52 protein-coding genes and 2 pseudogenes (2 of these 54 running past the window's edge) are annotated in these 56,632 nt (G+C 58.9%); 23 read left to right on the plus strand and 31 right to left on the minus strand.

Features of this window, described 5'->3' with window-relative positions:
• On the plus strand, positions 1–587 hold the 3' portion of the coding sequence (locus ACR0K9_RS15110) for a Leu/Phe/Val dehydrogenase (protein ID WP_480824373.1). It extends 463 nt beyond the left edge of the window; only the last 587 of its 1,050 coding nucleotides appear in the window; its start codon lies beyond the left edge, outside the window; its stop codon occupies positions 585–587.
• Positions 588–634: 47 nt separating this feature from the next.
• On the opposite strand, the gene trpS is transcribed toward ACR0K9_RS15110, so the two are convergent.
• Positions 635–1,663 (minus strand): tryptophan--tRNA ligase, encoded by a 1,029-nt coding sequence (gene trpS, locus ACR0K9_RS15115; RefSeq protein WP_480824375.1) that lies wholly within the window; start codon positions 1,661–1,663, stop codon positions 635–637.
• Between the two features lie 86 nt (positions 1,664–1,749).
• Here trpS and ACR0K9_RS15120 point away from each other — a divergent pair, with 86 nt between their 5' ends.
• Positions 1,750–2,436, plus strand: coding sequence for a rhomboid family intramembrane serine protease (locus ACR0K9_RS15120; protein ID WP_480824377.1), 687 nt, complete (start codon positions 1,750–1,752; stop codon positions 2,434–2,436).
• Positions 2,437–2,440: 4 nt separating this feature from the next.
• Here the strand turns inward: ACR0K9_RS15120 and murJ are convergent, their stop codons facing one another.
• From murJ to ACR0K9_RS15135, 3 genes are read right to left on the minus strand one after another with little or no spacing between them, the layout of a single operon-like run.
• A complete protein-coding gene (murJ, locus tag ACR0K9_RS15125; RefSeq protein WP_480824379.1) occupies positions 2,441–3,982 on the minus strand; it encodes a murein biosynthesis integral membrane protein MurJ in 1,542 nt (513 codons plus the stop codon).
• Entirely contained in the window at positions 3,979–6,738 is a 2,760-nt protein-coding gene (locus ACR0K9_RS15130; protein ID WP_480824380.1) for a [protein-PII] uridylyltransferase, read from the minus strand. Before ACR0K9_RS15130 ends, murJ begins: the two co-directional genes overlap by 4 nt.
• A 19-nt stretch (positions 6,739–6,757) precedes the next feature.
• Positions 6,758–7,930, minus strand: a complete 1,173-nt coding sequence (locus tag ACR0K9_RS15135) for a penicillin-binding protein activator (RefSeq protein WP_480533186.1) — start codon at positions 7,928–7,930, stop codon at positions 6,758–6,760.
• Positions 7,931–8,017: 87 nt separating this feature from the next.
• Here ACR0K9_RS15135 and rsmI point away from each other — a divergent pair, with 87 nt between their 5' ends.
• From rsmI to gshB, 3 genes are all read left to right on the plus strand, one after another.
• Complete coding sequence (rsmI, locus tag ACR0K9_RS15140) at positions 8,018–8,875, plus strand: 16S rRNA (cytidine(1402)-2'-O)-methyltransferase (protein WP_480824382.1); 858 nt, start codon at positions 8,018–8,020, stop codon at positions 8,873–8,875.
• A 3-nt stretch (positions 8,876–8,878) separates the two neighbouring features.
• Positions 8,879–9,247 carry a YraN family protein gene (locus tag ACR0K9_RS15145; RefSeq protein WP_480824384.1) on the plus strand — a complete coding sequence of 123 codons (369 nt, stop codon included), beginning with the start codon at positions 8,879–8,881 and terminating at the stop codon, positions 9,245–9,247.
• A gap of 62 nt (positions 9,248–9,309) precedes the next feature.
• The gene (gene gshB, locus ACR0K9_RS15150) at positions 9,310–10,242 is read left to right on the plus strand and encodes a glutathione synthase (protein WP_480824386.1); all 933 of its coding nucleotides are present in this window, start codon (positions 9,310–9,312) and stop codon (positions 10,240–10,242) included.
• Here the strand turns inward: gshB and ACR0K9_RS15155 are convergent.
• From ACR0K9_RS15155 to cobU, 4 genes are read right to left on the minus strand one after another with little or no spacing between them, the layout of a single operon-like run.
• Entirely contained in the window at positions 10,239–11,753 is a 1,515-nt protein-coding gene (locus ACR0K9_RS15155; RefSeq protein WP_480824388.1) for a YifB family Mg chelatase-like AAA ATPase, read from the minus strand. The two genes, gshB and ACR0K9_RS15155, sit on opposite strands and share 4 nt — an antisense overlap.
• 47 nt (positions 11,754–11,800) lie before the next feature.
• Positions 11,801–12,685: a glutathione S-transferase gene (locus ACR0K9_RS15160; protein WP_480824390.1), complete on the minus strand. Its 885-nt coding sequence runs from the start codon at positions 12,683–12,685 to the stop codon at positions 11,801–11,803.
• Positions 12,686–12,743: 58 nt separating this feature from the next.
• A complete protein-coding gene (locus ACR0K9_RS15165) occupies positions 12,744–13,322 on the minus strand; it encodes a histidine phosphatase family protein (protein WP_480824392.1) in 579 nt (192 codons plus the stop codon).
• Positions 13,319–13,846 (minus strand): bifunctional adenosylcobinamide kinase/adenosylcobinamide-phosphate guanylyltransferase, encoded by a 528-nt coding sequence (gene cobU / locus ACR0K9_RS15170; protein WP_480824394.1) that lies wholly within the window; start codon positions 13,844–13,846, stop codon positions 13,319–13,321. The genes ACR0K9_RS15165 and cobU overlap by 4 nt, the downstream gene beginning before the upstream one ends.
• Positions 13,847–13,941: 95 nt before the next feature.
• Between cobU and ACR0K9_RS15175 the strand changes: the two genes are divergently transcribed.
• From ACR0K9_RS15175 to dut, 4 genes are all read left to right on the plus strand, one after another.
• The gene (locus ACR0K9_RS15175; protein WP_480533172.1) at positions 13,942–14,820 is read left to right on the plus strand and encodes an RNA polymerase factor sigma-32; all 879 of its coding nucleotides are present in this window, start codon (positions 13,942–13,944) and stop codon (positions 14,818–14,820) included.
• A complete protein-coding gene (locus ACR0K9_RS15180) occupies positions 14,817–15,638 on the plus strand; it encodes a ChaN family lipoprotein (RefSeq protein ID WP_480824396.1) in 822 nt (273 codons plus the stop codon). The genes ACR0K9_RS15175 and ACR0K9_RS15180 overlap by 4 nt, the downstream gene beginning before the upstream one ends.
• Positions 15,639–15,701: 63 nt before the next feature.
• Positions 15,702–16,898 carry a bifunctional phosphopantothenoylcysteine decarboxylase/phosphopantothenate--cysteine ligase CoaBC gene (gene coaBC / locus ACR0K9_RS15185; RefSeq protein WP_480824398.1) on the plus strand — a complete coding sequence of 399 codons (1,197 nt, stop codon included), beginning with the start codon at positions 15,702–15,704 and terminating at the stop codon, positions 16,896–16,898.
• Positions 16,899–17,480: 582 nt separating this feature from the next.
• On the plus strand, positions 17,481–17,930 hold the full coding sequence (gene dut, locus ACR0K9_RS15190) for a dUTP diphosphatase (protein ID WP_480824400.1): 450 nt from the start codon (positions 17,481–17,483) through the stop codon (positions 17,928–17,930).
• 320 nt (positions 17,931–18,250) lie between these two features.
• Here dut and ACR0K9_RS15195 read toward each other — a convergent pair whose 3' ends face one another.
• Positions 18,251–19,438 (minus strand): hypothetical protein, encoded by a 1,188-nt coding sequence (locus ACR0K9_RS15195; protein ID WP_480824402.1) that lies wholly within the window; start codon positions 19,436–19,438, stop codon positions 18,251–18,253.
• 201 nt (positions 19,439–19,639) lie between these two features.
• Between ACR0K9_RS15195 and ACR0K9_RS15200 the strand changes: the two genes are divergently transcribed.
• The 3 genes and pseudogenes from ACR0K9_RS15200 to ACR0K9_RS15210 all read left to right on the plus strand — a co-directional run.
• Positions 19,640–20,008, plus strand: a complete 369-nt coding sequence (locus ACR0K9_RS15200; RefSeq protein WP_480824404.1) for a CBU_0592 family membrane protein — start codon at positions 19,640–19,642, stop codon at positions 20,006–20,008.
• Positions 20,009–20,054: 46 nt separating this feature from the next.
• Positions 20,055–20,504 carry a PACE efflux transporter gene (locus ACR0K9_RS15205; protein ID WP_480824406.1) on the plus strand — a complete coding sequence of 150 codons (450 nt, stop codon included), beginning with the start codon at positions 20,055–20,057 and terminating at the stop codon, positions 20,502–20,504.
• Positions 20,505–20,670: 166 nt separating this feature from the next.
• Positions 20,671–20,871, plus strand: a pseudogene (locus ACR0K9_RS15210) (integrase); the annotation flags it as partial.
• 85 nt (positions 20,872–20,956) lie between these two features.
• Here ACR0K9_RS15210 and ACR0K9_RS15215 read toward each other — a convergent pair.
• The 10 genes from ACR0K9_RS15215 to ACR0K9_RS15260 form a co-directional block, all read right to left on the minus strand.
• Complete coding sequence (locus tag ACR0K9_RS15215) at positions 20,957–21,946, minus strand: Rossmann-fold NAD(P)-binding domain-containing protein (RefSeq protein ID WP_480824408.1); 990 nt, start codon at positions 21,944–21,946, stop codon at positions 20,957–20,959.
• Between the two features lie 80 nt (positions 21,947–22,026).
• Positions 22,027–22,989: a pyridoxal-phosphate dependent enzyme gene (locus tag ACR0K9_RS15220; protein ID WP_480824410.1), complete on the minus strand. Its 963-nt coding sequence runs from the start codon at positions 22,987–22,989 to the stop codon at positions 22,027–22,029.
• Positions 22,986–24,143 carry an aminotransferase gene (locus ACR0K9_RS15225; RefSeq protein ID WP_480824412.1) on the minus strand — a complete coding sequence of 386 codons (1,158 nt, stop codon included), beginning with the start codon at positions 24,141–24,143 and terminating at the stop codon, positions 22,986–22,988. Before ACR0K9_RS15225 ends, ACR0K9_RS15220 begins: the two co-directional genes overlap by 4 nt.
• A gap of 18 nt (positions 24,144–24,161) precedes the next feature.
• Entirely contained in the window at positions 24,162–25,124 is a 963-nt protein-coding gene (locus ACR0K9_RS15230; RefSeq protein WP_480824414.1) for an ornithine cyclodeaminase family protein, read from the minus strand.
• A gap of 27 nt (positions 25,125–25,151) precedes the next feature.
• Positions 25,152–25,937 (minus strand): inositol monophosphatase family protein, encoded by a 786-nt coding sequence (locus tag ACR0K9_RS15235; protein ID WP_480824416.1) that lies wholly within the window; start codon positions 25,935–25,937, stop codon positions 25,152–25,154.
• Positions 25,938–25,948: 11 nt separating this feature from the next.
• Positions 25,949–26,695 (minus strand): amino acid ABC transporter ATP-binding protein, encoded by a 747-nt coding sequence (locus ACR0K9_RS15240; RefSeq protein ID WP_480824418.1) that lies wholly within the window; start codon positions 26,693–26,695, stop codon positions 25,949–25,951.
• 1 nt (position 26,696) lies between these two features.
• Positions 26,697–27,392: an ABC transporter permease gene (locus ACR0K9_RS15245; RefSeq protein WP_480824420.1), complete on the minus strand. Its 696-nt coding sequence runs from the start codon at positions 27,390–27,392 to the stop codon at positions 26,697–26,699.
• The gene (locus ACR0K9_RS15250) at positions 27,389–28,081 is read right to left on the minus strand and encodes an ABC transporter permease (RefSeq protein WP_480824422.1); all 693 of its coding nucleotides are present in this window, start codon (positions 28,079–28,081) and stop codon (positions 27,389–27,391) included. The genes ACR0K9_RS15245 and ACR0K9_RS15250 overlap by 4 nt, the downstream gene beginning before the upstream one ends.
• 93 nt (positions 28,082–28,174) lie before the next feature.
• A complete protein-coding gene (locus ACR0K9_RS15255; RefSeq protein ID WP_480824424.1) occupies positions 28,175–28,981 on the minus strand; it encodes a transporter substrate-binding domain-containing protein in 807 nt (268 codons plus the stop codon).
• A gap of 38 nt (positions 28,982–29,019) precedes the next feature.
• Entirely contained in the window at positions 29,020–30,285 is a 1,266-nt protein-coding gene (locus ACR0K9_RS15260; RefSeq protein WP_480824426.1) for a cysteine desulfurase-like protein, read from the minus strand.
• A gap of 157 nt (positions 30,286–30,442) precedes the next feature.
• Here ACR0K9_RS15260 and ACR0K9_RS15265 point away from each other — a divergent pair, with 157 nt between their 5' ends.
• Positions 30,443–31,276, plus strand: a complete 834-nt coding sequence (locus ACR0K9_RS15265) for a helix-turn-helix transcriptional regulator (RefSeq protein WP_480824428.1) — start codon at positions 30,443–30,445, stop codon at positions 31,274–31,276.
• 196 nt (positions 31,277–31,472) lie between these two features.
• Here the strand turns inward: ACR0K9_RS15265 and tnpB are convergent, their stop codons facing one another.
• Both tnpB and ACR0K9_RS15275 read right to left on the minus strand, forming a co-directional pair.
• A complete protein-coding gene (gene tnpB, locus ACR0K9_RS15270; protein ID WP_480824430.1) occupies positions 31,473–31,757 on the minus strand; it encodes an IS66 family insertion sequence element accessory protein TnpB in 285 nt (94 codons plus the stop codon).
• A gap of 225 nt (positions 31,758–31,982) precedes the next feature.
• Positions 31,983–32,927, minus strand: a complete 945-nt coding sequence (locus ACR0K9_RS15275; protein WP_480824432.1) for a hypothetical protein — start codon at positions 32,925–32,927, stop codon at positions 31,983–31,985.
• Positions 32,928–33,314: 387 nt separating this feature from the next.
• Here ACR0K9_RS15275 and ACR0K9_RS15280 point away from each other — a divergent pair, with 387 nt between their 5' ends.
• The 3 genes and pseudogenes from ACR0K9_RS15280 to ACR0K9_RS15290 all read left to right on the plus strand — a co-directional run bounded on the left by ACR0K9_RS15280 (position 33,315) and on the right by ACR0K9_RS15290 (position 36,289).
• Complete coding sequence (locus ACR0K9_RS15280) at positions 33,315–34,772, plus strand: stealth family protein (RefSeq protein WP_480824434.1); 1,458 nt, start codon at positions 33,315–33,317, stop codon at positions 34,770–34,772.
• A gap of 294 nt (positions 34,773–35,066) precedes the next feature.
• Positions 35,067–35,240: pseudogene (locus ACR0K9_RS15285) on the plus strand (dUTP diphosphatase); the annotation flags it as partial.
• On the plus strand, positions 35,240–36,289 hold the full coding sequence (locus tag ACR0K9_RS15290) for a HesA/MoeB/ThiF family protein (protein ID WP_480824436.1): 1,050 nt from the start codon (positions 35,240–35,242) through the stop codon (positions 36,287–36,289). The pseudogene ACR0K9_RS15285 and the gene ACR0K9_RS15290, both read left to right, overlap by 1 nt.
• Positions 36,290–36,378: 89 nt before the next feature.
• Here the strand turns inward: ACR0K9_RS15290 and ACR0K9_RS15295 are convergent, their stop codons facing one another.
• Complete coding sequence (locus ACR0K9_RS15295) at positions 36,379–37,590, minus strand: trans-sulfuration enzyme family protein (protein ID WP_480824438.1); 1,212 nt, start codon at positions 37,588–37,590, stop codon at positions 36,379–36,381.
• Between the two features lie 141 nt (positions 37,591–37,731).
• Between ACR0K9_RS15295 and ACR0K9_RS15300 the strand changes: the two genes are divergently transcribed.
• Positions 37,732–39,747 carry a M3 family metallopeptidase gene (locus ACR0K9_RS15300; RefSeq protein ID WP_480824440.1) on the plus strand — a complete coding sequence of 672 codons (2,016 nt, stop codon included), beginning with the start codon at positions 37,732–37,734 and terminating at the stop codon, positions 39,745–39,747.
• Here the strand turns inward: ACR0K9_RS15300 and ACR0K9_RS15305 are convergent.
• From ACR0K9_RS15305 to ACR0K9_RS15330, 6 genes are read right to left on the minus strand one after another with little or no spacing between them, the layout of a single operon-like run.
• Positions 39,744–40,676: a 2-hydroxyacid dehydrogenase gene (locus ACR0K9_RS15305; protein ID WP_480824442.1), complete on the minus strand. Its 933-nt coding sequence runs from the start codon at positions 40,674–40,676 to the stop codon at positions 39,744–39,746. The genes ACR0K9_RS15300 and ACR0K9_RS15305 overlap by 4 nt on opposite strands.
• A gap of 10 nt (positions 40,677–40,686) precedes the next feature.
• Positions 40,687–41,826, minus strand: coding sequence for a rod shape-determining protein RodA (gene rodA / locus ACR0K9_RS15310; RefSeq protein ID WP_480824444.1), 1,140 nt, complete (start codon positions 41,824–41,826; stop codon positions 40,687–40,689).
• Complete coding sequence (gene mrdA / locus ACR0K9_RS15315; RefSeq protein ID WP_480824446.1) at positions 41,823–43,772, minus strand: penicillin-binding protein 2; 1,950 nt, start codon at positions 43,770–43,772, stop codon at positions 41,823–41,825. Before mrdA ends, rodA begins: the two co-directional genes overlap by 4 nt.
• Positions 43,769–44,308: a rod shape-determining protein MreD gene (locus ACR0K9_RS15320; protein ID WP_480824448.1), complete on the minus strand. Its 540-nt coding sequence runs from the start codon at positions 44,306–44,308 to the stop codon at positions 43,769–43,771. The genes mrdA and ACR0K9_RS15320 overlap by 4 nt, the downstream gene beginning before the upstream one ends.
• The gene (gene mreC, locus ACR0K9_RS15325; protein ID WP_480824450.1) at positions 44,301–45,203 is read right to left on the minus strand and encodes a rod shape-determining protein MreC; all 903 of its coding nucleotides are present in this window, start codon (positions 45,201–45,203) and stop codon (positions 44,301–44,303) included. The genes ACR0K9_RS15320 and mreC overlap by 8 nt, the downstream gene beginning before the upstream one ends.
• 56 nt (positions 45,204–45,259) lie before the next feature.
• Complete coding sequence (locus ACR0K9_RS15330; RefSeq protein WP_480471919.1) at positions 45,260–46,306, minus strand: rod shape-determining protein; 1,047 nt, start codon at positions 46,304–46,306, stop codon at positions 45,260–45,262.
• 154 nt (positions 46,307–46,460) lie between these two features.
• On the opposite strand from ACR0K9_RS15330, the gene ACR0K9_RS15335 reads away from it, so the two are divergent.
• Positions 46,461–47,246, plus strand: coding sequence for a 23S rRNA (adenine(2030)-N(6))-methyltransferase RlmJ (locus ACR0K9_RS15335; protein WP_480824452.1), 786 nt, complete (start codon positions 46,461–46,463; stop codon positions 47,244–47,246).
• A 177-nt stretch (positions 47,247–47,423) separates the two neighbouring features.
• Here ACR0K9_RS15335 and ACR0K9_RS15340 read toward each other — a convergent pair whose 3' ends face one another.
• Entirely contained in the window at positions 47,424–48,998 is a 1,575-nt protein-coding gene (locus ACR0K9_RS15340; RefSeq protein WP_480824454.1) for a 2-isopropylmalate synthase, read from the minus strand.
• A 275-nt stretch (positions 48,999–49,273) separates the two neighbouring features.
• Here ACR0K9_RS15340 and ACR0K9_RS15345 point away from each other — a divergent pair, with 275 nt between their 5' ends.
• Positions 49,274–49,939: an SDR family NAD(P)-dependent oxidoreductase gene (locus ACR0K9_RS15345; RefSeq protein WP_480824456.1), complete on the plus strand. Its 666-nt coding sequence runs from the start codon at positions 49,274–49,276 to the stop codon at positions 49,937–49,939.
• Between the two features lie 6 nt (positions 49,940–49,945).
• Here ACR0K9_RS15345 and ACR0K9_RS15350 read toward each other — a convergent pair whose 3' ends face one another.
• A complete protein-coding gene (locus ACR0K9_RS15350; RefSeq protein WP_480824458.1) occupies positions 49,946–51,436 on the minus strand; it encodes an MORN repeat-containing protein in 1,491 nt (496 codons plus the stop codon).
• Positions 51,437–51,588: 152 nt separating this feature from the next.
• Here ACR0K9_RS15350 and ACR0K9_RS15355 point away from each other — a divergent pair, with 152 nt between their 5' ends.
• The 3 genes from ACR0K9_RS15355 to ACR0K9_RS15365 all read left to right on the plus strand — a co-directional run bounded on the left by ACR0K9_RS15355 (position 51,589) and on the right by ACR0K9_RS15365 (position 55,270).
• Positions 51,589–53,256 carry an NAD+ synthase gene (locus ACR0K9_RS15355; RefSeq protein WP_480824460.1) on the plus strand — a complete coding sequence of 556 codons (1,668 nt, stop codon included), beginning with the start codon at positions 51,589–51,591 and terminating at the stop codon, positions 53,254–53,256.
• Between the two features lie 265 nt (positions 53,257–53,521).
• Positions 53,522–53,788, plus strand: coding sequence for a hypothetical protein (locus tag ACR0K9_RS15360; RefSeq protein WP_480536491.1), 267 nt, complete (start codon positions 53,522–53,524; stop codon positions 53,786–53,788).
• A 150-nt stretch (positions 53,789–53,938) separates the two neighbouring features.
• Entirely contained in the window at positions 53,939–55,270 is a 1,332-nt protein-coding gene (locus ACR0K9_RS15365) for an NAD(P)/FAD-dependent oxidoreductase (protein WP_480824462.1), read from the plus strand.
• A 4-nt stretch (positions 55,271–55,274) separates the two neighbouring features.
• Here ACR0K9_RS15365 and ACR0K9_RS15370 read toward each other — a convergent pair whose 3' ends face one another.
• Positions 55,275–56,207, minus strand: a complete 933-nt coding sequence (locus ACR0K9_RS15370; RefSeq protein ID WP_480824464.1) for an MBL fold metallo-hydrolase — start codon at positions 56,205–56,207, stop codon at positions 55,275–55,277.
• A gap of 216 nt (positions 56,208–56,423) precedes the next feature.
• Here ACR0K9_RS15370 and gltX point away from each other — a divergent pair, with 216 nt between their 5' ends.
• Positions 56,424–56,632, plus strand: the 5' end (the start) of a protein-coding gene (gltX, locus tag ACR0K9_RS15375) for a glutamate--tRNA ligase (RefSeq protein ID WP_480824466.1). 1,117 nt of this gene lie beyond the right edge of the window; only the first 209 of its 1,326 coding nucleotides appear in the window; its start codon is at positions 56,424–56,426; its stop codon lies beyond the right edge, outside the window.

The raw sequence follows: 56,632 nt of genomic DNA on the forward strand, positions 1-56,632 counted from the left end.
ACGCGATCCGGGTCACGGCACGACATCGGTTCGGGAAGGCCGATCTGGACGGGTTGACGGTTTCGGTGCAGGGGCTGGGCCATGTAGGCGAACATCTCTGCCAGTTGTTGCATGATGGGGGTGCGCGGTTGATCGTCACTGATATCGATGCGCGGCAATCGGCGCGCGTGGCCGAGCGGATCAATGCGCAGGCGGTTGCGCCCGACGCGATTTATGGTGTTGAGGCCGACATCTTCGCCCCCTGCGCCATTGGCGGTATTCTGAACGAGACCAGTATTCCATTGCTCCGGGTCGGGGCCATCGCGGGTGGTGCAAACAACCAGTTGGCCCATGACAGCGACGCGCAATTGCTGCACGACAGGGGCATCCTTTATGCGCCGGACTTTGTGGCAAACGGTGGCGGGATCATCAATGTCGCCACCGAGATTCTGCGTGTGGCTGATCGCGAAGACTGGGTGGCACACAGGTTGCAGGCGCTGGAGCAGACCATGGATCGCATCCTGATCCGCGCCAAGGCCGAGGCGATCAGCCCGCATGAAATTGCCGAAGCTATCGTCTACGAAACGCTGCGTTCACAGGCTGCCTGAAGAAAAACGCCGCCCTCATCGGGGCGGCGTTTTATTTGCTTGAGAGATCAGGCTTTGCCTGCGCCCACCATCCCGACAATCTCATAGGTCTGCTGCAGGATCGGAGCGGCGATCTCACGCGCGCGTTCAGCACCGCGTGCGAGAATCTGATCGATCTCGGCCTCTTCACCCATCAGACGTGCCATTTCGGACGAGATCGGTGCCAGCTTTGAAACAGCCAGTTCCGCCAGCATCGGTTTGAACTCACCGAATTGCTTGCCGCCAACCTCTGCCAGAACCTGCTCGGCTGTCAGGTCGCTGAGCGCGGCATAGATGTTCACCAGATTGCGCGCCTCCGGCCGTTCGGACAGACCGTCGACCTCAGACGGCAGAGCATCCGGGTCGGTCTTGGCCTTGCGGATTTTCTTGGCGATGGTGTCGGCGTCATCGGTCATGTTGATACGGCTCATGTCCGAGGGGTCAGAGGACGACATTTTGCGCGACCCATCCCGCAAATTCATGACACGTGGTGCAGGACCGCCGATAACCGGTTCGGTCACCGGAAAGAACTCCACACCATAGTCGTGGTTGAACTTGATCGCGATATCGCGTGTCAGTTCCAGATGCTGTTTCTGGTCCTCACCCACGGGCACATGGGTCGCGTGATAGGTCAGGATGTCCGCCGCCATCAGTGCGGGATAGGCAAACAGCCCCAACGAGGCGTTTTGTGCATTCTTGCCCGCCTTGTCCTTGAACTGCGTCATCCGCTGCATCCAGCCCATGCGGGCGATGCAGTTAAAAATCCACGCCAGCTGCGTGTGTTCAGGCACTTGGCTTTGGTTGAACAGGATCGACTTTTCCGGGTCCAGACCGGCGGCGATGAAGCCTGCGCAGACCTCGCGCGTCTTTTCGCGCAGACGGGCCGGGTCTTGCCAGACGGTGATGGCATGCAGGTCGACCATGCAGTAAATGGTCTGAAACTCTTCGCCCTGCATGTCCACAAAACGCTTGAGTGCACCCAGATAGTTACCTAGGTGCAGGTTTCCCGAAGGCTGGATGCCGGAGAACACGCGCGGCGTGAATTTGGTCTCGGTCATCGAAGGGAACTCCCGTCTGGAAATATCAGTCCCCGTCGCTTACCCATGAGGCCAAGGGACGTCAACAGCCGCAAAGGTAAAGCCCAATGAGCAGTGAGCATTATACCCCGCCCGTGAACCCTCTGCCCCCTGTGGTGGTGGCGTTGACGCTGTTCATCATGGGGATCGAGGTTGTCCTGCAACTGGGCGCACGCGGGATCATTGGCGGGCCGTCGGCGGTGGGCTGGCGTCTGGACGCGTTGCAGCAATATACGTTCTCGCCCGATATCTTCGACTGGATGGTGCAGAACGGGCGCTGGCCGTTCGAGCATGTGATCCGCTTTGTCACCTATCCCTTTGTCTCGGCCAACATCACGCAGGCGATCTTTGTCTGCGTCTTTGTTCTGGCGATGGGCAAGATGGTGGCCGAAGTGTTTGGTAACGTCGCCATGCTGATCATCTTTGTGTTGTCCGGCGTAGGTGGAGCGCTGGCTTATGCGCTTCTGCTCAACCCGGCCTATCCGTTGGTCGGAGGATTCCCGCCTGTTTACGGGCTGATCGGAGCGTTCACGTGGCTGCTCTGGCGCAAGCTGTCGCTGGTCGGTGAGAACCAGTCCCGCGCCTTCAGCCTGATCGCGATGCTGATGGGGATCCAGTTGCTGTTTGGCCTGATCTTTGGTGGCACCCTGGACTGGGTCGCCGATCTGGGCGGGTTTGCCACCGGCTTCGGCCTGTCGTTCTTTCTGGCACCGGGCGGATGGGCGCGCATCGTCGGCAGAATACGTCGCGACTGAGCGGTCAGCCGCGGCGCAGCGCCGTGCGGAACTCCGACAGCTTGAAGGCCCCGAACAGGTGGCCGAGCGCGAAATAGACGGCACCGGCCACTCCGATCAGCAGCAGCAGCGCGAGATAGCGCAGACCAGAGAGGTCGAACGCCCAACCAAACAGATGAATGGCGGCAAACAGCACAGCGCCCATTCCGATTGAAGCCGCAATGATCCGCCCGGCCCGGTGTTTGAAGCGATCGTCAAAACGGGCTTCATCCCCGAACCGCCGCGCGCCGATTGCCAGCAACAGGACCATCGCCCATCCGGCGGTTGAGGCGGCGATGGCGGGCGCGATCCAGCCGATCACGGGATACAGGCCAAAGGCCAGAACGGCGTTCACCACCATCGCGACGACGGCATAACGGAACGGCGATTTGGTGTCTTCGCGCGCAAAGAACAGCGGTTGCAGCAGCTTTTGCAGCATGAAGGCGGGCAGGCCGATGCCATAGATGGCGACGGCCAGCGCCGTGGCTGCAGTATCCTCGGCGGTGAACTGACCGCGCTGGAACAGCACCGAGACCAACGGACCGGGGATGATCACAAAGGCCACGGTCGAGGGGATCGTCAGCAAGAGCGTAAATTCACCGGCGCGCGAGAAAGCATTGCGCGCGCCGTCCTTGTCGTCGGCCCGCAGCCTCCGGGACAGGTCGGGCAGCAGTACGATTCCGACGGCGATCCCGACCACACCCAGGGGCAACTGGTAGAGACGGTCAGCAGCAAACAGCCAACTGACGGCCTTTTCGGTTTTCGAGGCCACCAACTGCCCCACCACCAGATTGACCTGCGTCACCCCCATGGCCAGCGCGGCAGGCACCGCGATACGCACCATGCGCCGCATCTCGGGGCTGAGTTTCGGCAGGCCGGGGCGGATGCGGATGCCCGCGCGTTCGGTTGCCACCCAGACCAGGGCCAGTTGCGCAACCCCGGCGGCGGGGATGACGGCGATCAGCCAGCGGATTGCCTCGCCACCTGAAAGCGCTCCGAAAATTAGGGCGGAACAGGCAAAGATGTTCAGCAGAACCGGCGCAGCAGCGGCGGCGGCGAACCGGCCGGTGGCGTTCAGCACGCCGGAAAACAACGCCGCCAAAGACATGAACAGGATGTAGGGAAAGACCACATAGCCATAATCTACGGCCAGATCGAAACGCTCATCGCCATAGAACCCCTCGGCCGTGACCCAGACCAGCGCGGGCATGAAGACCATCGCCAGACCCACCAGGGCCAGAACCGCCACGGCCAGCAGGTTGAAGGCATCCTGTGCAAAACCTTCCGCGTTCTCATCGCCCTCCAACCGTTTCGAGAACATCGGTACGAAGGCGGCGTTGAACGCGCCCTCGGCGAAGAAACGGCGGAACATGTTGGGCAGGCGGAAGGCGGCCACAAAGGCGTCCATCACCGGCCCCGGCCCGATATAGGCGGTCAGCAGGATTTCCCGCAGAAATCCCAGAATGCGGCTGGCAAGCGTCCAGAAACCCACCGTGAAAAAGCCCGAGAACAGGCGGATCTGCTTCATGAGGCGGCCCGCTCAGCACCCTCGGCGATGGCTTTGCGCAGCTTGGCTTCCAGCCCGCGCTGCTTGCTTTCCGAATGGTATTTCAGCCCGAACATGTCCTTGACGTAGAAGGTGTCGACCACCTGCTCGCCATAGGTCGCGATGACCGCGTTGGCGATGTAGACATTGGCCGCGGCCAGCGTGCGGGCCAGATCGTACAGCAGGCCGGGCCGGTCGCGGGTGTCAACCTCGATGATCGTGTAAATCTCGGAGCCTTCATTGTCGAAGGTGATATGGGTCGGCACGTTGAAGGCGCGCTCGCGTTTCTTGATCTTGTCGCGGGATTTCAGGGCATCGCGTGCCACCACCTCACCTTTGAGGGTTTTGTGGATCATCTGGTTCAGGCGCGGCAGGCGCGAGGCTTCGAACGGGTGACCTTCGGCATCCTGTATCCAGAACGCATCGGTGACGTAACCGTCTTTGGTGGTATAGCTGCGCGCGTCCACGACATTGGCCCCGGCCAGCGCCAGAGCGCCCGCAATCCGGGAAAAGATGCCGGGATGATCGCCCATGGCAAAACAGGCGCGGGTGGCATCGCGGTCTTCATCCGGATGCAGCCGGATTTCCACCGCGCCCGGATCGCCGCTGTCTTCCAGACCTTTCAGCATCTCTGCGAACTCGACATGGGTCGACAGTTTCAGACCCTGCCAATAGGGATCATAATGCCGGCTCGTTTCGGTTTTCAGATCGGCCTTGGACCAGTCAGACAACTCGGCGCGCAACAGCTTTTTGGCCTCGGCCCCGCGATTGGCACGGTTGAGGTCCTCCATCCCCGTTTCAAGCGCCCGCTTGGTCTCGGCATGCAAGGCACGCAGCAGGGTGGCCTTCCAGTTGTTCCAGGTATTCGGGCCAACGCCGCGAATGTCGCAAACCGTCAGCACGGTCAGCAAATCCAGCCGTTTGACGGTTGCCACTGCCTTGGCGAAATCGCGGATCGTGCGCGGATCCGAGATATCGCGTTTTTGCGCCATGTCCGACATCAGCAGGTGATACCGTACCAACCATTCCACGGTTTCCGAATCCGCCTTGTTCAACCCCAACCGCGGCGCGATCTTGCGGGCCATCTGCGACCCCAGAATCGAGTGATCCTCGGGCCGTCCCTTGGCGATGTCATGCAGCAACAGCGCGACATAAAGCACCTTGCGATCTACCCCACCCTTCAAAATGGACGAGGCCAACGGCAGCGCTTCGATCAGTTCGCCGCGTTCGATCTGGGCCAGATTGACGATGCACTGGATGGTGTGCTCGTCCACCGTATAGCTGTGATACATGTTGAATTGCATCATCGCCACGATGTGCTCGAACTCGGGCAGAAAGGCCGACAGAACGCCAAGTTCGTTCATACGGCGCAGGGCGCGCTCGGGGTTGCCGTGTTTCAGCATCAGATCAACAAAGATGCGCTGCGCCTCTTTGTTGGTGCGCATGTCCTCGTCGATCAGGTGCAGATTGGCCGTAACCAGACGCATGGCGTCTGGATGGATCAGCATCCCGGTGCGCAACCCTTCTTCGAACAGGCGCAGCAGGTTCAGCTTGTCCGCTAGAAAGCTGTCCGGGTCGGCGATATCCAACCGGCCGTGCACAACCTTGTACCCCGCCTTGACCCGGGGGCGTCGGCGAAAAATGCGTTCCAGCAGCGGCGCGCCCTTCATATGGGCCGCTTCCAGCTTGGTCAGGAAGATGCGGGTCAACTCACCCACACGCGTTGCCTCGCGGAAATAGCGCTGCATGAACACCTCGACCGCGCGCCGCCCGGCGCGGTCTTCATACCCCATGCGATCGGCCACTTCGACCTGCAGATCAAAGGTCAGTTGTTCGGTGGCGCGCCCGGTGACCAGATGCAGATGAGACCGCACGGCCCAGAGGAAGTCTTCGGCCTGAACAAATCGCCGGAACTCCTCCGGGGTGAACAGACCCAGCGGCACTAGTTCCGCCACATCCTGAACGCCATAGATGTATTTCGCGATCCAGTAGAGCGACTGCAGATCGCGCAGGCCGCCTTTGCCCTCTTTGACATTGGGCTCGACCATGTAACGCTCACCCTGTTTCAGGTGCCGCTCATCCCGCTCTTTCAGCTTGGCTTCGATGAAATCGCGCTCGGAGCCTTTGAACAGATCCGCCTTCAGTCGTGTTTCAAGCTCTTCGGCAAGCGCCTGATCCCCGGCCAGATAGCGCTGCTCCAGCATGGCGGTACGGATGGTGAAATCTTCCTCTCCCAGCCGCAGGCAATCCTTGATCGTGCGCGAGGAATGACCAACCTTCAGCCGCAGATCCCAGAGGATATAGAGCATGGATTCAATCACGCTCTCGGCCCAGGCAGTGATTTTGTAAGGGGTAAGGAACAGCAGGTCCACGTCCGAAGACGGTGCCATCTCACCCCGGCCATAGCCGCCCACGGCCAACACGGCGATCTTTTCGCCTTGCGTTGGGGTGGCCAACGGATGCAGATATTCGCTGGCCACGCGCATCGCGGTGCAGACCAGTTGATCGGTCAGATAGGTGTAAGACCGCGTCAGAGGGCGCGCGTCAAACGGGGCTTTGGCGAAGGCCTCTGCAATGGCTGCCCGCCCCGCCTTTTGGGCATCGCGCAGAATGCGGACGGTTTCGGCGCGCAAAGCTGCGTTGTCCGCGCCGTTTTTGGCGGCGGCAGACAGGCTGGCATCGATCTTGACCGAGTCAAAAATCTGGTCAGCAGGGCAGATCAGTTTGCTGTCAGGCATGGATGCCTGCGCCGGTCGTTCAGAATCCGGCGCCAGAGAAGCTTTGTGGGGCAGGGTCAATCACAACCACCTGTTTGTTCTGGATCGTGGCAACCGCCAGACCGCGTTCGTTTGTACCGTTGGAACGCAGGCGGAAGATGCCGCCGACGCCCTGAAACCCTGCGTTCTGGGTCAGGGCCGCGCCGGTCAATGCGTTGGATTTGCCCTGACTGACCAAAGCGCCAATCGCTGCGATCCCGTCATAGGCCAAGCCGCTGATCGGATGCGGCGCCTCTCCATAGGTGTTGTTATAGCGCTGGCGATAGGCTTGTGCCTTGGCCGGGTCCGGTAGCGCAAACCACCCGCCCTGAACGCCTGGCAGTTCCAGTGTCTGCGCCGGGATATCCCAGCGTGTCAGACCCATATACTGCACATTGGCCGGAGAAACGCCCGCCTCGGGCAGCAATTGGCTGAACAGAGGCAGCGCGCCCGCCGTTGTCGCGGTGAGGAAGATCGAATCAGCCCCGGTCGAGTCCACCGTGGCCTTGATGGTCGGGACCGAGTTGATCACGCCTTGCTGGGATCGGTCATACGCGACGGTTCCGGCATTATTCACTCGGCTGCTGTTCAGCGCGGAAGCAATCGCCGATTGGCCAAGCTGACCCGCCGAGTCATTGCTATGCACGACCACAGTGCCGCTCTTGCCTTGACGCCCGGCAAAATTGACCAGCCGATTGGCGGTGTTCTGGAATGTCGGACCCAGAACATAGACGTTGCCGCCCGCGATGCTGGTGTTGTTCGAGAAGGACAGTACGTTGACATTGTTGTTCAGCACCGCAAGTCCGGCCGCATTTGCTGCCTGCGCGTAAACCGGGCCAAGGATGATCTTTGCCCCATCTGCCACAGCTTGCTGAGCGACCGCAGATGCCGTCCCCGCATTGCCCGCCGTGTCATAGACCCTCAGGTCGATCTTGACGTTCTGCAGATCCGCCATCGCCAGACGCGCTGCATTCTCAAGGCTGCGGGCCAGTGCCGCATCCCCCGATTGTGGCGAGCCTGCCGGGACCAGCAGGGCGACCGGAACCGGGTCGGACGTGTCGATCGCAGGACCTCCGCCGATACCGCCGACTTCACAGGCGGCCAGAAATGCGGCGGTGGCCAGAACAATGGCGGATTTCGCCAGTTTGCGTGCGGGCTTGCAAACGGTAAACATCTAAATGAAAACTCCCTGATCCGGCGTCTGAAGGCACCTTGGTCTATCGACCCGCGATAATAAACGTCATGCTGTGAGGGTCCAGCTTTGAATTTCCAAAAGATCAGATTGGCCCCGGGCCTGTACTTTGTTGCCACCCCGATCGGGACGGCGCGCGACATTACGCTCAGGGCGCTGGACGTGCTGGCCTCGGCCGACATGATCGCCGCTGAGGACACCCGCAGCCTGCGACGGCTGATGGAAATTCATGGTGTACCGCTCGAAGGCCGCCGAATCCTCGCCTATCACGATCACAGCGGCGCTGGTGCGCGGGGCAAGATTCTTGAAGCGCTTGAGGCAGGTCAGTCGGTTGCCTACGCGTCCGAGGCCGGAATGCCGCTGATCGCGGATCCGGGCTATGATCTTGGCCGCAAAGCCGCTGAGGCCGGTTTCGATGTCACCTGCGCGCCGGGCCCTTCGGCGGCGCTGGCGGCGCTGACATTGGCGGGCTTGCCGACCGATGCGTTCTTTTTCGCCGGTTTCCTGCCCAACGCTTCGGGCGCGCGCCGGTCACGAATCGAGGCGTTGCGCGACATCCCCGGAACGCTGGTTTTTTACGAATCCCCCAAACGCGTGGGCGCTTGCCTAGCCGATTTGGCAGACGTTCTGGGCGCAGACCGGCAGGCGGCGGTGTGCCGCGAACTGACGAAGAAGTTCGAAGAAGTCCGGCGCGGGACGCTTGCTGAACTGGCCACAGGTTACGAAGGGGCCTCGGTCAAGGGCGAGATCGTTCTGCTTGTGGACCGGTCGCATTCGCAAACCGTTAACGAGTCTGACGTAGAAGAGGCATTGATAACGGCTTTGAAAACGCATTCCGTGCGTGACGCGGCGGATCTGGTCTCGGACATGTACAAGCTGCCGCGCCGCCCGATTTATCAAAAGGCCCTGAGACTGGGAAAGGGATGACATATGGGGCGATCCGTTCGGGGCTCGGTTTCTTATCACGCTGGGCAAGCGGCAGAGCTTTGCGTGGCCACCGACTATGAGCGGCGCGGCTATGCCATCGCGCATCGCAGATGGCGCGGCACATGGGGCGAAATTGACCTGATCGCCCGAAACGCGGACGGAATCGTGTTTATCGAGGTGAAGAAAAGCGCAAGTTTTGCCGCGGCGGCGGCGCGGATCAGCCCCCGGCAGATTGAACGCATCTATGCCTCAGCCGCCCAGTTTCTTGAGCGTGAGCCGGAAGGCCAATTGACCAATGTACGCTTTGATGCGGCCCTGGTTGATGGCAGCGGCGCGGTCGAAATCATCGAAAACGCCTTTGGTCAGGGCTGATCGCCATTGAACCCGTCAGGTCTCTGCGCCATGTATCGGGCGTGGAACGCAAGGGACAAGCCATGAAGATCGCCTTTCAGATGGACCCGATCGGGGCCGTGGACATCAATGCCGACAGCTCATTCCGTCTGGCCGAAGAAGCGCAGGCCCGGGGGCATGAGCTGTTTTTCTACGGGCCGGACCAGTTGGCCTATCAGGAAGGGCGTATCACCGCGCGCGGACACGACATGACGGTTCAGCGGGTTGCGGGCGACCCTGCGGTGCTGGGCCCCGAACGCGAGGTTGATCTGGCCGATTTCGATGTGGTCTGGCTGCGGCAGGACCCGCCGTTTGACATGCATTACATTACTTCGACCCATCTGCTGGATCGTCTGAAAGGGCAAACGCTGGTGGTGAATGATCCGTTTTGGGTGCGAAACTATCCTGAAAAACTGCTGGTTCTGGATTTCCCTGACCTGACCCCGCCCACGACGATTGCGCGCGATTTGCAGACCATCAAGGTGTTCAAGGAAAAGCACGGCGACATCATCCTCAAGCCGCTTTATGGCAATGGCGGCGCAGGTGTGTTCCGGCTGGATGCCGAGGATCGCAACCTGACCTCTCTGCATGAGCTGTTCACCGGATTTTCGCGCGAACCTCTGATTGTTCAAAAGTTCCTGCCCGACGTGCGCAATGGCGACAAACGGGTGATTCTGGTCGATGGCGAAGCCGTCGGTGCCATCAACCGCGTCCCGGCCGAGGGCGAGACACGCTCGAACATGCATGTGGGCGGGCGGCCCGAGAAGATCGGTTTGTCTGAGCGCGATCTTGAGATCTGCGCTACAATCGGCCCGCTGTTGAAAGAGAAGGGTCAGATATTTGTCGGGATCGACGTCATCGGCGATTACCTGACCGAGATCAACGTGACCTCTCCCACCGGCATTCAGGAACTTGAGCGGTTCAATGGCGAGAACATTGCCGAAAAGATCTGGCAGGCGATTGAGGCGAAGGTCTAAGCATCGACCTTGGCGCTGATGCGAAAGCTCAGCGCCTCGGCAACATGCGGGCGGCGTATGTCCGGCACGCCTTCCAGATCAGCTATGGTGCGGGCGACCCGAAGGATGCGGTGAAAGGCGCGGGCAGACAGGCCAAAGCGTTCTGCTGCCTTTAACAGCAGGTCTTTCCCTTCAGCATCCGGGGCCGCGCATTCCTCCAGATGCTTGCCTTCGAGATCGGCGTTCTGGCGGGTGCCGGGCATGTCACTGAACCTCTCTGCCTGTATTGCGCGCGCCGCTTCGACTCGCGCCGCGACAGTGGCAGAGCTGTCGCCCGAAGGTGGCAGGTCGAGATCGGTAAACCCGACGGGCGGAACTTCGATGCGCAGATCGAAACGGTCCATCAAAGGCCCCGAAATGCGGCCCAGATAATCCTCGCCACAGACCGGCGCGCGGGAACAGGCGCGCGACGGGTCGGTCAGGTAGCCACATTTGCAAGGGTTGGCCGCCGCCACGAGCATGAAGCGGCAGGGGTATTTAACGTGGGCATTGGCGCGGGCGACCATGACCGCGCCGGTTTCGACGGGTTGGCGCAGGGTCTCCAGAACGGTGCGGGGGAATTCTGGGAATTCGTCCATGAACAAAACGCCGTTATGGGCCAGTGAAATCTCACCGGGTTTGGCGCCCTTGCCGCCGCCGACAATGGCCGCCATCGAGGCGGTGTGATGGGGTTCGCGAAAGGGACGCGCCCGGCTGATACCACCTTCGTCCAGCAAACCGCAGAGCGATTGGATCATCGAGGTTTCCAGTGCCTCGACCGCCGTCAGCGGCGGCAGTATGCCCGGCAGCCGTGCCGCCAGCATGGATTTACCCGAACCGGGCGTGCCGATCATAATAAGATGATGCCGCCCTGCCGCCGCGATTTCCAGCGCACGTTTGGCGCGCTCCTGCCCTTTGACATCCCGCAAGTCGCGCGCGTTGGGGGCCAGATGAACTTCGCCCGGCGTTGCGGCGGGCAGCGCGGATTGGCCGGTGAAGTGGCGCACCACATCCCCCAGAGACCCCGCGCCGATCACCTGCGTTGCGTCGACCCAGGCAGCCTCGGCGCTGGACGCTGCGGGGCAGAGCAGGGCGCGGTCTTCGGCTGCGGCGGTCATGGCAGCGGGAAGCGCACCCACGACCGGCACCAGAGACCCGTCCAGCGACAGCTCACCCAACGCCACGGCCCCTTCGGCGGCATCGGTCGGGATGATCTCCAGCGCCGACAGCAGGGCAACGGCGATGGGCAGATCGAAATGACTGCCCTCTTTCGGCAGATCGGCGGGCGACAGGTTGATGGTGATCCGTTTCGACGGCAGAGCGATTGCCATCGAACTGAGCGCGCTGCGTACCCGGTCGCGCGCCTCGGACACCGCCTTGTCGGGCAGGCCGACGATGGAAAAGGCCGGAAGGCCCGGCGAGACGGCGCATTGCACCTCGACCGGGCGGGCGTCAACGCCCTGAAAGGCAACGGTATGGGCGCGGGCGACCATGGCAATCCTGTTCTTGGTTAACGGGACGTTGCTGCCATGAACGCAGTTTAGGAATGGTTAACGCCAGCCACCATCGCGGTGAATTTTGGCCAGGCGTCCGGATCGGCCACGGTTTTGTCGCGGCAGAACGAGTTGCAGAAGCCCCAGACCTGACCGTCAAGTTCCAGATAATCCGTGACAGGGTCGCCGGAATACGGGCAGGCCGTATTGACCGACGGGCCGGAATTGACGGCCTTGGCCTTCGAGGTGCCGCCAATAGGCCAGTTCTGCGCAGGCAGGTTTTGTGGATAGGGAAAGGGATCATAGGAAATGGTCAGGCCCATCGCGCGCCACTGTCGGACACTCGGGTCCGAGAGAAGCTCAAGGCAATAGGCACGATTGGCCTCGGACACCGGCAGGCCATAGCCGATGATCCGTGCGGCGACTGGGGTATAGAACACATCCGCCAGCGAACAGGCTCCGAACAACGGGCCGGTTTCTGCGCCTGAAATGTTGCGGGCATGCGCCCACAAGGTCTCGATCCGCTGCAGATCGGACAACGTGTCGGGTGAGGGCTGAAAGCCTTCCCAGCAATGACGCAACTGCATCGGGCACTGATCCCGCAGGGCCGAGAAGCCTGCAACCATCTCGGCGCACAGCCAGCGGGCCGTTGCGCGCGCTGCTTGATCGGAGGGCCAGAGCCCGGCCTTTGGGTGGTACTCGGCCAGTGTTTCGGCCATGGCGAGGCTTTCGCCGACTACGGTTCCATCCGGCAGCCGCAGGGCCGGGACAAGGCGAGCGGGGGCCAGAGCCTCCATATCTGTCGCCATGGTTCCGGCATAAAGGCCGATCATGTGGGAGCGGTAGGGCAGGCCGAATTTCTCGAGCATAAGCCAACCGCGCAGGGACCAGCTGGAAAACAGGCGGTCGCCGATGAAAAGGTCATGGGTCATGCCAGAACGATGTCGGATCGCGCCGCATCGGTAAATCAGTGATTTGTGCGCGGCCCCATCACGGGCGGTGATTGATCCGACCCACCGACCAGCGGTCACCATGATGGGTGATCTCGGTGACCGAGAGGTTGTCTATGCGGTGCCCGAACGCCTCTTGCGCTTCAACATCCAGCGCACGCTGGACTTGTGTGAGGATCACGCCGAAATGTGCCACAACGATCAGGTCATGCCCGGCATGGGCCGAGATCAGCGTATCAATGGCCGCATCAACCCGCGCCCGTACTTCGTTCCAGCTTTCTCCGTTTGGCGGTCGCACCTCGCCGGGATTGTCCCAGTAGGCAAAGCAGAGTTCGGGGTCTTCGGCTTCGATATCCTTGAAGCCACGCATCTCCCAACTGCCGAAGTTGATTTCGCGCAGGTCCCGGTGGTGCGGCAAGCGCCTGCGCGCCCCTTGAATGGCGCTGGCGGTATCGGCGGCGCGCGACAGGTCGGATGAGATCACGATGGCCTTGGACGGAAGATGGGCAGAGAGACGATCAAGTGCTGCCGTATCACTCAGATCTGCGGGCAGGTCGGACCAGCCGACCATGGTTTTGGCATGGGTCGGCCCGTGCCGCACCAGATGCAGGCGGGTCATAGGGGCACGCCTTTCAGGACTAGGGGCAATCCGGCGGTTACCTGTACTACCCGACCCGCCTGAGCGGCGAGCGCGATGTTCAACCGCCCCTGTGCCTCGCGAAAGCGGCGGGACAAGGCGTTGTCGGGCACGATCCCGTGGCCGAGCTCGTTCGAGACGATCACGACCTGTGCGGCGCAGCTTTTCAATGCGATCAGCAACGCGGCCTGCGCCTGTTCAAGATCATTTTCAGCCAGAAGATGATTGGTCAGCCACATGGTGGCGCAATCGATCAGGCAAACCTGATCACTCGTCAGCTTCGCCAGTTCCGGCGACAGGTCAAATGGTGCCTCGATTGTAAGCCAGTCGCTGCCTCTTTGTGCAATATGTTGCCTGATTTTCAGGCGCATCTCATCATCAAACACTTGTGATGTCGCCAGATAAACGCGGTTTTTCCCTGTGGAAACAGCAAGTTGTTCTGCAAATAGCGACTTTCCCGAGGCCGCGCCGCCCAGAACAAAGGTTAAATTAGGGTGCACTTTCATTACCTTTCTGGTGATCCACCCGGTTTTGTTCTGCGTATCGACACTAGGTCGGCAACACAAGCCCGGCCCATCGCCTGTGGTAAAGGGAGAGTCGCATGGCACTGGACAACGCAAACGATTTCTCGATGTCGCGGCAGGCGATGAAGGCCGAGCTGCTGGATGCCGAGACCGAGTTGAAGCTGGCTTATGCCTGGCGTGACGACCGGGACGAAAAAGCGCTACATCGTTTGATCACCGCTTATATGCGGCTGGCGATATCGATGGCCGCCAAGTTCAAGCGCTATGGCGCGCCGATGAATGATCTGATTCAGGAGGCCGGGTTGGGCCTGATGAAGGCCGCCGACAAGTTCGACCCCGACCGGGGGGTGCGTTTTTCGACTTATGCGGTGTGGTGGATCAAGGCCAGCATTCAGGACTATGTGATGCGCAACTGGTCGATGGTGCGCACCGGGTCAACCTCGTCTCAGAAATCATTGTTCTTCAACATGCGCCGGGTTCAGGCGCGGTTGGAGCGCGAGGCCGCGACCGAGGGGCTGGATCTGGATCGTCATCAGCTGCACCAGATGATCGCGTCTGAAATCGGTGTGCCATTGCGGGATGTCGAGATGATGGAGGGCCGTCTGGCCGGCTCTGATTTCTCGTTGAACGCGGTGCAATCGGCTGACGAGGACGGGCGCGAATGGATCGACGCGCTGGAAGATGAGCGGGAGCAGGCGGCCGAAACTGTTGAAAACAGCCATGACACGCAACGGCTGCGCGAATGGCTGGTCACCGCGATGCAGGCGCTTAATGAACGCGAACGGTTCATCGTGCGCGAACGCAAGCTGCGGGAACCGGCACGAACCCTGGAAAGTCTGGGGCAAGAGCTTGGATTGTCGAAAGAACGCGTGCGCCAGCTTGAGGCCGCAGCTTTCGTCAAAATGCGCAAGAACCTTGAAGCCCAATCGCGCGAGGTGCAACACTTCTTCGCATGAAACCCTATGCGATTCTTGCAGCTTTTGTGCTGTTCTCCAGCGCCCCCCAAGCGGGTCGCGCGGCTGATCTGATACCTGACGAAGTGTTGGCCCAAATGCAGGCGGCCGATGTGGTGATCCTTGGCGAGATTCACGACAACCCGCGTCATCATATTGTCCAGACCGAAGCGGTCGAGGCCATTGCGCCCTCGGGCGTTGTCTGGGAAATGGTGACCGAGGAAGGCGCGCAGCGCTTGGCGCAGAAGGCGGCCACCAACCCGGAAGAGTTGTCGCGTATCCTGCGCTGGGCAGAATCTGGCTGGCCGCCGCTCAGCATGTACTATCCGGTTTTTGAGGCATCGAACGCACCGGTCTATGGCGCGATGGTCCCGCGCACCGCCGCGCGTGCCGCGATGGAGCGGGGCGCGGCCACAGCGCTGGGCGCGGATGCGGCGCGCTATGGGCTGACCGTTCCTCTGGCACCTGAGGATCAGGCCGCGCGCGAGGCGGATCAACTGGCGGCCCATTGCGACGCATTGCCGGCCGAGCTTTTGCCCCAGATGGTGGCGATCCAGCGTTTGCGCGATGCGGTGTTGACCCGCGCCATCCTGCAGGCCACCGAGGACACCAGTGGGCCGATTGCGGTGATCACCGGCAACGGTCATGCGCGCAAGGATCGTGGCATTCCCACCTTCCTGTCGCGAATGAATCCGGGCTTGAAGGTCTTTGTCTTGGGCCAGTCCGAAGATGGCCTCATCTCTGGCGAGTTCGATGCGGTGATCGACAGTCCGACTGTCGAACGGGAAGATCCCTGCAAGGCATTTGAGGCACAGAATTAACTGCTGGAACTGCCCGGCGGCCTTGCCTAATGTCAGGGCCGACCGGGACGGGAAGGGCAAGACATGCTGGCAACCAAACGCATTCTGCTGATCATTGGTGGCGGGATCGCGGCCTATAAGTCGCTGGATCTGATCCGGCGGCTGCGCGAACGTGGTGCGAATGTAACGCCCGTGCTGACCCGTGCCGCCGAGGAATTCGTGACGCCCCTGTCGGTGTCGGCGCTGGCGGGTGAGAAGGTCTATCGCGACCTGTTCGATCTGACCGACGAGGCCGAGATGGGCCATATCCAATTGTCACGCTCGGCTGATCTGATCGTTGTGGCACCCGCGACTGCCGATCTGATGGGCAAGATGGCGGGCGGGCTGGCCAATGATCTGGCCTCGACGCTGCTGATGGCGACCGACACACCGGTTCTATGTGCGCCTGCCATGAATGTACGGATGTGGGACCATCCGGCGACGCAACGCAATCTGGCGCAACTGAAGGCAGACGATGTCAGATTTGTGGGCCCGAATGAAGGCGACATGGCCTGTGGCGAATACGGTCCGGGCCGCATGTCAGAACCGTTGGAGATTGTAACTGCGATTGAAGCGCAGCTTGACGACGGACCGCTCAAGGGCAAACGGGTGCTGGTCACCTCGGGTCCGACGCATGAACCCATCGATCCAGTCCGCTACATCGCCAACCGATCTTCGGGCGCTCAGGGCACGGCAGTGGCGCGGGCGCTGGCAGCACTTGGGGCCGAGGTGGTCTTTGTCACCGGACCTGCCGAGGTTGCACCGCCCGAAGGGGTGCATGTTGTGTCGGTCGAGACAGCGCAACAGATGTCTGACGCGGTCGAGGCCGCGCTGCCCGTTGACGCCGGTGTCTTTGCGGCAGCGGTGGCGGATTGGCGTGTTGCATCGGCTTCGGACAAGAAACTGAAGAAAAGCCGAGACGGGCTGCCTGCGTTGGAATTTACCGAGAACCCAGACATCCTGAAGCGTATCGCACGGATGGAGGCGGGACGCCCCGCGCTGGTGGTGGGCTTTGCCGCCGAGACAGACAACGTGATCGAACACGCGACCGCAAAACGCGCGCGCAAGGGATGCGACTGGATCGTTGCAAATGATGTAAGCCCCGCGACGGGGATAATGGGCGGGTCCGAGAATGCGGCGATCCTGATCTCGGACGCAGGCGCCGAGGAATGGCCGCGTATGGGCAAGGATGCTGTCGCCGAGCGATTGGCGCAGAGGATCGCGGCGGCCCTGGCAGAATAACGACCGCGAAAACTAGAGAGGCCCCGGGATGGTTGCACTCGTGATCTGTGAGGATGGGGTTGATCCTTCGATCCGGTTGCCTTCGTATGAAACGAAAGGGGCCGCCGGGGCAGATGTGCGGGCCAATGCAAAATCCGACAACACTGTGCAAGCTGGACAACCGCTTGGATCGCCCTTCAGGGCGAAGAAATTACACGCCGTTGCGAATTGGTTCATGAACGCATCAACCCGGAGAGGTTCGCCAGTTTAGTCATACCCGCCTTCGGGCGCTTGCGGTGCAGGCGCGAGGGTTGTGTCAAAGTTGTCGATAATCGGCAGGCCATGATATTGAGGGCTTTGCATCCGATGATGGTATTCTTCACGCGCGGGTGAGGCCAGTTCGTGAAGGCGGTTGGAGAGAAGATGAAGACAGTGGAGATAATCGCTTCTCTTAACAAAAAACTTCAAAGATGAGCGACGAAGTTTAAAAGCTATAAGCTAAAGCTGAAGTTCGATCTTTCGAGCACAATATGTTGCGTGAGAGTTTGAGCAAACAATAATGGGCCGGCCCAAATGTCGTGTCGATGAACAAGGAAGTTACCCGTGACGAAAATCGTTAAATTCAAGAGGGTTGAAGGGAATGACTTGCCGCTCCCTTGCTACGCAACAGACGGCGCGGCAGGTATGGACCTCCGGGCGTTTTTGCCTGACGGTCCAGTCGATCTTGTTCCAGGTAAGGTAAGCTTGATCTCAACTGGCCTATACGTTGAGCTACCTCATTGTACCGAGATGCAAATTCGGCCCCGCTCGAGTCTTGCTATCAAACGAAAGGTAATTATTCCAAACAGTCCGGCCACGATCGATGAAGACTATCGTGGTATCGTGTATGTCGGTCTTTTTCAGCTTGGAGATGAGCCAACAACGCTGAATCATGGCGATCGTTTCGCGCAGGCGATCATCGCGCCAATATTGCGGGCATCAGTTGTCGAAGCGCACGAATTATCCTCAACGGACCGCGCATCAGGTGGTTTTGGCTCGACAGGTAGAGAGTAAGCGTTGCATGTAGCCTCAGGCCGGGGTCATTCTATGATACAACCACTGCAGTTTATTGGCCTTGTGGCCAACATGCAGAATGGCAACAATTAGCGCTTCCGGCCCAAAGCGGTTATCGGCCATCTCCAAGTGTCAGTCCGCTTCGCCCCGTATTTGGACATTGATATCCAAACGCAGTAACGTGAATATCGGCATTTGCTGATGCAGCGTAACTGCGCATGTGCAACATGATTTTTTAAAGGAAATACAATAAATTGAAGTCTATGATGCCCTTCTGTGATCTTGCTCAATACTGCAGTGTGCACGGAGATATGTTCTCTTCAAAGCACTTGCCGGGGAACGGCAACCGGCAATGGCAAACTCAGGACTTTGGCCACCATTTCGCCTTGGCGTGACACATCCATTTTATCAAAGGCAACCTTAAGGTATTGACGCGCGCTTGCTTCCGTTATGCCCGCATTGTTTGCGGCTTTTTGCAGAGACAAACCGCCCACGATCAGAGTGACAAGTCGCGCCTGACTGGCAGTCAACCCAAACGCTTTGCATAGTACTTCTTGCCGTGTTTCCATGGGCCGTTGCGAATCTCGGATGGTCAGTACCGCAAGTGGCTCACTTTTCTGAGCCCATGCTGAGTACGTGTTTTCTCCCAGAAGCGGAGAGATATAAACCTGCAAGGGAACCAAGCTTTTGTTGCGAACAATCGAAACGGCTTGCCCTGAAACTGCGTTTCCGTTCCGTGCCTGCGATATGACGAGATCAATGGCCGCGGACAGACGTCGTTCATTGGCTTTGCTTGGGACTATTTTTCCATCGACAAAGGACAGCCCGTCTCGGTCTTGAAGGATTTCCTGAGCTGTCGCATTGCTGAACATAATCTTGGATAAGCGGCTTACGACAAGCACGCCGATCGCCATGTTATCAAGCGTATTCGCCGCAACATTCCTTTCGAAATCGATCGTGCCGATATCTCGCTGCAAAATAACGGCGCGGTTTAGATGAGGGATCAGTTCACTCATCAAATCGCAATCAGACCTATCAAACTGATTTTGTGACTTGTTTCTCAAGGCAAGGAAGTATGAGAGCGAACGCGTGTCTTCGATGAGATTTACACCCAGTGAATACTCGACGCCGCCCGGTTCCAGAATTTCTTGGTAGACTTGGGTGCCGTGCAGGTCCTCATCGCTCAAGTGCATCCTGCAATGTACGGGCTCAAACGGGTTCTGCGCAAAATAGGGTAGCCGGGGATCCATTGGCATAAGTTCATCATATCGGCGGTAATGGCTGTCACTCCATTCGTACCCGTAGAGACGACTAAAAGAGAGCGTATGGTTGCGGAGATCATGGTGACCGATCTGAGCGCCCTGAGCCTCAAAAAGCTCTGCGGCGGACTGCAGGAAAGCAGACCATTTCCCGGGGTCGCAGGCTGCTTCATATAGAGCATCCACAGTCTTCAACACTTGACGAAGCCGTTCGCTGGTCGGTTGGCTGTTCAAAATTCCAAGCTCCATATCATGGCGTTCGGTTCGTCCTCGATCGACGTCGAAGCAGATTCGAAATTCTACTGAAATAGAACATTTTTTTGCGCTGCAAGTTCACATTTGGGAACTGTCGGCCCCCCTGTTCCAAACTACGGTCTGCCACATCTTCAATGGCTAATTGAGCATATCGAGTTTCCCTCCATGTATTTGTTACAAACCAGCTTCGAGACCATGCTGACCTATCCCAATCTTCTTCAGATGATTGGTGTCGTGGGTTTTCTAACCTACGTGACCGGTTTTGCCCTGGTCCAAAACGAGAAAGTATGCGGCAACGGCATATTGTACCCTGCGTCCAAAGTCTTTGCCGCAATATGCGTGCTGATCAGCCTCGTCGGGGCTTTCAACCTCTCTTCATGCCTGATCCAGCTGAGTTACATCGTTATCGGTCTCTACGGAATCGCAATACGCCGCAAGAAAAGCAGGCTGGGCAACGTGGACAAGACTGAAGCGAAGCACGCAGTGACGTCAGAGAACATCGTAGTCTTGGCCGCCACTTCAAGCCAAAGGACGTCAGAGGGAGAACTGGGCCGGTGCGGTTAGTGGTTCGATCCCGACATGCTGACGACAATCGGTCAAGCGTCCTCTGATGACTTTAAGGTCCCCCAAAGAACGTGTGATCCAGACCCTTTGCTTCGAGGCCGGGGGAGTTGCTCTGGTTTCTCCAGCATATGCATATCTGACCGGCGCATCGGTGGCGGGAGGTTTTACTACAATTACGCTCTTGTCGATTGTGATTATGACCTGGGCGCCAGTTTACAATACGCTTTTTGACTATATCGAGCGAGAGCGTTCCGGGCGTCTCGCAAGCGACAGATCAAAGAGAATTCGCATCCTGCACGCGTTCCTTCATGAAGTCAGCTCCGTTCTGTTAACCTGCCCGTTGCTCATTTGGCTTGGCGGGCATTCGCTGACTTCGGCCCTTTTCATCAATGTCAGCCTGACAATCACCTACGTGGTTTATACCTTTATTTTTCACATATTTTATGACCGCTGGCGTCCTGTTCAGTGCCCCGCCAACTTTGCCCGCGACCTGTAAGTTTCTCATGCAAGAATTGCCTACGTGCAGGACTGATCAAAGTTGCTGCCGCGCTGTATCAGGGAATTTCATGCTTCTGCAGAACTATCGGCATTGCGTGCGTGCTGAGCAAGAAGTCAGAACTGCTGCTGCGGGCTCGGTGCCGCCAACTGCTGGCGCAGCGAGGGTAACTGCGATTGGCCCAGAACTGATCGGGTACGGCACGCACTCGCTCCGTCGGACAAAGGCGGCGGAGAAATATCGAAAGACTGGTAACCTCCGTGCGATCCAGCTTCTGCCGGGACACACAAAGGTTGACAGCACTTTCAGATACCTTGGTTTCGAGCTTGAAGATGCCCTGAGTAACGCCGAGCAAATCGACATTTGAACCATGTTGGTGGACGGCAATTGTCGTCCGCCATTTCAACACGTCTCGCAACAGATGAGCAGATATTATGCGAGGGGCCGTATTCTTATATATCGTTCACGGTCAACTGATTCAAAATCGCCTTTGCGATTACGATGTCCTGAACCGCGACACCGGTCAGGTCGACAACCGTTATCTGGTCGCTGCTCTCTCGTCCCTGCGCTTCACCGCTTATGACCTTGCCAAGTTCAACTATCTTGTCTTCGGACAGAGCGCTGACCTGCAGGGCCTGAAAAATTTCCCCACGCAGAATGCATTGGGCAAGGCTGTCGGCGACAACAACATCGGCAAGGGCAAGGATCTCGGGCGCAAGTTCGTTCTTTTGGGGAGTGTCCGAACCCATCGCGGTGATATGCGTACCGGGCCTGATCATGGTGGCGTTCAGCAAGGGCTGTTCAGCGGGTGTTGTTGTAACAATCAAGCGGGACAGATCGCATAGTTCGTCAAGTGACTGCGACACCATCACCCGGTACCCCATCGCCGTCACGTCCGCAGCTGCAGCTTCCACATGGTTGGTATTGCGTCCCCAGATGGTCAGATCACGGCACGAGGTGACGCGCCGAAGATAATCAGCCTGCAGCCGAGCCTGTACGCCACAGCCAACAATGCCTATCATTTTTGGATCGGCTGGGGCCAACGTCTGGGCGGCGACGGCACCGGCGGCGGCGGTGCGGTGATTGGTCAGTTCACCGTCCTCGAGCAGCACCGCCTCAGTCATCCCGGTTTTCTGGCTGATGACGAGCATGCACCCTCCGAACGGTGGCAATCCGATCTTCGGGTTATTGAAGAATCCTGTGGCCACCTTGATTACGCAAACCTCATCGTCGCGGATTGCTCCGTATTTGATATGCAGTTCCCCATTGTTTTTTGGAAACAAGAGTTCCCCAACAGGTGGAACTTCGACCTCTCCGCGAGAGAATGCCACGAAACCTTTGGCGATTTCTTCGACAAGATTCACTTTTGGCAGAACCGCTCTGATCTCGTCGATTGCGTAAACACCTGTCATACTCATTTGCCTCCGCACAACCGGTTTCATACATCGCTCTTCGGGCCTGTTCCGACCGCGAGCAAACGCGCACAGCAGTTATTTCGCTTCGAAAGTCTGGAACATGCAGGTCAATTCAAAATCAGACTGCAGTTCTTTTGCCAGTCGAAATTGGCGCCACAGAGCAAAACGACGCTGGTTTGTCCTTTCAGGTCGTCAGACACCTGCAGGAACCCCGCCAGTGCCAGTGCTGCTGCACCTTCGACAAGCATGTTCTCTTCCATCGCCAGTCGTCGGAACGCCTCGGATATCTCCGCTTCGCTGCATGTTACCACCCGGTCGGTTACGTCCATCGTCAAAGGCAGGGTCACGCTGCCTTCGTCAACACCGCCGGCGACCCCGTCAGCCAGCGTATCGAGATGTTCGGTCTCCACGATCCGGCCCGCTCGCATGGAGGTGGCCAGCGCTGCCGAATTTTCTGCCGATACGCCGATCACACGCGTTTTGGTGCCAAAGCTCTTCAGGACCGAACCGATACCGCTGATCAACCCGCCCCCGCCCATCGAGATGAACACGTTGTCGACCTGTTCAAGCTGCTCAAGCAGCTCCAGTCCGATTGTTCCCTGTCCGGCGATCACGTCAAGATCGTTGTAGGGCGACACATAGGTGTAGTCGCCCGTTGCCGCGAGGTTTTGCGCATGGGCTTCGGCCAGACCGGACTCTGCCCCATGCAAAATGACCTCAACGCCATAGGCACGGATCTTTTCAAGTTTGGCACGGGCCACGGTTTCAGGCAGCACGACGGTCAGGTTCTGATCCGTCAGTGATGCCGCCCGTGACGATGCAATGCCATGATTGCCCGAAGAGGCGGTTATCAGTTTCTGCCCCGGTTCCAGCGCCGTCATCTTGCTGGCCGCCCCGCGCATCTTGAACGATCCTGTCAGCTGGAAGTTTTCAGCCTTGAAGTGCAGATCGCACCCCGTCTTGTTTCCCAACACCAGCGAGGGCAGCACCGGCGTCTGGTAGATCAGGCCGGCGATGCGCCGCCGTGCCCTGACAGAGCGCGCGGCGGACGCCTGCATACGGGCGCTCATGCGGGCACCGTCGCAGCAGGAGCCACGCCCTTTTCTTTGAGGCCCGCCAGGAATGTGCTGACCTTGCCGAGCCCTGCCTTCAGGATCTCAGGGTCATTGGCGTAACCGATGCGCAGCCAGCCCTCCATATGCATCACCGAACCGGGGGTAAACATAACCCCGGTTTCCTGCAAAAGCGCCACGCAAAAATCACGCGATGGCATGTCGAAATCATACTTCAGCAATGCTGTCGTTCCCGCCTGCGGTTTGAGATAGGTGATCGATGGTTCGCCCTGCACCCAGTCGTCGAGGATCTGCAGATTGCCCCGTGTGATCCGGTGACTGCGCGCAAGAATGCGGTCCTTGCTTTCCAGCGCCAGCGCCGCAAAATAGTCATCCAACATACTGACGCTGATTGTGTTGTAGTCGCGGTGGATCGACACGGCCTCGATCACCTCGTGCGGGGCAGCGATCCAGCCCAGCCTGAGCCCCGCCAGTGAAAAGGTCTTGGACATGCCTGCGACACTGATACCGCGCTCATAAAGATCGGCTATGGCGGGGCCGAACCCGTCGCCTTCCTGCCCGGTGCCACGATAGACCTCGTCACACAGCACCCAGGCCTGACTGCGCCGCGCGATTTCGGTGAAGCGTGCGAGGTAGCCTGCATCCATCAGCGCCCCCGTCGGGTTGTTGGGGTTGTTGATGGCGATCAGCTTGGTCTCGGGCCGGATCAGTTCAGCGAAGTCTTCCAAGTCCGGCAAAAAACCGTTTTCAGGCCGAAGATGCAGAATATCAACTGTCGCGCCATAGCTTTCGGGTATGGAATAATGTTGCTGATAGGTGGGCCGGACCGAGATCACGTGATCGCCGGGCTCAACCAGCGTTTCATGTACCAGCGCATTGGCCCCGATTGCCCCGTGGGTGACAATGACATTCTCGCGCGACTGCCCTTCATAAAGTGTGCAGATGGCATCGCGCAGCCGGTCCGACCCATTGATCGCGCCATAGGTCAGTTTCATTTGCTTCAGGTCGTCAAGCACATCGGCATTCTTGCCCGACATCTCAAGCAGTTCTTCGACCGTCAGCGACGCCACGCAGGTTTCCGCGAGGTTGAAGTCACAGTGGTTTTCGAACTCGTTCATCCAGATTTCGACGCCGAATGGCTTGATTTTCATGTCAGTTCTCCTGTTCGCTCAACCTTCTTGGGTGTGCGAGAGTTTCCAGATGCCATAGGCCATGGCAATGTCTTCCAGGCCCAGCCCGACCGATCGGAAATAGACGGGCCGGTCATAGGTGGGCAACGCGGCCTGAGCGCAAACCAGCGCCGGCAGATCCCCTTTGAGCGCCTCGGCAGACCAGCCATGCTCAGAAACGGCAGCGCGCATCTCGGCCGCCGCATCAGGCGTGGTCGGCGCATAATCGCAATAGACATCCGCGCTGCTCAGAAACCCTGGTGGCACTTCATGGGCATCCGGCGCGTTGGTACTGATCGAGGTGATCAGCGCTGGCTTGCCGATATCCGACGGATCGATCACCGGGGTGCCGGATGAGGTACAGAGCATGACCACATCCGCCCCCACGATCGCGCTTGCCGCGTCGGGGGCGATCGTCACCTTGTCGGACAGCCCGCGCCAATGCGCCTGCCGCTCGGTCTGCGTGGCCAGAGACGGGGAATAGACGCGGATCGCGGCCCATTCACGCAACCCCGCAACATGCCGCAAATGGGCCTCCGCAATGGCCCCGCTGCCGATGATCGCCAGATGCGCCGCCGAAGTGGGAGCGAGATAGTCCACAGCGAGGGCCGTCGTGCCAGCTGTGCGTTCTGTGGTCAGGATCCCGGCATCGCACCAGACAAGGGGCTGGCCCGTTTGCATGCTCATCAGCGCGGTCCAGGCGGTGATGATTGGCGCGGCCTCGGTCACGATATAGGGGGAAAGCTTGGCGCCAAAGACCCCCATGGCTTCGACCGCGCCCAGATAGGTGATGAAATCGCCCTCCTGACCGGGGAAATCGGTCACCATCTGCGCAGGTTGCGCCGCCTTGCCCCGGGCAAGAGCTTTGAACATGACGCGAAGTTCCGTCTGAACATCCAAATGCGGGAGCAACGCTTCGACCGACGCGCTGTCCAGGATGACCGGAGGCATATTGTGCTGCATTTCGAATGTCCCCGCTTTGGCTTTAGTTCAGCCCTGAACAATCGAAAGGACATCTTCCAACCGCGCCCTGTCGCCTGCTGCAAGAACTGTACCTTTCATATCGAACGAAAGCGCATCCCCGTTCCAGTCGGTGACATACCCGCCCGCGCCGGTGATGACGGCCGCAGGGGCATATATGTCAAACGCATCAAGCCCACCATCCAGCGCCAGATCGGTCCGCCCCGAGGCAAGAACACCGTAGGAATAGCACGATCCGCCATATTGCACATACTGCACCCGCTCACGCACCCGATCGAAACGGGCCTGCTGAGGTGCGCTCATGAAATCGCGGTTGCTGCAAGTTGCATAGGCGACATCCAGGCCTGGGCACATGCGGGTGCGGATCGGGGTGCCATTGAACTGCGCAAAGGTGTTTGCGACCCCCACCCACCGTTCCGCTGTCAGCGGATGTTCGATGACACCCAGATAGGGTGCCCCCTGCCAGGCCAGCGAGATCAGCGAGCCGTAGACCGGAATGCCCGCAACGAACGCCGCCGTGCCGTCGATCGGGTCGAGTACCCAGACAAATTCGGCGTCGATATTGGTGTTCTCGAACTCCTCGCCGAGAATGCCGTGATCGGGGTAAGTGTCCATGATCATCTCGCGCAGCGCGGCTTCGACCGCTTTGTCCGTCGCCGTGACAAAGGACGCGTCTGCCTTGATCTCGACATCCGGATCATGCTGGCTTGCCTGCAGCAACATTGTGCGGCTCCGGTCTGCCAGCTTTTCGGCAAAGGACAGAAACTCCGCATGGGGAGGAAGATCGGATGTCATGGATTTCGCTTTCAGTGCTGAAGGATCTGACTAAGAAAGAGCTTGGTGCGCTCGTTCTTGGGGTTGTTGAAGAAATCTTCCGGTGCCGCCTCTTCGACAATCTCGCCCGCATCCATGAAGATCACTCGATCCGCCACGGACCGGGCAAAGCCCATTTCATGGGTGACGCAGATCATTGTCATGCCGTCCTTCGCCAGATCGACCATGACCTCGAGCACCTCGTTGATCATCTCGGGGTCCAGCGCCGAAGTTGGTTCGTCAAACAACATCACCTCGGGTTTCATGCAGAGTGCTCGGGCTATGGCGACACGTTGCTGCTGTCCACCGGATAGCTGGATTGGGTATTTGCCGGCCTGCTCAGGGATTTTCACCCGCTCAAGGTAGTGCATGGCGATATCGCGCGCCTCGGCCTTTGGGGTTTTGCGCACTAGCTTCTGCGCCAGCATCAGATTGTTCAGGATCGTCATATGCGGAAACAAATTGAAACTCTGGAACACCATGCCCACCTCGCGACGCACGGCATTGAGATCCTTGAGATCATCGGTCAGTTCGATCCCGTCGATGATGATCGTCCCCTCGTCATGTTTCTCGAGTCGGTTGATGCAGCGGATCATCGTGGATTTGCCCGACCCCGACGGCCCGCAAACCACGATCCGTTCGCCTTTCGTGACGTTCAGGTTGATTTCCTTGAGCGCCTGAAAACTGCCAAAATGCTTGCCAACCCCGTTCATCTGGATCAGCGGTTCCGATGATGCCATGTCAGCCCTCCCTTACGGTATAGCGGCCGACATATCGCTCGATGCGGGCCAGCAGTTTCTGGATGAAAAATGTCAGGATCATGTAGACGATCGCCAGCGAGATGAAGATCTCGTAGGGTGCGTAGGTCTGCGCCACGATGGTACGGGCGATGCCGGTCATGTCCATCAATGTGATGGTGCTGGCCAGGGCGGTCGACTTCAGCAGACTGATGATGTCATTGCCATAGGCCGGCAGGGCCAGGCGCGTTGCAATCGGTGCGGTCAGGTAGACAAAGCGTTGCGATTTGGACAGGCCAAGCGCCTCGCCCGCCTCAAGCACACCACGATCAACCCCCAGCACGCCGCCGCGCAGGATCTCCGAGACATAGGCCCCGGTATTCAGTGTCAAAGCCACAATGGCACAGCCGAACGGGTCACGGAAAATCGGCCAGAAGATGCTTTCTCGGATGAATTCGAACTGTGGGAAGCCATAGTAGACGATGAAAATCTGCACCAGGATCGGCGTGCCGCGGAAGACATAGATATAGGCTTGTGCGGGCCAGTTCAGGTACCATTTGCCGCTGATCCGCATCAGCATCAGAACAATGGCCAGCAACAGCCCCAGAAAGCCCGACAGGATCAAAAGCTGAAACGTCAGCCCGATACCCGCCAGCATTTTGGGCAAGGACTCTGCGATGAGGGATAGATCAAAGCTCATGTTACCCTCGTTGTCCGCTGACCAAAACGCTCAAGCCTCATGACCGTAAGCGTGATTACCGTAGAGAACCCGAGGTAGATCAGGCCCACGACGATATACATGGTGAAGGGTTTACCAGTGGTGCCAATCGCCTGTTTGGCCACGAACAGGGTTTCGTTCAGACCGATGATCGAAATCAGTGCCGTGTCCTTGATCAGTGACAGCATGTGGTTGCCGAAAGCGGGTAGCGCCAGCCGCCACATCTCGGGGATGCGGACATAGATGAAGGTCTGCAGATTCGACATGCCCAACGCCCGCGCGGCCTCGATACTGCCGGGCTTGACGCCCAGAAACGCGCCGCGAAAGGTTTCGGTTGCGTAGGAACCGACGATAAGGGCGATTGCGATGGTTCCGGCCCAGAACGGGGGTACATCCAGAAATTTGACCTCGGGGTCGAACATCTGCGCGATTGCGGTCAGGGTGATTGCCGAGCCGAAATAAAGCAGCAGGATCACCAGAATTTCGGGCGTCCCGCGAAAGATCACGGTATAGCCACCTGCAATCTTTTGGGCGATGCGGCTGTTCGACAGCTTTGCCGCCGCGCCGATCAGGCCAAATAGCACCATCAGCAACAATGAGGCCAGAAACACCTGTAGTACAACGACTGACCCCCAAAAGAAGTCATCCCACCATCCGGTCAAGACTTCCACGCCGCACCCTTTCGATCTTTCATTTCGGCAGATCCCGGTTATTGAGTTTCATTGAAGCGGCGCGCCCGGAAGCGCGCCACCTAGCGGGCGAGATCAGCTGTCGCCCCAATCCTCATTATGGATCGGGAAGGGGAAGTAGTTCAGCGCGTATTCGGTCAGTTTGCCGCTATTGATAAGCTCTTTGATCGCACCGTTCAGGCGTTCCTTGAGTTCTGGCTGACCCTGGCGCAACCCGATCCCCACGCCAATCCCGAAATACTCGACTTCGCTGATCGCCGGGCTGATGAATTCAAAGCCGCTGCCTTCTTCCTGCGTCAGGAACCTCAGATGTGCTTTCATCGGGTTGGTCATGATCGCATCGACCCGCCCGTTGACCAGATCAAGGTAAAGCGGTTCCGATCCGTCATAAAGCACCACATCGGCACCCGGCAATTTGGCATTGAACCAGCTTTCATAGGTCGATGCGCGTTCCAAGCCGATCCGAATACCGTCAAAGTTATCTGCGATCGGGTTTCCATCGGCGTCAAACAGGTTCAGATCCTGACCCGCTTTACCAATGATCCGGCCAACAGAGTCGCGATAGGGGCTGGAGAAATCGATCTTCTCAAGACGGCTCTCGGTGATCGACATCGAGGCCACGATCAGGTCGAACTTGTTGGCCAGAAGTGCGGGAATCATCCCGTCCCATTGTTGGCAGACGAACTCTAGATCGGCGCCGATGATTTCGGCTACGCCCTTGGCCACATCAACATCATAGCCCGCCAATTCGCCCGCGTCCGTGCGATAATTGAACGGTGCATAGGTGCATTCCATACCAACACGCAGTGTTTCGGCAGACGCCGGTGCCGCGATGCCCAATGCGGCGATTGCGGCGGCGATAACTTTCGTTTTGAAGATCATTTGAATTGTCTCCTCCTTAGTTGGTTGTGCGGACGGCTTTAGCCGGCTTCTGTGACAGTTTCTGATATCGCTCTGATTGTTTGATAGATTTCAGCCTCAGTATTGTAGTGCGCCAGCCCGATCCGCACGACGCCTTCATCCAGTGGAAGGCCCAAAGCACGGGCGGGCTCGTATCCGTAATTGTGGCCATGCCAGACATGAATGCCGACGCGGCCAAGCGCGGTTGCAATCGTATCCGGCGTCAGATGGGCATGCCTGAATGACACCGTTGGCACCCGCTCGCCAATGCGATTGGGATTGGTGATGCCGTAGATCGTGACCTCTGGAATATCCTGCAGTTCGGCGATCAGCCGGTTGGTCAGCGGCTCTTCATAGGCACGCGATGCTTCATACGCCTGAGCGATCAGGTCGCGGCGGTCACCGCTTCCACCACAGGCCCGGCCCATGTCCTCAAAATACCGCACCGTTGCGGACAGTCCGGCCAAAAGTTCATATTGCGGCGTACCCATTTCATATCTGTCGGGGATGTCGTCGGAAACGCAGCGTCCCTTGTAGGGGTAAAGCGATCTTAGAATGGCCTCTTTGCCCCATACGATCCCCATATGCGGACCGAAGAACTTGTAGGATGAACAGGCCAGGAAATCACAGCCAAGTGCCGCCACATCGACCAGATGATGCGGTGCCAGTTGTACGGCATCGACATAGACCAACGCGCCCGCATCCTGAGCAATTCGTGTCAGGCGCTTCACGTCATTTACAGATCCGGTCAGGTTGCTTGCATAGTTCAACGCCACCAGGCGCGTGCGATCCGTCAGCTGCGCCGTCAGATCTTCGGGCTCGACCCGCCAGCTGTCGCGGTTGAAATCGACCCAGCGGATTTCAAGCCCCCTGTCCCTGGCGATTTCCAGCCAAGGCCCGACATTACCTTCGTGCTCCATCCGGGTGATAACGATCTGATCACCAGGCCGAAAATCGTGGCAGATACTGCGTGACATGTGAAAGGTCAGACAGGTCATGCTCTGACCGATGACAACCTCGGTCGCGGAATTTGCCCCCAGGAATGCGGCCATATCCTCATGCGCCTGCAACCAGACTCTATCGGTTTCGGCACTGGTCCTGAACCTGCCGCCGGCATTGCTGGAATGGTTGAGCAGGTAATGTCCGATTGCATCAACCACCGTCCCCGGCACCTGCGTACCCGCCGGATTGTCAAGGTAAACACGCGCGGCGCCATCATCTGTCAGCGACAGTGACGGGAACATAGCCCTGATCTCTGAGATCGGAAACTCCATCGGTATCGTCATCCCCCACGCTCATCAGGACGGCCCATTGTCTGGCCCAAGTGTCTGCCGGATCGTTGCATGCTCCTATCATCCCAAAGGATGAGAGCCGCGAAACGCGGGTTGATCCGGGCCGGATTCTGGCTGTTAATAGTGGGAGGAAATAGGGATTTTCAGGCAGATGAAGCACGAAACACCCGATGTCAGCTATCCGGCTCTATCAGACGCGATGCTTGTGTCACTGATCGAGCTGATGGGGCGTGACAGCTTTGCCTGCAATCTTGCCGCGCTCCTGGACGCACAATTCGGCTTCGACCATTTCCACATTTTTCTCTACCGCGAAAAACTGGCACCGGCTCTTCTTGCAAGCCGGCCCCAACCTTCTGGCTACGAAAGGGGGCTGAAGAACTATCTAACGTATACCTATGTCATCAACCCGGCCTATCGGGCCTTCCGGATGGGGCGGCAGGCCGGTGTCTACATGATTTCGGATTTCATCCAGAACGATGGCCGAAACATTATCAGAGAACACGAAGTTGACGTTCATATCGACGATTCCGAACCGATCGGTTATCGCACGCCCGGTTGGCCCAAGAATATGGCCGAAGTCATCGTGCTGATCAACCTGCCGAACAAGACCACGCTTGATCTCAGCTTTCTGACACCGCTTGGCAGCCCGCAGACGAAAAACTGCAAAATTTCGCTCGAACGCTTGTTTCCATTCCTTGAAACAATAGTGTTGCGTCAGTTTGCGATCGCCCCCGGCAGCTTCGATGCAGAACACACCACGTCGGAACAGGAAGACCGCTTCCACGATTTCGGCAGCGACGCCCTCACTGCGCGGGAAAGGGAAATAGCCCAGCTCATCCTGATCGGACACAGCAGCAATTCGATAGCGCTCAACCTGGGTATTTCTCTGCCCACTGTCAAAACGCACCGCCGCAACATCTACAGCAAACTGCATATTTCCTCTCAGGCCGAACTGTTCAGCCTATTTCTTCTTCACCTTAAGTAAGAATTTCCAAGTTTTTTTGATCATACGCGGATACTGCTGGCTGCGTCTGCAATTACGCGGATTTGCAACGAAAGGAGTGTCGCGATGGCGAAACGATGCTGCGTCAGCGACGCGCTGAAAGTGAATGTCGGGAAAGTCCGCTTCTTACCAGTTTGGCGAACGCGCAACGAACGTCCGGTTTATCAGGAGGGCAGTGTCAAACCAGGGCTGGCCGGCTTATTCGTCGTGACGCGCCACGTCTCCAGTCAAGCCCCTCGAAAAGAGCTTCGAACAGCGCTTTGCTGAAGGAAATCACACCATCCCGCATCCGCGGCCACTCAAAACCGTTACCTTCCATCCGTTTGTAAACCAGGATCAGTCCGGTGCCGTCCCAGACGATCGGTTTCATCCTGCCCATCCTTTTGGAGCGAAAAATGAAGATCGCCCCGCGGAACGGGTCTAGGTCAAATTCGTTCATCATGATCGCGGCAAGGCCATCCATGCCCTAGCGGATATCCACGGGGTTCGATGCCAGATATAGTTTGAAGTTGCCCGCCGGAGAGATCAATTCCTGGGCTCCACCGCCAAAACAATCTTGATCAGATCGTCAACCGGGAACGTCTCCGGCAGGATAAGTTCGACCTGCTCTGAAACCCGATTTTCCTGCCATTTGTGATCAGAGCTTTCCGTGACGAATTCCCGGCTGGGAGAAGGAGCATGGAGGCTTTCACGAAACAAGCCTGTCATATTCAGGTTTGTAACGAGCCTTCAATGTCTCTTTCAGAGCCTCGGACATCAGGTTCGGACGTGGCTCGGTCTGGTTAGAAAAGTTCCTTTGTAAAAACTTTCGTACCAACGAGGTTTCACCTGGCATCAACAGTGGGTTCATTCTGAGGGCAAGCTGCAATCCGCGATCTGAAATACTGGCATTGTGGACCTTGTCGTAATCAAGGTCAGGTTCAATATCCGGTGAAATGCTCCGTCGAATAAATTCCGACAAAAAGATATCCTGACCTTTGCGGATGAGGCCAAAATCCATAACACATACATTTTCGTCGCCAAATTCTTCCCGCAGAGTCTCGATCAGAGGCTCCCAATAAAGGCTATCAAGATCAACGGTATCAAGAAATTGATTGAAAGTTAGAAAATACCCCTGATGAACACGCTGAAGGTAGTATGATTCAAGGAACTCCCATTGGGGGCGAATGGAATACACTATCTTGGTGTCATAATTTTCAAGGGCCTTTCTGACCGCTGGAATAATCTCTTTTGCACTCGGATAAAGGCCCGGGCGCTGCTGCAAAGGTTTCCCTAGTGCATTTTCATTCGAAAACAGAATTGTATCAGCCTTTGTTCCGGCTGTTTGTTCCGCAATCCCATTGGTCAGCACGGAAGGATCATTCAGAATCACATCACCCCAGGAAATGTAGGGGCTAATGTCGCCTCGTGTCACAAAATGCACACCTTTGCGGACGTAGTAGTCCTGCTTGTCCTTAAAATACTTCTGAACCAAAGATGTTGCGGTCTTATGCGCGCCAAGGTGTGCCACAACTCTCTTTTTGCCACGCTGATTGTCCTTGAAATACTTCTGAACCAAAGATGTTGCCGTCTTACGCGCCCTGAGATGCGCAGCAACTGTCTTCTTAGCCGGTTGCTGATCTGATGCTGTCATGTCCTATAGTCCGCTTCGGTTCGACGTTGATATTCACTTACTTAGACAAATCCGCTCAAGAGGTCGATATCTCAAACACCCTGGGACGGCTGATCACAGGCAAACTTCGGGCATTGAGGCCGGTTCGAGGCGCCCCGAGGTCTTCGTATCAGCAATCGCAGCCGTCATCTGTTGCTTATGAGTCATGAGCCCAGGAGTCTGCTTGCAAAACACTTCAAACCTGTTCAGACAAACCGGAGCACATCAAAAAATGGTTTCACCTCTGACTGTCAACCTGCGGTCCCAGGTCTTGCACTCCTGAGATCAATAAGTCAGACAGGTCGACACCTGAGAAGGAGCCCGATTGCCGGCCTCATTAACACTGTCTAGGTAAAGCTGCGAATCTTCATGAAGTTTTCCAAACTAAATATCTTCAGTGGGAAGAAACCCGTTGTTGTGATAGCTGACTCCGATCGAAACCAAAGCGTGGCAACCAACCTGGTCAGTCTTGCGCAAGCGCAGGGTCTGAATCCGATACTGGGCGGGGCTGATATTGAGGGGGTCGCCCGAATAAATGTACAGGAGAGTGAGGCCAGCCAATTTTTGGCTGTAGTTTTGCAAAACTGTTCAGAGGATGATGGTATCCGTTTCCTTTACAAGAAAAGGAAAAGCATCTCACGCCGAAAACTGAGAAAACGCGGGGCGCGCATAGCGTATGACGTTGCGATTATTGTGCACTCCGACGAAATGTATGATTATGTTTCGTTGGTTCAAATTGCAATGTGGCGGAAAATTGAACGATATGGTCGAGAACTTCTCTCGGTGAACCGACCATCGCGACTCGTTTCCCGGGTGCCGAACTTTGATGTGTTTAAAGATTTCGAGTCGATTGATGATATCAATAAAGAGTTCGCCGACCCCGCAAGTGCTGAATTCCCAATAGATGTCGTTTTTACATGGGTAGATGGAAACGACCGTGAGTGGAGGAAGCAAAAAGCTGAGTACGCTGCTCAGTGCGGTGCTAAGTCGGCGGCTTTGGATGAGCGCTTCAAAAATCGCGATGAACTTCGATATGCGCTTCGATCAATCGAAATGTTCATGCCATTCGTGCGCAGGGTCTTCATTGTCACTGCTGGACAGACGCCAGAATGGCTAAACAAGAATTATAGCCGTGTCACAATGGTTAACCATGAAGACATTTTTCCCAATAGTGGACACCTTCCGACCTTCAATTCTCACAGCATCGAATCTCATCTTCATGAAATTGAAGGTCTGTCAGAACACTTTATTTATTTTAATGATGATATGATGGCCGGGCAACTTGTGTCCCGTAGTGACTTTTTTGACTCAAATGGGGTATCGAAAGTTTACACCGACAACGTGTTCGTGATTCCGGAGTTTGTAGAAGAAAAAGACCACAACTTTGTGAAGGCAATCGCCAAAGCGATCAAACTATTGCGAAGGGATTTTGGTGTTTCTCCCTCCGCAATGATTAAACATGTTCCTTATGCTGCTCGACGTTCTGTTATGTATGAGCTGCAGCAGAAATATGAGGGCGAGTTTGAGGAAACCTCATCGAACAAGTTCAGAGACTCGACGGATATCCCACCAATTTCGTTCCTTTATTCCCACTACGCTATGATATCCGGGCACGCCGTTAGCTGTGACGCTAATCATCGCTATGTTCCACTCTTTTCGCCAGATTTGGAGAAATCGCTGAACGAGCAAATGAATGTAGAGAAACGCAAGAAATATATTTGCCTGAACGACGCAGCTGTTCCCGAAGAAAAGAAAGAAACAGTCGACGCGTTGGTGAGTTCGTTTTTGGAATCTCATTATCCGATCAAGAGCAAGTTTGAAAAATAGCGATCTGTCAGGCTTTGTTCGGCTTTTGATTTCTATTTGCCGGTTGGCATATTCGTGAGGCGTGATATCGACGAGGCTGGAATAAGGCCGGTGGTGAGTGTGGTCGGCGCAGGCCAACATGAATTCGAGAAAGATGAACGTTTTGTGCTATTCGATCTGATCATGACGATTCACAAACCGAATTGAAATCAACGGGCATAGCCCCGTGCACAATTCAAGCGGGAATGAAGGCGCTTATACGTGGGGTACTCATTGTTTAATATGTCCAATCGACGTCTTGCTCTGTATAACACCGGCCCGCTTGGCGTGATCGTGATGAATGCAGGTCAGGACCCCTTTGAAATCACACATGGCGAGCGTATCGCCCAGCTTGTCGTCGCCCCGGTGGTGCCGACATTCCAAGCCACAGGCACCCTGTCCGAAACCGACAGGGGTGCGGGCGGCTTTGGCTCGACCGGACGCGGCTGATGTTGCTGGTTCTGATCCTCGCCGCTGGGCTGTGGGGCATCGGCTATGTCGCGGGTGTGTCCCGCACGGCGCGGATGGTGTCCGTCGGGACGTTGCTGGCCGGTATCATCATTGCGCAACTGGTTTTGCCCGATGCGCACCCGTTGCGACAGGCAACCGGCGGCTCTGCCGCGATGTGGCTGATCCTGACTGGCACAGCGCTGCTGGCTCTGCTTTATGGGCGAGGCGTGAAAGCGCTGCGAAACCGAGCGGAAGCCGCTGAGGCCAAGGAACCCAAAATGCCGTCAGATCAGTTCACCGAGACCGAGCTGGAACGCTATGCCCGCCACATCGTCCTGCGTGAGCTGGGCGGGCCGGGGCAGAAAAAGATGAAACAGGCGCGCGTGCTGGTGATCGGGGCAGGTGGCTTGGGCGCGCCCGCGTTGCAATATCTCGCCGCCGCCGGGGTCGGTACGATTGGTGTGATCGACGATGACGAGGTTGAGAATGCCAACCTGCAACGGCAGGTGATCCATCGCGATGCGGATATCGGGATGCCCAAAGTGTTTTCGGCCCAAGCTGCGATGCAGGCGCAGAACCCGAACGTGACCGTGCTGCCCTATCACCGTCGGCTGACCGATGAGATCGCGGCTGAATTGTTTGCTGATTTCGATATGATCCTCGACGGCACCGACAATTTCGACACGCGCTATCTGGCCAACCGAACCGCTGTCGCGCTGGGCAAGCCACTGATCTCGGGCGCGCTGTCGCAATGGGAGGGGCAGCTGAGCGTCTTCGACCCCGCCACAACTGGCCCCTGCTATCAATGCATCTTCCCCGAGGCTCCGGCCCCCGGTCTGGCCCCCTCCTGCGCCGAGGCGGGCGTGATCGGCCCGCTTCCCGGTGTTGTTGGATCAATGATGGCGGTTGAGGCGATCAAGGTGATCACCGGTGCGGGGCAGGCGCTGCGCGGCGAGATGCTGATCTATGACGCGCTTTACGGTGAAAGCCGCAAAATCACGCTTTCCAAGGCCGCCGATTGCCCGATTTGCGCAGGTGTAGGTGCCTAAAGGAACCGCCGCGTGCCAGCGGCACGCGGCCCGGCCCAACCCCGCCAAGGTGCATCTTTGATGCACGCTGCGGGGGCGGGAGCCTTCCGTTAACCCAAAGCCCGATCCAGATCGGCAATCAGGTCTTCGGCATCTTCCAGACCAACCGACAGACGGAAAATCCCATCGCCCGCATATCTGCGATAGTCTTCCAGTTGATCTCCCTGCAGCTGGAAAGAGGTCTCCATCAGGCCTTCGGTTTCCATCCAGAAAATCAGGCTGCGATGGTGACCCAGGGACACGGCGTAATGGATGACCTCCAGGCGCTCGATCATCTGCTGGGCAATGCGCTCTCCATCAGCGGCACTTCCGACCTGAAACGAGATCATGCCTGATGTATTCGACATCTGCCGCGCAGCCAGTTCCGCTTGTGGGTGCGACGGCAAGCCCGGATAGATCACCTGCGAAACCCGCGGGTCCGCCTCCAGCCACTTGGCGACTTCCGTGGCTCCGGCCTGATGGGCCTTCATACGCAAAGGCAGGGTCGAGGCGCCTCGGGCAATCAGCCAGGCATTGAACGGAGACAGGATACCGCCGTGATGAATGCTCGCCTCGGCCCGCAGTTTTGAGATCAGTTCAGCCGATCCCGCAACCGCCCCGCCGATGGCATCGCCGTGCCCGCCAATGTATTTTGTAATCGAATGCATCGTCAGATCGACGCGCAGCGCAACGGTGTCCATCCCAAGGGGCGATGCGAAGGTCGCATCGCAACTGTGCAGGGCTCCGGCCTCACGGGCCAGCCTGGAGATGGCCGCCAGATCGGTCAGCCGGTTGATCGGATTCACCGGAGTTTCCGTATGGATCAGCCGCGTGTTGGGCTGGATCGCGGCTGCGACCGCGACCAGATCGGACATGTTGACGGTCGAGACCTCGACGCCCATCCGAGGCAAGGTCTCACGCGCGAGTTCAGCCACGCCAGCGTAAGAGACATCCGAGACGATCAGGTGGTCGCCCGCCGACAGGAAGGTAAAGAAGATGGCCGATGCCGCCGCCATGCCTGAGGCCGTCGCCAGACAGGCCTCGGTACCCTGCAGGGCTGCAATCTTGGCTTCCAGCCCCGCGACCGTCGGGTTTGCCCAACGGGAATAAACATAGGGGCTGTCTGGTGTCAGATCATGTGCAGAGAACCGGGCCAGATCCTCGACAAGGTAGGTCGAACTCAAATGGATCGGGGGGGCCGATGCGTTGGTCGCGGTGTCGGGCAGATCGCCCGCATGGATCGCGGTTGTCATCATCCCGGTGGAACGGTTCGATCTGGTCATGTCCTGTCTCCTTTGACGGGGACACTGCGCAGGCCGAACCGCGTGCGCAAGCGGGTTTGCGACAGATTTCGATCTTTCCGCCGCGCCGCCTCTGGACCATTGCCGCCCGCCTACCTAGCTTGACCGGCAAAGGAGACCTCAATGACGAACCCGATCCTGTCCGACTGGACCACTCCGTTCGAAATCGCGCCGTTTGCCAAGATATCGGATGATGATTTTGCCCCTGCGTTGGACGACGCGCTGCAGGCCCACAACGCGCAGATCGAGGCGATTGCGGCCAACCCGGATGCTCCGACCTTCGCCAATACCATTGAGGCGTTGGAGGCGGCCGGCGCGCCCTTGGACAAGGTCCTGTCAGTGTTCTTCACGGTTGCGGGTGCGGACAGCAATCCCAAGCGGGAAGCGCTGCAGCGCGACTTTTCACCGAAACTGGCGGCGCACTTTTCGGGGATTTCATCGAACAAGCGTCTGTTTCGACGCGTGGCCGATCTTTGGGCGCGCCGCGAAGAACTGGGCCTGAACGATGAGCAGGCGCGCGTTCTGATGTTATCCCATCGTGGTTTCGTGCGCGCAGGCGCCGCGCTGGAAGGCGACGCCGATGCGCGCATGCAAGAGATCAAGGCGCGGCTGGCCTCGTTGGGGACGTCCTTCACCCAGAACCTGCTGGCGGATGAGCGCAACTGGTTCATGGAACTGAGTGAAGATGACTTGCAGGGATTGCCCGAATTCGCGGTGAATGCGGCGCGGGCGGCGGGTGCTGAAAAAGGCGTTGATGGTCCCGTGGTGACTTTGTCGCGGTCGATCATTGTGCCGTTCCTGCAATTCTCGCCCCGCCGGGATCTGCGCAAAAAAGCCTATCGCGCCTGGACCGCGCGTGGGGCAAATGGGGGTGAAACCGATAATCGGGAAATCGCGGCAGAAATCCTGCGCTTGCGCGAAGAACGGGCCAGGTTGCTGGGGTATGCCAGCTTTGCCGACTACAAGCTGGAAACCGAGATGGCCCGTACCCCCGACCGTGTGCGCGAGCTGTTGATGGATGTGTGGGAACCCGCCAAATCCCGTGCGGATGCAGATGCCGAAGTGTTGACGGCGATGATGCAAAAGGATGGCGTCAACGGTCCGCTGGAAGCGTGGGACTGGCGTTATTACGCCGAGAAACGCCGTAAGGCCGAACATGATCTGGATGAGGCCGCGCTGAAGCCCTACCTGCAGCTGGATCGGATGATCGAGGCCTCGTTTGCCTGCGCCAATCGTTTGTTCGGGCTGGAGTTTGCTCCGCTGGATGTGCCGCTCTACCACCCGGATTGCCGGGCGTGGGAGGTTACGCGGAACGGGCAGCATGTTGCGGTGTTTATCGGGGATTACTTTGCGCGCGGGTCAAAACGATCCGGCGCGTGGTGCAGCGCGATGCGCGGACAGGCCAAGTTTCCGAAGACGCAGGCCCCGGTCGTGATCAATGTCTGCAACTTCGCCAAGGGCGATCCGGCGTTGCTGTCCTATGACGACGCGCGCACGCTGTTTCACGAGTTCGGCCATGCGCTGCATCAGATGCTGTCCAATGTGACCTATGAGAGCATCTCGGGCACCTCGGTCGCACGCGATTTTGTCGAACTGCCCAGCCAGCTTTACGAACACTGGCTGGAAGTGCCCGAGGTTCTAGCCGAGTTTGCAACCCATGCCGAGACAGGCGAACCGATGCCGCAGGAGATGCTGGAGAAGGTTCTGAACGCCGCCAATTTCGATCAGGGGTTCCAGACGGTGGAATATGTCGCCTCGGCACTGGTCGATCTGGCCTTTCATGAAGACGTGGCACCTGCTGACCCGATGGTGAAACAGGCCGAGGTTCTGGCCGATCTGGGTATGCCGCCCGCCATCGGAATGCGCCACGCCACTCCGCACTTTGCCCATGTGTTTGCAGGCGATGGCTATAGCTCGGGCTATTACAGCTACATGTGGTCCGAGGTCATGGATGCGGATGCTTTCGCAGCCTTCGAAGAGGCTGGCGGCGCATTTGACCCCGAACGCGCCAAGGCGCTGGAAGATAACATCCTCTCAACCGGTGGCTCGCGTGAGGCCGAGGAGCTGTATCTGGCCTTCCGCGGTCGTCTGCCGGGTGTCGAAGCCCTGCTGAAAGGCCGCGGATTGATCGCGGCCTAATACCCCAGTTCGCGGTCGACGAGGTGAAGAAAGGGCTCGCTCGCTTCACCTCGACGGATGTTTTCGCAGATCACCTGAGCTGCGGTGACAGGGCGGGTTTCCGAGGCAATATGCGGCGTAACCGTCACGTTCGGGTGCGCCCAATAGGGATGATCCGGCGGCAGTGGCTCGGTGCGGAATACGTCCAGCGTGGCGTGTCCGACCTGCCCTGAATTCAGCGCGGCCAGCAGGGCGTCATCATCGATCAAAGGCCCCCGGCCCGGATTGATAATCTTGGCTCCGTTCGGCAACAGCGCCAGTGTCTCAGCGTTGAGGGTATTCTCGGTCGCAGGCGTATCCGGCAGCAGAAGCACCACGATCTCGGCCTGAGACAGCGCGTCGCGCAGCCCGTCTGCCCCATGCAGGCAGGTCACGCCGGGCAATTCCTTGGCGGTGCGGCTCCAGCCAATAACGCGGAAGTTCAGCGCAGCCAGCGCCTGTGCGGCGGCCTGCCCCAAAGCCCCCAGACCCAGTATGCAAACCGTGCGCTGCGCAGCCAGAGGCGGCGCCTCGGGTTCCCATGTCCCGTCCTGCTGCGTGATGTGACGGTCCATCCCGAGGTGATAGCGCAGCACATGGCCCACGACCCATTCCGTCATCCCCTGCGTCAGACCGCCATCCACCATGCGTGCCAGCGGCATTGTCAGGGTTTCATTGTCCGAAATGGTTTCAACACCGGCCCAGAGGCTGAGGACCGCCTTGAGCCGGGTGAAAGGGGTGAAATCCCGCAGCCCTCCGTTCGGGGCATAGACCACGTAATCGACCTGATCCGCAGGAATGTCGGTGGCCAGATCAGAATCCAGCCCTGCCTCGGTCAGGCCCTTGCGCAGCAGCGGTTCATATTCCGGCCACAACCCGGGGCGGGCAGAAAACAGGACGTTTACGGGCATGGAATACCTTTCAGCGGGGGCGGTGGATATGGGCGCTCTGCACGATACCGAAGGCGGCCATCAGCACCAGCATGGCCGAGCCGCCATAGCTGACCATCGGCAGCGGCACGCCGACCACCGGGGCGAGCCCCATGACCATCGACATGTTGACGGCAAAGAACAGGAAGAAGTTAAGCGCAATGCCCAGCGTCACCAGGGACGAGAACCGATCCTTGGTCGACAGCGCCGTGACCATGCAGAAGATCAGGATCATGGCATAAAGGATCAGAAGGGTGATACCGCCGACAAATCCGAACTCTTCGGCCAGCGTGGTAAAGATGAAGTCGGTGTGTTTTTCCGGCAGGAAGTTCAGCCGCGATTGCGTGCCCTGCATGAAGCCGCGCCCGTTCCAGCCGCCCGAACCCAGCGCAATCTTGGACTGCGTGATGTGATAGCCCGCCCCCAGCGGATCGGTCGAAGGATCGAGAAACGTATCGATGCGGCGGAACTGATAATCCTTGAGCAACTGCCAATCCGTCCCGCGGCTGTTGAACACAGTGGCAATCAGGCCGACGCCCGCCGCGATGACGGCGGCGAAATAGGCCCAGTGGACACCGGCCAGAAACATCAGACCCCCACCAGCGGCCAGCAGCAGGATCGAGGTGCCAAGGTCGGGCTGCCGCAGCACCATGAAAGTCGGGATCAGGATCAGAAGGACCGGAATGATCACCCAGAGCGGGCGTGACGTCTTATGGGCGGGCAACCAGTCGTAATAGGCGGCCAGCACCATCACCAGCGCCACTTTCATCACCTCGGAAGGCTGCAAGCGCATGAACCCCAGATCGATCCAGCGCTGCGCACCCATGCCGATGGTGCCAAACAGCTCGACCACGACAAGCAGCCCGATTGAGCCGAGATAGGCCACAACCGACATGTTGCGCCAGAACCAGATCGGCACCAGCGCGATGATGAACATCGCTGCCAAACCCAGTCCGAACCGCTCCATCTGTGGTTCGGCCCATGGCGTCCACGATCCACCCGCCACCGAGAAAAGCATCAGGAAACCTGCGCTTGCCACACTGATCAGCAACAGGGTTAGCGGCCAGTTCATGTAAAGGAACTTGCGGAATCCCGAAGGCGTGGATTTGACGGCATATTCAAGATAGCTCATGCGCGGTCCTTTGCGTCAGGACGCGCTTTGGGGCGGCGGTCGCCCTCAAGCCGTTTTTGCTGTTCCTTGATGCGCTCACGATCACCGGCCGGATACGCCTCGAGCGGCGGCGTGCCGTTATAAAGCGCCTGCAACATGATATCGCGCGCCACCGGTGCGGCCGCCTTCGAGCCGCCGCCGCCATGTTCCACCACCACAGCCACGGCGTATTTCGGGTTGTCATATGGTGCGAAGCTGACGAACAGCGCGTGGTCGCGACGTTCCCAGGGCAGGTCCTCGTTGCGGATTACGCCTGCGGCACGTTCGGCCTTGGTGATATTGCGCACCTGACTGGTGCCGGTCTTGCCCGCCATGCGAAATTCATCGGCGATGATGCGGCTGCGATAGGCCGTGCCGCGCCGGTCGTTCGAGACCGTGAACATGGCCCGGCGCACCTGTTCCAGATTGTTTTGATTTATCGCCAGCGGCTCACCTGCGCCCGAGGGCTGTTCGACCCCGTTGATCGAACGAACGAGGCGCGGCTTGATTTCCCGACCGGTTGCCAGCCGTGCCGTCATCACCGCCAGTTGCAGGGGCGAAGCCAGCATGAACCCCTGACCGATCGACGCGTTCGCGGTGTCACCGACCAGCCAGTCCTGCCCGTGCACCCGCTGTTTCCACTGCTGATTGGGGGCCAGACCCGCCGCCACGGCTGACATCGGGATGTCATGCTTGACACCCAGTCCGAAGGTGCGGGCCATCTCGGATATCTTGTCGATGCCAACGCGCAGGGCCACGTCATAGTAATAGACATCGCAACTGCGCTTCAGCGACAATTCCAGATCTACCGTTCCATGTCCGCCGCGTTTCCAGCAATGGAACCGTCGGCTTCCGACCTTCAGGAAGCCGGGGCAATAAACCGTGTTTGACGGCCCGATTACTCCAGCCTCAAGCGCCGCAAGGGCAGTGATCATCTTGAAGGTCGAACCGGGCGGATAGGTGCCCTGCACCGTCTTGTTGGCCAGCGGGCGGTATTTGTCATTGGTCAGCGTGCGGTAATCGGCCACCGAGATGCCGCGCACAAAGAGGTTCGGATCAAAGCTCGGGGCCGAACTGATGGCGCGGATATCGCCGGTTTCGCAGTCGATCACGACGGCTGCGGCGCTTTCCCCGGCCAGCCGGGCCTGCGCGTATTGCTGCAGATCGGCATCGACCGAGAGCTGCAGATCGGCCCCGGTTGTGCCCTCCTGTCGGTCAAGCTCGCGCATCACGCGGCCCGTGGCGTTCACCTCGACCCGTTTTGCACCAGCCTTGCCGCGCAGGCTGGTTTCCTGCTTGGCCTCAAGGCCCACCTTGCCGATCTGAAAACGCGGTATCAGCAGCACCGGCTCGGGGTCTTCGATCTGGCTGAGGTCATAATCGCTGACCGGGCCGACATATCCCACCACATGGGCAAAATCCTCATACCGGGGATATTGCCGGGTCGATCCCACCTCGGGCGTGACACCGGGCAGCGCGGGGGCGTTGACGGCAACCTTCGAGATATCCTCCCACGTCACCTGATCGGCCAGCGTGACCGGCAGGAACGGGGCCGAGCGGCGCATTTCGGTTTTCGCACGCTCAATCTCATCCTCGGTCAGGGGGATCAGGTCGGACAGCTTGGCAATGACCTTGTCAATATCGCCCGCATCCTCGCGCACCATCACGATGCGATATGAGGGCGTGTTCTGCCCGATGATCTGCCCGTTGCGGTCATAGATCCGCCCGCGCGTCGGCGGGATCAGGCGGATGTTGATGCGGTTTTCTTCGGCCAGCAGACGGTATTCATCGGCCTGATCCACCTGCATGAACCGCATCCGGGCGGCCAGGCCACCGATGAATACAGCCTGCAACCCGCCCAAAACCAGCGCCCGGCGCGGCAGGCGCTTATAGGCAAGGCCTTTTGACTTGGGCTTGCGCTGCTTCATGTCCGCACCCCGCCAGTGGTTGTGCTGTCAGTGACGGATTTGCGACGCACGCCAAACGCGCTCTGACTGAGCAGAACGATCACGGGGTATGCCATAATTGTCAGCATGACTTGAATCACCACGGGTCCCAGCGCGGCCTGTTGCACCGACAGAATACCAAGAATGACCCGGTTGAGCATAAAAACTGCCGTGATCACCGCGCCCACCGTGGTCCATTCGCTAACAAAGCCGCCATCCCGCATCCCCGGTGCAGCGGAACGCAGATAGGCGGCACCCAAAATCACCAACGCGGCCAGCAGCCCCGGCGGGCGTTGCAGCAGCAGATCTGCCATCAGCATCACAAACGCAATCGACAGGATCGGAACGTATTCGGGGCGGCGCAGCACCCAGGCATAGGTCAGCGCAATCAACAACTCGGGAAACGGCCACCGATCGGGCTGGCTGTCCAGCGGCAGCAGGTGCAGAAACATCACCAACGTCGCAATCGCCATGTAGAGGCCCCGTTTCACCCAGAGTTGCGAGGCCGGCCTATCCATCCGTCGCCTCCTGCGGTGTCAGCGCGGCAGCGGGCTGTCGCGGGCCAACGATGCCGCCGGGATCCTGTATCGGCTGGGCGGATTGGAACCGCAGCACCCGCAGAAACTCGAGCCGTTCGAAATCGGCCGACAGGCGCACCCGCAGCCTGCCGCCCGGATCGACCGCAATCTGACCGATCAGCAATCCGCCGGGGAACACGCCGCCATCGCCCGATGTCACGACGCGATCACCGGGGCGGACAAGTTCGCGGTTTTCGAGAAACTCGACCAGAGGCGAGGGGCTGTTGTCCCCTGTAATCAGCGCAGTCTGGCCCGAGGGCTGAATGGTCGCCGGAATGGCGCTTGAGGCATCGGTCAGCAGGATTACTCGCGCCGTGTCCGGTCCGACGCCCGAGATGCGACCGACCACGCCGATCCCGTCCATCGTCGCCCAGCCATCGACGATTCCGTCACGCTCACCCACATTCAGCAGCACCGATTGCCGAAACGGAGAGCCACTATCGGCCATCACCACGCCCGTCACATAGGTTAGCCGGGGATCAAGCCGCACATTGTTGAGGTCCAGCAGGCGGGCGTTTTCCTGTTCCAACTGCAGCGCCGCCTCTTTCCAGGCGCGCATCAGGCGCAGTTCGCTGCGCAACTCCTGATTCTGTTCGCTGAGGCGCTGGTAGCTTTGGAAATCCCGCACCAGATTGACGCCGGCAGTGACCGGCACCATCGCCCATTCCATCGAGGGCACCACCTTGTCCACCACCTGCGCGCGGAACCGCTCGACCCGTGGGCTGTCGATGCGCCAGACCAGAAAGATCGCCAGCAGGCACAGCACCACGATCCCCAACAGCAATCGGCGCAGGGGTGTCGTGTATTCGTCGCGCTGTGATCGGTCCTTTGCCACAGGTAACCTTCCCGTGCTGCTCGTGCCCGAGTTCTCACCCGTTCAGGGTGCGCGCCTTAGCTGTCGTAGTCAATCGCGTGGCGCAGTTGTTTTTCGTATTCCAGCGCCTTGCCGGTGCCCAAAGCCACACAATTCAGGCTTTCATCGGCAATCGACACGGCCAGTCCGGTCTGCTCGCGCAGCGCCAGATCCAGATCGCCCAGCAGCGCGCCGCCGCCGGTCAGCATCACGCCGCGATCCACGATATCTGCGGCCAGATCGGGCGGCGTGGTTTCCAGCGCGGTCATCACCGCCTCGCAAATCTGCTGGACGGGTTCGGACAGGGCCTCGGCAACCTGTGCCTGACTGATCTCGATTTCCTTCGGCACACCGTTCAGCAGGTCGCGACCCCTGATATGCATCGACTGGCCACGGCCATCGTCGGGCATCCGGGCGGTGCCGATGGTGGTCTTGATGCGCTCGGCGGTGGATTCACCCACCAACAGGTTCTGCTGACGACGCAGATACGAGATGATCGCCTCGTCCATACGGTCTCCACCCACACGGACCGAGCGGGCATAGACGATGTCGCCCAGCGACAGAACCGCAACCTCGGTGGTGCCGCCGCCGATATCGACGACCATGTTGCCGGTCGGGTCGGTGATGGGCATGCCTGCGCCAATCGCGGCTGCAATCGGTTCGGCAATCAGGCCCGCGCGCCGCGCGCCTGCGGACAGAACCGACTGACGGATTGCGCGCTTTTCAACCGGTGTCGCACCATGCGGGACGCAGACGATGATCTTGGGCTTCGAGAAGGTCGAGCGTTTGTGCACCTTGCGGATGAAATGCTTGATCATCTCTTCGGCGGTGTCGAAATCGGCAATCACACCCTCGCGCATCGGCCGGATCGCTTCGATGGAACCGGGCGTGCGGCCCAGCATCAGCTTGGCGTCTTCGCCGACGGCCAGAACCTTTTTGACGCCATCCTTGACGTGATAGGCCACAACCGAGGGTTCCGACAGGATCACACCGCGTCCTTTGACATAAACCAGCGTGTTCGCTGTCCCGAGGTCAATTGCCATGTCCGCTGAGAACAGGCCGCCCAGATTGCCAAAGATGCCCATATTTCACTGATCCCGTTTGTCAGAATTTCCACTGCCCGCGACTCGACGGTTCCGGGACGGATGCCTTATAGGGTGCCAACTCGCCCGGTTAAAGGGCTGATTCCGCGACAATCAGCACCTTTCCGCCTTATTGCTAGGGACTTTAGAAGGCAAAATGCTCTCATATCAACACATTTACCACGCTGGAAATCTGGCTGATGTGCAAAAGCACGCATTATTGGCATGGGTGCTGCAGTATCTGACCCGTAAGGACAAGCCGATCAGCTATATCGAGACGCATTCCGGACGCGGCCTGTATCATCTTGACGCAGCCGAAGCTGTCCGGACCGGTGAAGCCGCAGTCGGGATCGCGCGGGCTCAGCGCGAGAGGTGGTTTGACGCCGATCATCCAATGGCGCGGGTGCTGGAGACGGTACAAACCCGCCATGGCGCGGCGGCTTATCCCGGTTCGCCGTTGATCGCGGCCAATCTGCTGCGGGAACAGGACGGTCTGCATTTCGCGGAATTGCATCCGCAGGAATATACGGCGCTTTCATTGGCATTGTCGCCCTACGGGTCAAAGGTTTATCAGCAGGATGGGTTCGAACTGGCGCATTCCCTGCTGCCGCCGATACCGCGACGCGGAATGATGCTGATCGACCCCAGCTATGAAGTGAAAGCGGATTATGATCGTCTGCCGGGGCTGATCGCCAAGCTGCATCGCAAGTGGAATGTCGGGGTGATCGCTCTGTGGTATCCGATATTGACCGATGGTCGCCATCGTCCAATGGTCTCGGCGCTGAAATCCGCAGCCTATCCAAAGACGATTTGTCACGAAGTGACTTTTCCCCCGGCGCGCGAAGGGCACAGGATGGTCGGATCGGGCATGTTCATACTGAATGCACCCTTTGGGATTGAAGAGGAAACGGGCCGCCTGTCAAAGCTGTTCGCACAGCTCTGAGAAAGCGCTTCACTACAAGCCGGAAGACCTCCCGCCACGTTTGCCAGCATCAGAGATGCCGTCAAACGTGTTGGGCCCGGGAGCGCGCCGCAGGCGCCCTGCCGGTCCCAAAGCCGCAAGGGGGTTCGGCGAAGCCGGACACCCGCGGGTGCGGGAGCCTTTCGCCTTGCCCCTAAATCAGGTCAGGTCCTTGTAGCTGATCTCACGCGTGTCTGCGCCAGGACCGGCCTTTTCACGGCGCATGATCAGACGGTTCAGGGCGTGGATATAAGCTTTGGCCGAGGCAACGACCGTATCGGTGTTTGCAGATTGCCCGGTGGCGATCATGCCATCTTCTTCCAGACGAACGGAAACCGTGGCCTGCGCGTCGGTTCCTTCGGTCACCGCATGAACCTGATACAGCTGCAGATGCGCTTCGTTTGGATAAAGCGCGCGGATCGCCTTGAAAGTCGCGTCGACGGGGCCGTCCCCATGTTCGGTCGCGATCACGTCTTTGCCGTCAACTTCCAGCTCGACCGTTGATTCCGCCTGACCTCCGGTGCCGCAGGTGACCTTCATCGAGACCAGTTGCAGGTGGTCGTTGGTTTCGTCATCGTCCAGCGTCATCAACGCGATCAGGTCATCGTCGAAGACCTCTTTCTTGCGGTCGGCCAGATCCTTGAACCGCACGAAGATGTCCTTGAGCTGGTTGTCGCCCACCTCATAGCCCAGCGTTTCCAGCTTGTCGCGCAACGCAGCACGGCCCGAGTGCTTGCCCAGCGGCAGCGAGGTGCCGGACAGGCCAATATCCTCGGGGCGCATGATCTCGAAATTCTCGCGGTTCTTCAGCATCCCGTCCTGATGGATGCCGCTTTCATGGGCGAATGCGTTCTTGCCGACGATGGCCTTGTTGAACTGAACCGGGAAACCCGCCACAGTCGCCACCCGGCGCGAGATATGCATGATCTTGGTGGTGTCGATGCCCGTGTGCCATGGCATGATGTCGTTGCGCGTGCGCAGCGCCATTACCACCTCTTCCAATGCGGTGTTGCCTGCGCGCTCACCCAGCCCGTTGATGGTGCATTCGATCTGCCGCGCACCCCCGGCTACAGCCGCCAGAGAGTTCGCTGTCGCCATGCCGAGATCGTTGTGGCAATGGGTGGCAAACACCACCTCATCCGCGCCCGGCACAGTTTCGATCAGACGCTTGATCAGATCGGCGCTTTCTACCGGCGCGGTATAGCCCACGGTGTCGGGGATGTTGATCGTGGTTGCGCCCGCCTTGATTGCAATCTCGATCACGCGGCACAGGTAATCCCATTCCGTCCGGGTCGCATCCATCGGCGACCACTGCACGTTTTCACACAGATTGCGCGCGTGGCTGACCGTTTCGTGAATCTTGTCGGCCATCTCGTCCATGGTCAGGTTCGGAATGGCCCGGTGCAGCGGCGAGGTGCCGATGAAGGTGTGAATGCGGTTCTTGCCGGCGTGTTTCACCGCCTCCCAGCAGCGGTCGATATCGGCGAAATTGGCACGGGCCAGACCGCAGATGCGGCTGTTCTTCGAACGCTCGGCGATCTCGGACACCGCCTTGAAATCCCCCTCGGAGGCGATGGGAAACCCGGCTTCGATAATGTCGACGCCCATTTCGTCCAGCAGCTCGGCAATTTCCAGCTTTTCGTCATGGGTCATGGTGGCGCCGGGGCTCTGCTCGCCGTCGCGCAAAGTGGTATCGAAGATCAAGACGCGGTCTTGGTCGGTCACGTTGGTCATGGGGTACTCTTTCTTCTTCTGTCCTAAAGCCTATGGCGCGCGGGCGTCCTCCTCTGAGCGGGCGCGCCGGATGGCACGCTCAGAGGCGGATTAGGATCAGTAGGCCACGCAGCGATGCACCGCGCAGGGCGGTGTCGGCAAAAAGGATATCTGCGCGGTTGATCATGGGGTTGAGCTTATACAGCGCAGGTGGCGAATGAAAAGAAGGAATTTCAGTTGCGGCGAAATTTGGGCGCGCGGTTGATGGGGTGCAGTTTCCGCCTAGCTCTTGCGGCATGGAAAACGCACTAATTATCGGTGCTTCGGGTGGGATTGGCTGCGCCCTGAAGCGACGCCTGCAGGGACAGGGTGTTCAGGTCACCTGTCTGTCCCGCTCCGTGGATGGGTTTGACCTGACCCGGCCCGATGTAGTGGAGCATATGTTGTGCGGGCTTTCCGGCCCGTTCGATCTGATCCTGATTGCCTCGGGCGCGTTAGAGGTCGAAGGCGCGGTCCCTGAGAAATCCATGCGGTCGGTCTCGGCACAGGCGATGATGGATCAGTTCGCCCTGAATGCGGTTGGCCCGGCATTGGTTTTGCGTCACGCACAAAGACTTCTGCCGCGAGATCGCCCGGCGGCCATCGCGGTGTTGTCCGCGCGCGTGGGCTCCATCGGAGACAATCGGCTGGGCGGCTGGGTTAGCTATCGCGCGGCCAAGGCTGCGGTGAATCAAATCGTTCACACGGCGGCGATTGAACTGGCGCGGACCCACAAACACGCCCTGTGCGTCGCCTTACATCCCGGAACAGTCAAAACCGCCTTTACCGAGAAATATCTGGGCCGACATCCCGCCGTCGCCCCTGAGGACGCCGCAGGCAATCTGCTGGCCGTGATTGACGCGCTGACACCGGACGAGACGGGCGGGTTCTATGATTGGGCCGGGAACCCGGTGCCCTGGTAGCTGCAATCAGCCGTCGTTCGTGCCCGTTTCGGCCGGGTCTGACGCGGGTTCCGCTGCCTCGGGTTCTGTCGCAGGCGCATCCGGTTCAGACGGTGTCTCGGCTTCGCTTGCCAACGCGTCATTGTCCCAGACACCCGTTTCAACCTCTCCACCGGCATAGCGCATCGTGCCGTCGCCGTGACGCTTGTTGTCTAGGAAGTTGCCCTCATAGACATCACCGGTCTCATAGGTTGCGGTGCCGAAACCGTTGATCTTCCCATCCGCCCATGCCCCGGTATAGCTGAACCCACCGGGACGGGTCAGCGTACCCTGGCCCTGACGCTTTCCATTTTCGAATTCGCCCTCATAGGTGATGCCATCCGGGAAGGTGGCTTTGCCCGTGCCATGCCGGACGCCATCGACCCAATCGCCGTCGTATTGATAGCCGTTGGCAAATGTCAGTACGCCTTTGCCGTGGCTGCGGGCGTTTCTGAACTGGCCTTTGTATATGGTGCCGTTGGGATAGGTCGCGGTGCCGGAACCTTCGAATATGCCCGCCACCCAGTCGCCGTCATAGACGGTGCCATTCGGATAGGTCGTGCGCCCTTTCCCGTGCGGCAGATCATCCTGAAAATCCCCGATATAGACCGAGCCGTCTGCATAGGTCACTTCACCCAGACCCTGAATCTGGCCGTTTTGCCATTCGCCGGTATAGCGAAAGCCGTCGGTGCCGGTGAAGGTTCCTTGCCCATTGCGCATGTCATCGGCGAAATTGCCCTCGTAAACCGCGCCGTTGGCATGGGTGACCTTGCCTTCACCCTGTCGCCGTCCGTTGGCCAGCGTGCCTTCGTAGACATCCCCGTTGGCATAAACCAGACGACCGGAACCGGTCATCGTATCCTCGACCCAGCCACCGGAATACGAGAACCCGTCGGCCATGTTCTGGGTTCCGGTTCCATGACGCTGTCCGTTCTTGATGCCACCTTCATAGGTACTGCCATCGGCATAAGTGATTTTGGCCGCGCCCTCTTTCCGGCCCTCGATCCAGTCGCCGTCATAGACATAGCCGTCTGGACCAGTCAGCACGCCCTTGCCGTGGCGCTTGGCATTCTCGAAGCCGCCGTCATAGCGCATGCCGTTGGTGTATTCGGCGATACCTGCGCCGTTAATTGCACCCTCGGACCAGTCACCTTCGTAGCTGCGTCCGTCGGCATAGGTGATCTTGCCCCGGCCTTCCGGCCGACCTTTGACGAAACCGCCCTCATACACCGCGCCGTTGGTATAGCGGGCGATGCCCCGGCCCTGAATCTCGCCTTCGACCCATTCGCCGGAATATTCGAACCCGTTGGGCAGCCGATAGGTGCCGGTTCCGTGCCGCAAGCCGTTCTCGAACGTTCCCTCATACACGCCGCCCACATCGTCATCCGCGACGACGACCTGACCGCTTTGCTGCGCCAGCGCGGCCTGCGCCATCAGGGACAAGGTTGCTGCGGCAATGGAAATGCGGAATGCGTTCATGATCGTGCCTGCCTGCGGGGTATCTTGGTTGTTGGTCCGCGGCAAAACTAGGATACCGCCGGGGACAGAGCAACGGCTTTTGCCGCATTTGCCTTTTACTTGCGCTGTGATCTGCTAAATCCCTGAAAGACTGACGCAGGCAAGAGGGCAAGATGGCCGATCGTTTCCGTATCACTCTGGCGCAGCTGAACCCGACCGTTGGGGATATCGACGGCAATGCGGCCAAGGCCGCCGCCGCATGGGCCGAAGGGCGCGATGCGCAGGCCGATCTGGTGGCGCTGCCCGAGATGTTCATTACCGGGTACAACACTCAGGATCTGGTGATGAAGCCGGTGTTTCACCGGGCAGCGATGGCGGCGGTCGAGGCGCTGTCCGAACAATGCGCCAATGGTCCTGCGCTGGCTATTGGTGGTCCCTGGGTTGAAGATGGCAAGCTCTATAACGCTTACCTGATCCTCAAGGGCGGTCGGATTGTCAGCAAGGTTCTGAAACATCACCTGCCGAATGAGACGGTCTTTGACGAGGTCCGCCTGTATGATGCAGGTCCTCTGGGCGGGCCCTATGCGGTCGGCAATATCCGTATCGGCAGCCCGATCTGCGAGGATGGCTGGCACGAGGACGTGGCCGAAACGCTTGAAGAAACCGGCGCCGAGTTTCTGCTGATCCCCAATGGCTCGCCCTATTTCCGCGACAAGTACGATATCCGGCTGAACCACATGGTCTCGCGCGTGGTCGAGACCGGATTGCCGCTGATCTATCTGAATATGGTCGGTGGTCAGGATGATCAGATCTTCGACGGCGCTACGTTCGGCCTGAACCCGGGCGGAGAGCTGGCGTTCCGGATGCCGGTCTTCGACGAGGTGGTGCAGCATATCGACCTGATGCGGGGCGACGACGGCTGGCAGATCGCTGCGGGCGAGATCGTGCCGCAACCGGACGCATGGGAGCAGGACTATCGCGCCATGGTGCAATCGCTGCGCGACTATATGGCCAAGACGGGGTTCAGGAAGGCGGTTCTGGGCCTGTCGGGTGGCATCGACTCGGCACTTGTTGCGACCATCGCGGTGGATGCCATCGGGGCTGATAACGTGCGCTGTGTAATGTTGCCGTCGGAATATACCAGCCAAAGCTCATTGGACGATGCCGAGGCGGTCGCGCAGGCGTTGGGCGTGCATTACGACTTTGTGCCGATTTCGCAGGGGCGGGCCGCGGTGACCGAAACTTTGGCCCCGCTGTTCGAAGGGCGCGATGAAGACCTGACCGAAGAGAATATTCAGTCTCGACTGCGCGGGCTGTTGCTGATGGCGATCTCGAACAAGTTTGGCGAGATGCTGCTGACCACCGGAAACAAGTCCGAGGTCGCGGTGGGTTATGCCACGATCTATGGCGACATGAATGGCGGCTATAACCCGATCAAGGACCTGTACAAAACCCGCGTTTTCGAAACCTGCCGCTGGCGCAATGCCAATCACCGCGATTGGATGATGGGACCGCAGGGCGAGGTCATTCGCCCTTCGGTCATCGACAAGCCGCCCAGTGCGGAACTGCGCGAAGATCAGAAGGACAGCGACAGCCTGCCCGACTATCCGGTGCTGGATGCGATTCTGGATATTCTGGTGGATCAGGATGGCTCGGTCGCCGATTGTGTGGCCGCCGGCTTCGATGAGGCCGAGGCGCGGCGGGTGGAGCATCTGATCTACATCAGCGAATACAAGCGCTTCCAATCTGCGCCGGGCACCCGGCTGACGCCGCGCGCTTTCTGGCTGGACCGGCGTTACCCCATCGTGAATCACTGGCGCGACCGGGGCCAGAGGCCTTAAGCACCCTATCGTTTACTGATAAAGCGCAATTCGAATTGTGGTTGTGGATTGTTCGTCAATACCGGTCGTTTGGCGGGATTGGCGGGCGTGATCCTTGCTTTTTGGCCCTTTTTTGGACACATTTAAGACCGGGGTTTGCCTCATATCGGGCAAACGTGACGCAATCTTGTGCTTTGACCTGAATTACCGGGGTTATCAGCCAAATGCGTTCAACTGGGGGAAGGCATCCGTGTGTTGGATGCCAGTATAGGTATTGGTGGTCAAAATGACATATGGGTACGACAAGCCGCTTCATACTCGGACGCAACTGCAGACCATGGAGTCGGCGCCGCGAGAGTTGAATGAAGAAGCGCTGGATATCTCAATTGCGGATATCCTGAATCAGGAGAAGCCCGCGCCCATGGCGGAGGCACAGCCCGTGCGCACTGAATTTCCAGTGCTGCGGCCACAAGAGGCGCTTGCTGTGCAACCTGAGCCGGGAATTGGTGCCGTGTTGCGCCAGAAGTGGGCACAGCTGTCCGGCGCGGCTTAGGTCGCCGACCAATCAGCGCGCCTTTAGAGGTCGTGCGTTGGCCGAATGGCCACAGTTGCAGTAAACCCTCGGATGGATATCTGTTCCGCATTGTCACCGCAGGTTCAATCAGGCTGGATGAGGCTTCGATAAACCAATTCCGAGCGGTTGATGCCTGGCCCGACCCCGACCCCTGTCGAACCTGATCTTACTCTTCCAAAAAACGTGGATGTCGTCGTTATCGGTGGCGGCATTATCGGTGCGTCGACCGCGCTGGAACTGGCCGAACGGGGCGTGTCTGTCCTGTTGTGCGAAAAAGGCCGGATCGCGGGCGAACAGAGCTCGCGCAATTGGGGTTGGGTGCGCCTTGGTATGCGTGACCCGCGTGAAATTCCCCTGATGATACAGTCGCTTCGCCTCTGGCAGGAACTGGACGCGCGGATCGGACGTAAGACGGGCTATGTCCAATCCGGCATTCTGTTCGGGGCTTCGGGTCGCCGTAGCGAAGGCAATCTGACAAAATGGCTTGGAAACGTTGAGGGGCTACAGACCGGCGCACGCATGATCTCGGGCGCAGAGTTGAACGATCTGCTGCCGGGCAACGGTACGGGGCAGCGTTCCGCGCTGTATATGCCGCAGGACGGGCGTGCGGAACCGCAATGGGCGGCACCCGCCATCGCCGAAGCTGCACGGGATCGGGGCGCCGCCCTCATGACAAATTGCGCGGTGCGCAGCGTCGACTTACAGGCAGGGCGCATCGCGGGGGTTTTCACCGAGAGGGGCCGTGTGGCCTGCAGCCATGTGGTGCTGGCTGGCGGTGTCTGGTCCCGCTTGTTTGCCGGGAACACCGGGATCGCGCTGCCGCAGCTCAAGGTATTGAACACGGTGATGCGGTCGTCTCCGGCGGAGCCCGCCCCCGAGGTTGCGCTGTGGAGCGATGATTTCGCTATGCGCAAGCGGGCAGATGGCGGGCACACCATCGCGTCGGGGCATGAGAACACGGTCGATATCGTGCCCGACAGCTTTCGTTTGGCGTGGCAATTTCTGCCCGCGCTCCGTCAGGACTGGCGATCGCTGCGATTCCGCCTGTCGCGCCGCTGGCTGACCGAGGCGCAAAAGGATCGCAGCTGGCTGCCCACCGACGTCACCCCGTTCGAGCATTGCCGGGTTCTGGACCCCGAGCCATCGCAGAAAGTGTTGCGGAAGGCTTGGGCAAGCGCTCGCAAGGCCTTCCCGGCGCTGAACGCGGCTGAGATCGTACAAAGCTGGGCCGGAATGATCGACGTGACGCCGGATGCAATTCCGGTGATTTCAGGCGTCGAGAGCACGCCCGGTTTGTTCATAGCAACCGGATTTTCGGGCCACGGGTTTGGTATCGGTCCCGGTGCCGGACGACTTGCGGCCGATCTTGTGATGCAGACTGATCCTTGCGTCGATCCGACCGCCTTTCGCCTTTCCCGGTTTACGGATGGGTCAAAAGTGCGGCCGAACCCGGGATACTAACGCCTCAGCCCATCATCTGATAGCTGACCGGCACAAAGCGGAACCCGTCGCCGCGGGTTTCGACGAAACCGGCTGCTGGGAAGGGCATGTGATAGCCGATCATCGGCACCTTGTCCGCGGCCAGCATTCCCAGCACATCGCGGCGTGACTGCGTGGCGGCGGCTTTGTCCATGTCAAAGCGCACCTCCCATTCGGGATGCGCGAAGGACCAGACATAGTGATTGGCCAGATCCGCCGTCAGAACCAGACGTTGGCCGTTGCTTTCTAGATGATAGACCATGTGGCCCGGCGTGTGCCCGAACGCGGCCATGCCCGTGATGTCCGAGGCAACTTCGCCCCCATCCCCGATAAAGCTCATCTTCTCGGCCAGCGGCGTGACCTTGGCCGCAACCAGATCACCGACCCGGTTGCCCGCGTCCTGTGCGGCCCAGAAATCATATTCCGGCGCTGCGGTCACATAGCGGGCGTTGGCAAAGGTCGCGGCATCATTGGTGGTCATGCCGCCAATGTGGTCTGGATGCATGTGAGTGATGACCACAACGTCAATCTGATCCGGCGTTACGCCTACATCCGCAAGTGCGGCCTGAATGCCGCCCTGACCAAGTCCGGTGTCGAACAGAACAAGCTCGGACCCGGTATTCACCAGTGTCGGGGTGAAGAAGAAATGCGCCTTATCTGCAGGAATGAAATTCTCGGCCGAAACTTTCGCGAACTCCTCGTCCGATGCGCCGCCTCCGAAAATCTCTTTGGCACCGTCTCGCGGCAGACTGCCGTCCAGCAGAGTGGTGACGGTGAAATCGCCCAGAGCAAAGGATTTGGCGATGGTCGAATTGGCTTTGGCCTCGGCACCTGCGGCAAGAACAGGCGCGGCCGCTGTCGCAAATGGCAAAGCTGCAGCCGTGCCAAGGGCCGCGCGGCGGGTCATCTTGATGGTCATTTCTGGTCTCCCTATCAGCGCATAATGTTTTCAACTAGGTCAGTCTGAGTCTGCTGCCAGTTTATACCCTTGTCACAATATCTGCGTGCTTGAACATTACGTGTGAATTTTTGTTTATGTCGCGAGCGTGTATCTACTTGGAACCACCACTTGTTCCGTCATTCGCTGGACAATTCGCCAATCCTGTGACAAGAGCCGCGCCAACAGGAGACACCCATGACCACCACCCGTTTCGCCCCGTCGCCCACCGGATACATCCATGTGGGCAACCTGCGCACAGCCCTGATGAACTATCTGATCGCTCGAAAGGCGGGCGGCACGTTCATCCTGCGTATCGACGACACCGACCCCGAGCGGTCGAAGGAAGAATATGTCGATGCGATCAAGCAGGATCTGGACTGGCTGGGCCTGCACTGGGACCGGGT

This window comes from Ruegeria sp. L12 (assembly GCF_056531745.1).

Excerpts from the sequence above, each read along its gene's own strand:
- coaBC (WP_480824398.1), top strand. The coding sequence starts at position 15,702 with ATGCTGGCAACCAAACGCATTCTGCTGATCATTGGTGGCGGGATCGCG.
- rodA (WP_480824444.1), bottom strand. The coding sequence starts at position 41,826 with ATGAGCTATCTTGAATATGCCGTCAAATCCACGCCTTCGGGATTCCGC.
- ACR0K9_RS15255 (WP_480824424.1), bottom strand. The coding sequence starts at position 28,981 with ATGATCTTCAAAACGAAAGTTATCGCCGCCGCAATCGCCGCATTGGGC.
- ACR0K9_RS15335 (WP_480824452.1), top strand. The coding sequence starts at position 46,461 with ATGCTCTCATATCAACACATTTACCACGCTGGAAATCTGGCTGATGTG.
- ACR0K9_RS15175 (WP_480533172.1), top strand. The coding sequence starts at position 13,942 with ATGGCACTGGACAACGCAAACGATTTCTCGATGTCGCGGCAGGCGATG.
- trpS (WP_480824375.1), bottom strand. The coding sequence starts at position 1,663 with ATGACCGAGACCAAATTCACGCCGCGCGTGTTCTCCGGCATCCAGCCT.
- ACR0K9_RS15225 (WP_480824412.1), bottom strand. The coding sequence starts at position 24,143 with ATGAAAATCAAGCCATTCGGCGTCGAAATCTGGATGAACGAGTTCGAA.
- ACR0K9_RS15180 (WP_480824396.1), top strand. The coding sequence starts at position 14,817 with ATGAAACCCTATGCGATTCTTGCAGCTTTTGTGCTGTTCTCCAGCGCC.
- ACR0K9_RS15160 (WP_480824390.1), bottom strand. The coding sequence starts at position 12,685 with ATGACCCATGACCTTTTCATCGGCGACCGCCTGTTTTCCAGCTGGTCC.
- ACR0K9_RS15345 (WP_480824456.1), top strand. The coding sequence starts at position 49,274 with ATGGAAAACGCACTAATTATCGGTGCTTCGGGTGGGATTGGCTGCGCC.
- ACR0K9_RS15245 (WP_480824420.1), bottom strand. The coding sequence starts at position 27,392 with ATGAGCTTTGATCTATCCCTCATCGCAGAGTCCTTGCCCAAAATGCTG.
- ACR0K9_RS15240 (WP_480824418.1), bottom strand. The coding sequence starts at position 26,695 with ATGGCATCATCGGAACCGCTGATCCAGATGAACGGGGTTGGCAAGCAT.
- ACR0K9_RS15370 (WP_480824464.1), bottom strand. The coding sequence starts at position 56,207 with ATGACCATCAAGATGACCCGCCGCGCGGCCCTTGGCACGGCTGCAGCT.
- murJ (WP_480824379.1), bottom strand. The coding sequence starts at position 3,982 with ATGAAGCAGATCCGCCTGTTCTCGGGCTTTTTCACGGTGGGTTTCTGG.
- ACR0K9_RS15120 (WP_480824377.1), top strand. The coding sequence starts at position 1,750 with ATGAGCAGTGAGCATTATACCCCGCCCGTGAACCCTCTGCCCCCTGTG.
- ACR0K9_RS15145 (WP_480824384.1), top strand. The coding sequence starts at position 8,879 with ATGGGGCGATCCGTTCGGGGCTCGGTTTCTTATCACGCTGGGCAAGCG.
- ACR0K9_RS15205 (WP_480824406.1), top strand. The coding sequence starts at position 20,055 with ATGACTTTAAGGTCCCCCAAAGAACGTGTGATCCAGACCCTTTGCTTC.
- cobU (WP_480824394.1), bottom strand. The coding sequence starts at position 13,846 with ATGAAAGTGCACCCTAATTTAACCTTTGTTCTGGGCGGCGCGGCCTCG.
- ACR0K9_RS15230 (WP_480824414.1), bottom strand. The coding sequence starts at position 25,124 with ATGCAGCACAATATGCCTCCGGTCATCCTGGACAGCGCGTCGGTCGAA.
- tnpB (WP_480824430.1), bottom strand. The coding sequence starts at position 31,757 with ATGGATGGCCTTGCCGCGATCATGATGAACGAATTTGACCTAGACCCG.
- ACR0K9_RS15260 (WP_480824426.1), bottom strand. The coding sequence starts at position 30,285 with ATGACGATACCGATGGAGTTTCCGATCTCAGAGATCAGGGCTATGTTC.
- ACR0K9_RS15275 (WP_480824432.1), bottom strand. The coding sequence starts at position 32,927 with ATGACAGCATCAGATCAGCAACCGGCTAAGAAGACAGTTGCTGCGCAT.
- gshB (WP_480824386.1), top strand. The coding sequence starts at position 9,310 with ATGAAGATCGCCTTTCAGATGGACCCGATCGGGGCCGTGGACATCAAT.
- ACR0K9_RS15305 (WP_480824442.1), bottom strand. The coding sequence starts at position 40,676 with ATGCCCGTAAACGTCCTGTTTTCTGCCCGCCCCGGGTTGTGGCCGGAA.
- ACR0K9_RS15135 (WP_480533186.1), bottom strand. The coding sequence starts at position 7,930 with ATGTTTACCGTTTGCAAGCCCGCACGCAAACTGGCGAAATCCGCCATT.
- ACR0K9_RS15165 (WP_480824392.1), bottom strand. The coding sequence starts at position 13,322 with ATGACCCGCCTGCATCTGGTGCGGCACGGGCCGACCCATGCCAAAACC.
- ACR0K9_RS15360 (WP_480536491.1), top strand. The coding sequence starts at position 53,522 with ATGACATATGGGTACGACAAGCCGCTTCATACTCGGACGCAACTGCAG.
- ACR0K9_RS15130 (WP_480824380.1), bottom strand. The coding sequence starts at position 6,738 with ATGCCTGACAGCAAACTGATCTGCCCTGCTGACCAGATTTTTGACTCG.
- ACR0K9_RS15300 (WP_480824440.1), top strand. The coding sequence starts at position 37,732 with ATGACGAACCCGATCCTGTCCGACTGGACCACTCCGTTCGAAATCGCG.
- ACR0K9_RS15155 (WP_480824388.1), bottom strand. The coding sequence starts at position 11,753 with ATGGTCGCCCGCGCCCATACCGTTGCCTTTCAGGGCGTTGACGCCCGC.
- ACR0K9_RS15320 (WP_480824448.1), bottom strand. The coding sequence starts at position 44,308 with ATGGATAGGCCGGCCTCGCAACTCTGGGTGAAACGGGGCCTCTACATG.
- ACR0K9_RS15330 (WP_480471919.1), bottom strand. The coding sequence starts at position 46,306 with ATGGGCATCTTTGGCAATCTGGGCGGCCTGTTCTCAGCGGACATGGCA.
- ACR0K9_RS15200 (WP_480824404.1), top strand. The coding sequence starts at position 19,640 with ATGCTGACCTATCCCAATCTTCTTCAGATGATTGGTGTCGTGGGTTTT.
- ACR0K9_RS15235 (WP_480824416.1), bottom strand. The coding sequence starts at position 25,937 with ATGACATCCGATCTTCCTCCCCATGCGGAGTTTCTGTCCTTTGCCGAA.
- ACR0K9_RS15215 (WP_480824408.1), bottom strand. The coding sequence starts at position 21,946 with ATGAAACCGGTTGTGCGGAGGCAAATGAGTATGACAGGTGTTTACGCA.
- ACR0K9_RS15355 (WP_480824460.1), top strand. The coding sequence starts at position 51,589 with ATGGCCGATCGTTTCCGTATCACTCTGGCGCAGCTGAACCCGACCGTT.
- ACR0K9_RS15350 (WP_480824458.1), bottom strand. The coding sequence starts at position 51,436 with ATGAACGCATTCCGCATTTCCATTGCCGCAGCAACCTTGTCCCTGATG.
- ACR0K9_RS15295 (WP_480824438.1), bottom strand. The coding sequence starts at position 37,590 with ATGACCAGATCGAACCGTTCCACCGGGATGATGACAACCGCGATCCAT.
- ACR0K9_RS15290 (WP_480824436.1), top strand. The coding sequence starts at position 35,240 with ATGTTGCTGGTTCTGATCCTCGCCGCTGGGCTGTGGGGCATCGGCTAT.
- ACR0K9_RS15220 (WP_480824410.1), bottom strand. The coding sequence starts at position 22,989 with ATGAGCGCCCGTATGCAGGCGTCCGCCGCGCGCTCTGTCAGGGCACGG.
- ACR0K9_RS15265 (WP_480824428.1), top strand. The coding sequence starts at position 30,443 with ATGAAGCACGAAACACCCGATGTCAGCTATCCGGCTCTATCAGACGCG.
- ACR0K9_RS15365 (WP_480824462.1), top strand. The coding sequence starts at position 53,939 with ATGCCTGGCCCGACCCCGACCCCTGTCGAACCTGATCTTACTCTTCCA.
- ACR0K9_RS15280 (WP_480824434.1), top strand. The coding sequence starts at position 33,315 with ATGAAGTTTTCCAAACTAAATATCTTCAGTGGGAAGAAACCCGTTGTT.
- ACR0K9_RS15195 (WP_480824402.1), bottom strand. The coding sequence starts at position 19,438 with ATGGAGCTTGGAATTTTGAACAGCCAACCGACCAGCGAACGGCTTCGT.
- ACR0K9_RS15340 (WP_480824454.1), bottom strand. The coding sequence starts at position 48,998 with ATGACCAACGTGACCGACCAAGACCGCGTCTTGATCTTCGATACCACT.
- mrdA (WP_480824446.1), bottom strand. The coding sequence starts at position 43,772 with ATGAAGCAGCGCAAGCCCAAGTCAAAAGGCCTTGCCTATAAGCGCCTG.